The following is a 57671-nucleotide window of genomic DNA, read 5'->3' on the forward strand; positions in this document are numbered from 1 at the left end:
TACCATTCAGAGTGCGCAAAAAGCTGAATATGTATCAAATGTAATGACCTACATAGATGTAATGCATCAGCATAATCAAAACCAGCAAGATGGTGAGTTGTTTGTTAATGCTATCGGGGAGGGGGTAAGTGGCAATCGTGCGGCATTAAGCCCGTATAGGGAGCTTGCCAATGAGTACTTAATTGAGACGTTAACGACAGAAGAGACAAACTCTCTTTATCGAGGCGTATCAGAAAAGGTATTAATTGAAGTAAATGAACTGCTTAGAGTCGATTCAAATCGTGAATTACACAAAGAAATAGAGCCATATAGCAATGACTTACTTAATGAAGTACGAAATGCAATCGGGGTTATACGTTTGCAAGATGAGCAATATAGTGAAGACCTGAAAGTTAAGCTTGAAGAGGTGGAAGAGCTAGTTAATGATGATTCTCAAGATGCATTTTTGGTTGCCCTTGAAGTGATTGGCGACGTTGTAAAGCATGTTTCTCCTTTTGAAAATTCGGTGCCGGGAAATTATACCCTGCCTGGTTTGGATATTGATTATCAAACTGAGGGAGGCTTTAGGTGGATTGTGGCAGGTGTGAGGCAAGGCTTTGAAGTGAATGTTGATATCACGGTTCCAGAGTGGAGGATCAGCCCGGCACTGGGTGACAAAATTGTAGGGTTTGGTATTGGTGAAATATCAAAGCCAGGTACGAAGCTTGAGTATAGCTTTGATGAGTTTGAAATTGTTAGTAAGGGGAGCTTTGACCCCAACAGGGTAGATGAAGTCACTGGTGTTGCAAACGCATTGGGGGACATCAAGCTCTCACAGGGAAATTCGGTTTTAACTGGGCGCATTGATGTAGATTATTCACGGCAAAACTTAAGCATTCGTAGTACCAAATCTATTTTGCCTTACCTTTCTGTTGATGGTGTTCTAACAACTGACAATCAAGTCACACCATTGCGAATATATGCCAATGAACGTTCTCCGTTAGCATTACGAACAGATATGGATCTGGTTTTTGGTGCTCAGCTGGAGTTGTCACTCAATGGAGGTAAAGATCTTAGAATACAAGTGACTGGAGAGCCAGAGGATTTATCTAACTTCACGACTGCGGATATTGCAATCATTGTCGGTGGCCACGTGAGTGAAATTACAGTGACAAATCTTGTCGGTAATATCAATGTCATTGTTCGAGGACGAGATGGTTATTGGGTAGATATCAAGAAAAAGAAAGATTTGTATACGGGTGGTTTTTATTTTGGTGATAAACTGGTAGCTGATGTACGAACAATCAGAGGTATTCCCGGCATTCTGTTTCCTGACGGAAGCTTTGAATCTTTGTTCTAGTAGTTGGGATTAAGTAGTTAAGGGCCTAAAGAGGGCCCTTTTTTGTTTTGGATAGAAAATGAAAAAAATCGTTGTGGTTGAAGCGCTAAAAATGGCATTAGAAAAAAAGTTATATGAGGCGCAGGAAGCAGCAAATAGTGCAAGACAAGACGCGATTCATGAACAAAGCGCGGCTGAAACACAGTATGACTCTTTGAGTATTGAATCTGGCTATTTGGCTGAAGGCCAAAGTGAGCGAGTAGAGCAAGCGCATCGTGCTATCAATGCATTTGAATCGGTTTTTAAAGCTGAAGTTAATGACGCGGTGTCTGAGGGGGCATTAATTAAATTGAGTGATGAGGAAGGAGCTCATTTTTGGTATTTTATAGGCCCTGTAGAAGGTGGTCTGAAAATTATGATTTTAGAGGCGCAAGTATTGGTGCTTACATTGCAATCGCCTCTTGGTGTGGCTTTAAAAGAGAAGGTGTTGGGTGATGACGTTGAGTTTGAGTTTAATGGCTCAAAGCAGGTTTTTTATATAGACGAAGTTCTATAACCTGCTTCATGTATGTTCAATGGCATATGCACAAGTATTGATTTTTTAATAAAGGGTATTTAATGGGCTTTAAAGTTAATCATTATGCCGCTAAAACAATAAGTAGAACTCATACCGTCGATTGGGAATTGATTTCAATCGAGCTCATCATAGGTGTTATTTGTATCATACTAGCTATTGTTGGATTTAAAGCCAACATGTCACTTATTTTTATTCCTGCTGCATTGATATCATTTCTTTGTCTGGTGAGGATTGTGTATAGCTTATATTTTTATATACAAGAAAAGAGAACGAGAAAACCATGAAATCTGGTAGATAAAGTTTACTGCGAACATACTATACAGACACTCAACGACACATACATAATGAGCTATGAGTACACTATTTTATAAGCCTAATATTTGAATCATAGCTTGCCCATACTTCATGTGACTTAGGCTTCAGCTAAACCTTGTTAATTTATGACCTCTAAACTCTACTGACTTGATTTAGTTTTATTTATTAATAATTCCCGGTTGCAATGTTTTTGTTACCTACAAGAAAAAAGCCTTTTCTAGAGGCTATATACTGAGTAGGTATAGAGTGTAAATAGCGTTATTTTCTAAAAATTTTGCACGGTTTTATCGTCTTAACATTAATACTATTTAATAGCTTAGCAGGATATATGATTGCAGGTACACGTGGTTATGAGAGTGGCGTTCAATCTTTCGCGAAAGCGAGTTTTGGATTGAAGTTTGAAGATATTAACCAAGACTTTTTGTCACTTTTACCCGCCCTGGGTTCAAAAGTATTAGATGTGGGGTGTGGGGTAGGTCAAAACGCCGCAGCACTATGTGAGTTAGGTTATGAGGTGTGTGCGATAGAGCCGTTAACTGCTTTTTTAGATAAGGCGAAGGCTCGCTATACAGATCTGCCTATTGAGTGGCTAGCGGATAGTTTACCTGATTTAAAGCGACTTAATTCCGCTAAGCATGTCTTTGACTTTATATTACTAGATGGTGTTTGGCATCATTTGAGTTATCAAGAACGCAAGCAATGCCTTAACCGACTTTATGAATTATTGGCGCCAAGCGGTATTTGTGCGGTTTCCCTTAGGAATGGCCCCGCTGGATTGGGTACTCATGTTTTCCCTACTAGCAATGAAGAGCTTTTGAGCATGGCACTAGAGTGTGGCTTGGAAGTGGTTTTTCAAGTGGCAAATCAACCAAGCAAAATTCCCAATAAACATGATGTGACTTGGTCTCGCGTTGCACTAAGAAAATAGTTTTTTTCGAACAATTTTGCGATAAGAACTTGGTGTTTGGTTCATTTGCTCTTTGAATGCTCGGGATAGCTGACTCTGTGAATTAAACCCAACGGTGAGTGCGATCTCTTGAATACTCAAGTTACTCGATGCTAAGAGTTCACAAGCTTGCTGAAGCCTGACCTCTTGCAAGTAAGCAATGGCAGTTTTTCCTGTGGCCATTTTAAAACGCCTATTGAAGCTGCGGTAGCTCATATTAAACTGCTGGGCCACTGCGGCGAGTGATTCAACGGAGCTGGCGTTGTTTTTTAGCCAAAATTGAATAGCTGCAATTTGCTCATCGCTATACCTATCTACTGCCCCCTCCAAATAACGTTGTTCTTCATAGGGCTTTCTGATTTCATGAGAAAAGTTTTGCTGAACATGATTTGCAGCGTCCTTACCATAAAATTGACCTATTAAATGCACAATGACATCAGCAAGCGCATTGAGGCTTGCCACTGTGTAAAGCCTATCTGACTGTGTAATAAAGTAATCTGGTTTTAAGTCCACGTTTGGGTAGCTTTTCATAAACTGATTAGCATAGTGCCAGTGGGTCGTTGCAGAATGGCCATTTAAAACCCCGGACTCAGCTAAAAAGCACACACCCGTACCAACTCCGATAATGGTTGCACCTTGCTTTCTAGCACTGTCAATATTTTTAGCCAATAGCGGGTTGCGTTTTACAACTGGCCGAGGGTTGCGCCAAATACTTGGAACAATAATGTAATCATAGCCCTCTAGGGCACCAAAGTCAGATTGTACATCCATGGTCATGCCAATATTCGCTTTCACTGGACTACCACTCTCACTTAGACAATGGATCTCCAGCGCTTGAAAATGCGCTTTGTTATGTCGCTTTGCATAAGCCTCTCCCGCTCTGAGCATTTCGATGGGCAGTGTGACGCTGGTGATCAATAATTGTTCGTATAACGTAAGGGCAATTCGTATTTTTTCCATAAAACTCATCAGATTTGCAAAATGTGGCGAATATTGTCAATTCAGTGGCGAATTTTGTAAAGTTATATTATCTACTTCATTCTAGAATTATTGCAACAAATAAGTATTAAAGAGTTAAGTATGACAGCATTACCTATTATTGTCGGTATGGGTGGTATTAATGCCGCAGGTAGAACATCTTTTCACCAAGCATATCGCAGAATTGTGCTCGATAAATTAGATCAAAGCACCAGAGCTGATACCTTTTTAGGTCTCGCAACGTTAATGAATTTGGTCTCTGTGGAAGGTGATAACCTCGTTACTCAAGATGGAGACGTTATCACTAAAGCGGATGTTGAGAGTAAAGTAGGTGGACAGGTCATTGCTGGTACTTTAATTCGTAAAATCGAAAAAAATCACTTTGATGTTGATGCAACACATTGGCAGCAAAAGCTGACAATTACGGCTAATACCGAGCAAGGTATTCGTTTTACTTGTCGCAAAAGAGACTTACCAACGCCTGTACCAAGCAGTTGGTCAGTAGAAGAAGTGGATGCAAAAACTGTTAACGTTCATGTTCCAGAGCAGCTTGAAGTAAAACACGACAGCCATAGAGATAACCCGATAAAAGCAGCGGGTCAGCTACCAACTGGTTTTGAGCCAGCAAAAATGTATAACAGCCGCTATCAGCCTAGAGGTTTGCAGGCAACCATCTTCGCAGCGACAGATGCAATAAAGTCAACTGGCCTAGATTGGGACAATGTCATGTCTAGCGTTAAACCTGATGAAATTGGCACTTATTCGGCATCAGTTGCAGGCCAAATGGACAATGAAGGTTTGGGCGGTTTGGTGAGAAGTCGATTAAGAGGCGATCGCGTAAGCACCAAGCAGTTAGCACTTGGTTTAAATACCATGTCAACGGATTTCATTAATGCATACGTAACGGGCAGTGTTGGAACGACTTTTTCAACAGCTGGTGCATGTGCAACTTTCTTATACAACTTACGTGCAGCAGTCAATGACATCCAAGCTGGTCGTACACGAGTGGCTGTGGTTGCCAGTGTTGAATGTGCGTTAACGCCAGAAGTCATTGAAGGCTTTGGTAATATGGGCGCCCTTGCAAACGAAGAAGGGTTGAAAAAGCTAGACAATGCAGATGAGGCAGATCATCGCAGAACGAGCCGCCCATTTGGTGAAAACTGTGGTTTCACCATAGGAGAAGGTGCGCAGGTTGCTATTCTTATGGATGACAAACTTGCGTTAGAGCTAGGTGCAGAAGTGATGGGCTCTGTTGTTGATGTATTTGTAAATGCAGATGGCGTCAAAAAGTCAATTACAGCGCCTGGCCCAGGTAACTACATTACCATGGCAAAATCTGTTGCGTTGGCACAAGAAATTGTTGGGCAAGAGTCATTACAAAAACGCAGCTTCATCTTGGCGCATGGCTCTAGTACACCGCAAAACCGTGTAACTGAATCGGCTATCTATCACAAAGTCGCTGAAGCGTTTTCAATAAACGGTTGGAAGCTTGCAGCGCCAAAAGCCTATGTCGGTCATACAATTGCACCTGCATCGGGCGATCAGTTAGCAATAGCCCTAGGCGTATTTAGTCACAATATTATGCCGGGTATTACAACAATTGATAAAGTCGCTGATGATGTATTTGATGAACACTTGGATATCCGTAACTATCACTATGAGTGTGGAGATATGGATATTGCGTTTATCAACTCGAAAGGGTTTGGTGGTAATAATGCAACGGCTACTGTATTTTCACCAAAAGTGACTGCGCGCTTGTTGGCTAAACGTCACGGTGAGGCTATGGTAGCTGAATACCAGCAGAAGCTTGAAAAAACAACAGAGAATCAACTGGCGTATAAGCAAGCGGCTGATTTAGGTAATTATGAACTGATATATCGTTTTGGTAACGGTATGGTTGATGAGTCGCAGCTGACCATAGATCAAAATGAGTTACACATACCTGGCTTTGATGAAGCGATTAAGCTTACAGGAAATAATCAGTACTCTGATCTGAGCAAATAGAATTAATGTTAAGCAACAAAGGCGCTAAGGAGTAGCGCCTTTTTTTGTTTTTACGCATTTAAATATTGAGCGTGAAACTCAATGTGCTGCTCGATAAAAGAGCTAATAAAGAAGTAACTATGGTCGTATCCATCATGCAGCTGATAATCGACATCGTAGCCGATTGCCTTAGCTGCATTGAGTAAAGCGTCGGGCTTAAGCTGCTCTGTTAAAAATGTGTCATCACCACCTTGGTCTATTTTGATGGGGATCTTTCTCTCTATTTTGTGCTCTAACATCAGTTTGGTTGCATCGTATTGCGCCCAAAGAGACTTATCCTCACCCAAGTAACCTTTGAATGCTTTCACACCCCAGGGACAACCCATTGGGTTTGTGATTGGTGCAAACGCAGAAATACTTGCATATTGATGACTATTTTTAAGTCCGATAGTCAGTGCGCCGTGACCACCCATTGAATGTCCACTGATGGCTTTTTTATTCGAGACAGGAAAATTTGACTCGATCAGTTTAGGTAGTTCAATTGTGATGTAGTCATACATTTTATAGTGAGCGGCGTAGGGCGCTTGAGTGGCATTTAAATAAAAGCCTGCACCGAGACCGAAGTCGTAGCTGCCATTATCATCATCAGCAACATCTTCACCACGAGGACTGGTGTCTGGCGCGACAATGGCGACACCATGTTCACTTGCATACTTAAACACGCCTGCTTTTTGCATGAAATTTTCATCGGTACAGGTGAGCCCTGAAAGCCAATAGAGTACAGGCAACTTATTATTTTTTGAGTCTGTTTTTGGCAAAAAAATGGCGAATGTCATTTCGCAGTTATTTGCTGCACTTTGGTGTTTGAAACGCTGATGTAAGCCGCCAAACACTTTATTTTCGCTGATTAATTCCATATATTTCGCAACTTAAAATTAAATCCAAATTGTAAATGGTCAAAACGGTGAGACTGAGCTCACCGCTTAAGTAGTTACTTAGTAGTGGATAACTGAACGAATGCTCTTACCCTTGTGCATTAAATCAAATGCATCGTTAATGTCATCTAATGCCATTGTGTGGGTAATGAAGTCATTGAGTTTAAACTCTCCGGCCATGTATCTTTCAACGATTTCAGGTAGCTCAGAACGCCCCTTCACGCCACCAAAGGCTGAACCGCGCCATACGCGTCCAGTTACAAGCTGGAATGGGCGAGTTGATATCTCTTGGCCTGCACCTGCTACACCAATGATAACTGATTCGCCCCAACCTTTGTGACAACACTCTAATGCACTGCGCATCACATTAACGTTACCAATACACTCAAATGAGAAGTCCACGCCGCCATCGGTTATTTCAACAATCACTTCTTGAATCGGCTTATCATAATCGTTCGGGTTGATTAAATCCGTTGCGCCAAGTTTCGTTGCCAGTTCAAATTTGTCGGTGTTGATGTCCACACCAATAATGCGGCTTGCACCTGCCATCGTTGCACCAATGATCGCCGATAAACCAATGCCACCAAGGCCAAAAATCGCCACAGTGTCACCTTTTTGTACTTTCGCCGTATTCAATACAGCGCCCATACCGGTTGTAACACCACAGCCAAGTAAGCAGATCTCATCAAGAGGTGCTTCTTTGTTCACTTTTGCAAGAGAAATCTCAGGTAATACAGTGTACTCAGAGAAGGTTGAAGTCCCCATATAGTGGTATATTGGCTCACCATCTTTATAGAAACGTGTAGTGCCATCAGGCATAAGCCCTTTGCCTTGTGTTTCTCTTATTTTTTGGCATAGATTGGTCTTACCTGATGTACAGAACTTACACTCACCGCATTCAGGTGTGTAAAGAGGGATAACGTGATCGCCAATTTCTAAACCTGTTACACCTTCACCTATGGCTTCAACGACACCTGCGCCTTCGTGCCCTAAAATTGCAGGGAAAACACCTTCTGGATCTTCACCTGACAGGGTAAATGCATCTGTGTGACAAACGCCTGTGGCCGTGATTTTAACCAACACTTCGCCAGCTTGCGGCATCATGACATCGACTTCTTCGATGCTAAGTGGTTTACCTGGGCCCCATGCGATTGCGGCTTTGGACTTGATAAATTGTGCCATGTTGTTGTTTTCCTATTTTTATAGAGAGACATAAGTATAACCTTTATTATAAATTTGATAATCTCGAAAATAATAAAAGACTTTTACGGATTTGTAATAATGGATAGGTGGGTTGGCATAGATGAATTTGTCGCAGTGGCGGTGTATGGTTCTTTTACCGGTGCAGCGGAGCAGTTAGATACTTCAGTAGCACAAGTGAGTAGGCGGGTTAAAACGCTTGAAGGTACACTCGGCTATCAGCTATTAAACCGAACAACAAGAAAACTCTCTTTAACAACTGAAGGGAACGTTTTTCTATCTCATGCAAAGCACCTACAGCACGCCCTTGATGATGCCACATCGGCCCTTAGACAAAGAGATAGCCAGCCGGCTGGTAAAATAAAAATGACAGCGCCTGTGATGTACGGCGAGCAATACATTATGCCACTGGTGAATGAATTTATGACCTTGTATCCGAATATACAAATCGATATGGAGCTTAATAACAACAAACTTGATTTGATAGAGCAGGGGTTTGACTTTGCGATTCGCTTAGGCAACTTAAAAGACTCGTCGATGAGGGCAAGGTTGTTGTCTCATCGCCAAACATTCGTGTGTGGCTCGCCCGCATATTTAGCCAAGTCGACACCCATAAAGTGCATTGAAGACTTAGAGCAACATGTTTGCTTGGTGGGCCAATCGAGTGTGTGGCGCTTTTTAGATAATGGCAAAGAGCATCAAATGAATGTTAAAGGCCGTCTGCGTTGCAATAGTGGTTGGGCGCTGGTGGATGCCGCGAGACAAGGATTGGGGCTGGCGCAATTACCTCATTATTACTTAATGGAAGCGATAGAGAAGGGAGAGCTCGTTGAAGTGTTAAATACGTATAGACCAGAGTCTGAAGGTATCTGGGCGGTTTACCCGCCCAGACGATATTTTCCCACTTCGGTAAGAGAGTTACTAGAGTTTATTGCCAAAGGCTTAAAAACACCTTAGTCCTCAGTGCTTGTTGTAAGTGACATGGCCTCTAATGCTTTATTGAGGGCCGCTTCACGACTTTGACAAAATGCATCAGTCCCCAGTTTTTCACGAATGTTGATTTTGTTAAGCTTCTCACTGGTCTCTTGGTTCGGTGAGTAGATAAAAACTTGAACATTGGCATCGATTGCGTCTGTGATGGCGTTTTCGATGGCTAAACTCACTGTGACATCTAACATGGCCACATCACTTAAATCTAAGACCATGGTCTTGTATTCGCTGATATACCTGTGTTGGCGTGCAATGGCTTTAGAGACACTGAAAATCATTGGCCCAGACAAGTAAAAGAATAGCAATTTACCTTGTGCTTGCTCTAATAATGCCTTTTCATGACTGCTCAATGGCACATCTTCGTCAGTGTCATTGTCACTAATTGCTTTTACATGTTGCTCTTGTACTCGGCTTAAGCGCTCAATCACCATGATGTTTGAAATAAACACACCTAGGCCGACTGCAACGATTAAATCAACAAATACAGTGAGTAACATCACGCCATACATAATAGCCATTTGGCTGATACTCAATTTGTGCGCGCGTTGGATAAAGCTCCAATCAAGTATGTTGTAGCCCACATAAACGGCAATACCGGCAAGCACAGCCATAGGAATAGGTTCTGTTAATCCTCCTGCAACAAAGACAACAGCCATTAATATGAGTGCACGAATAATCCCCGCAAGCGGTGAACGTGCGCCGACTTGAATATTAACAACGGTCCCCATGGTCGCACCTGCACCTGGTAGGGCACCACACAAACCTGAAATCATATTTGCAATGCCTTGTCCGCGAAGCTCTTTGTCAGAGTCGTGTTCAGTACGAGTTAAACTGTCACCAATCACTGCGGTAAGTAATGTATCGATACATCCCAAGGTGCCTAATACAAGGGCATCAATCACCATGGAAGTAAACTGCTCGGCAGTAAATGTAGGCCAGACAATAGAAGGCAGCCCGCTGGGTATCTCACCAATTCGATTGATACTATCGTTATCAAACAAGACAATAGAGACCAAGGTAACCGCGACTAAGGCGACTAACTGAGCGGGTACATATTGGCGATACTTTTGCGGTAAATAAAATAAGATACCCAGTGTCAATATGCCTAAAAACAGCTCTGCAACATGTAGGTCTAGAAGTAAGCTGGGTAGCGCTCCAAGCGTTCCTAACACTCCTCCAGCTGGAGCTTGATGACCTAATAAAGGTGCCAACTGCAGGATTATGAGTATGACGCCAATACCTGACATAAAGCCTGATATCACGCTATATGGCATTAGCGTTACATATTTACCGAGCTTTAATGTACCAAGAAGTATTTGAAAAGCCCCGGCCATCATCACAACGGTGAAGCCCATTGCTAATCCATTTTCGGGGTACTGTGCCATCATAGTGGTCAGAACAGCGGTCATAATAACCGTCATCGGACCTGTTGGCTCAGAAATCAAAGAAGTAGAACCGCCAAATAAGGCAGCGAAAAGACCGACGAGAATAGCGCCCCACATTCCAGCTTCTGCACCGGCACCAGAAGCAACCCCGAAGGCGAGGGCTAGGGGAAGAGAAATAATGGCAGTGGTCACACCACCGAACAAATCCCCCTTAAAATTCATATGCTTAAATCTGTCTAGGGATAACATAGAACTTCCATACCGCAAGATTTCACGCATTTTACACCAAATTTAGACATTAAGTAGCGGATAATTAAAAAAATTTTACACAACAAGGTGTGACCAGTTGATCTCATCTGTGTTAGCATTATCTAACTACAAGAAAACAAATAAATAAATTTTTAATATGTTTCAATCGGTTAGCCTGTTTGTCGGGCTTAGGTACAGTCGCTCTTCCAAGGGAAGTGCGTTTGTCTCATTCATCTCATTTTTCTCGATTGCGGGGATTGCACTTGGCTTAATGTCTTTGATAACAGTTAATTCTGTGATGAATGGCTTTGAGCAAAGTTTAAAAAATGCCATGCTTGATTTAATCCCGCATGTACAACTTTCTGAAAAAGAAAATACTCAACCTGCTGAACATCTAGATATGCTAGCAGTGTTGCCTGGTGTAAAACGTGCCTCGCCGTATGTCACCTCTGATGTTATTTTGCAGACGAATAAAGAGCTAGTTGGTGTCAGATTACAGGGCTCTTTCTCTGGTTACCCAACGGCAATACACCCCCATGTTGAGTCGGGTAGTGTCAAAGCAATGCATGATAGCCGTTATCAGTTGGCTATCAGCCGTTTTCTTGCTAATAAGCTAGATGTCCGGCTTGGCGGCCAAGTGCGTGTTATTTTTCCTGATATTACAAGCTACACCCCCCTAGGCAGAGTCCCTAAGCAACGGCTGTTTACTGTCGCTGCCATCTATAATTCTCGAAGTGAAGCGGATACCAGTCTTGCATTTGCCGATGGCAAAAGTTTAATGAGACTGTTGAAAAGACAGCCCAATGAATTTGATGTGAGTCTCACTTTAGATGATGCGTTCTCTGTGGGGGCCTTTAAATCCGATAATCAAAAGCTATTATCTGACTTTTCCTATCAAGATTGGCAAGTGCAGCAAGGCGCGTTATTTGCCGCAGTGGCAATGGAAAAACGTGTCATGTCTTTATTACTGGCTTTAATTGTAGTCGTAGCAGTGTTTAATATTGTTTCTGCGCTTTCGATGATGGTGAGTGAGAAGCAAGGCGAAGTGGCGATATTACAAACGCTTGGGTTTACGCCGAACAAAATTGCGCAAGTTTTCATGATACAGGGTTTATATAACGGTGTTGTCGGCACGTTTATAGGCTCTATTTTAGGCTTGCTACTGGCTGCAAATGTCAATGAAGTATTGAGTTTCATTGGCTTGTCACTGTTAGGTGGCATGGCACTGCCAGTGAAGTTTGATACCGTAAGCCTGTCTTTTATTATTTTTACCAGTTTATTATTAAGTTTTTTAGCCACACTCTATCCTGCACAAAAAGCAGCAAAAGTGATGCCTGCCGAGGTTTTAAGATATGAATGATCCTGTGATCCAATGCCAAGCACTTAACAAATCGTACCAAGAAGCAGGTAATCAAGTGTCTGTGTTAAAAGGGGTAAACCTATCACTTGCCCAAGGAGAAACCCTATCAATCGTGGGAAGTTCTGGTTCAGGAAAAAGTACCTTATTACATATCTTAGGGACTTTAGATTCGGCAACCGATGGGACATTAAAAATTAAGGGTGTTGAAGTGCAATCGTTGTCACGTGCTAAACAAGCTGACTTTCGCAATCAACACATGGGCTTCATCTATCAGTTTCATCATCTATTGATGGACTTTAGTGCACTTGAAAATGTCGCGATGCCACTTTTGATAGCTGGTAAGTCTAAGCAAGAAGCTAAAAGCGAAGCGGCTAAAATGCTTGAAAAAGTAGGTCTTGGGCACAGGATAGATCATCGACCGTCTGAATTATCAGGTGGTGAAAGGCAGCGTGTTGCGATTGCAAGAGCACTTGTTACAAAGCCCTCGTTGGTATTGGCTGATGAACCAACAGGTAATCTTGATAAACATAACGCCTTGAAGATATACGAGTTGTTGAACGAATTAAATAAGGAATTTGAAACAAGCTTTGTGATTGTGACACATGACCTTGAACTTGCAGAGAAGTTAGGTCGAGTTGTTCAGTTAGATGATGGTGTGTTGGTTGACTATCAAAAAGAAGGTGGACGTTTAAATGCTTAGTCTGTTTTTAAGCAAACGACTGCGAGAAACCAAGTACCATAGCGGGTTTATTGGCTTTTTAAGTAAAGCGTCAACCATAGGTGTTTTTTTGGGCGTGACAGTATTAATTGTTGCTCTTTCCGTTATCAACGGGTTTGAACAACAATTAAAAGAAAGGCTATTGTCGGTTGTTCCTCATGTAAGCTATCAAGCCCCATATGATCCGATCAGCGATTGGCCTAAGAAGGTCGAATTACTTGAAAGTCAGCAGGGCGTCGTGGCCGCGGCACCTGAAATAAACTTAACTGGTATGGTTCAGTATAAAGGCAAGCTAAAGGCGACGCAGTTAAAAGCGATAGAACCTAGCAAGCACACTCAGGTTTCTAGTATTCATCGTTTCATCCAGCCTATTGATTTAGAAAACTTAGGTGAAAACGACATCATTCTAGGGAAAGGGATAGCGTCTCAACTTGGCGTAGACCTTGGTGATAAAGTGACGGTGTTAATTGCGAACCAGCATGCGAAAAATGCACTGGCAGCGCCAAAACGCGTGTCATTTAATGTCGCTGGGCTTATTTCCATGGGTGGTGAAGTCGACAAGAGCCTTGCTTTGGTGAGCTTATCAAGGATACAGCAAGCATTAATGTTAGAGAGCCAAACGGTTACTGGTCTTCGTCTTGCTGTTGACGATGTATTCAATGCGCATCAAATTGCGATGAGCGCTGGTCGTGCATTACCAGATCTCGTCTATGTACAGAGCTGGTTTAGAACGCAAGGTAGCCTGTATCAAGATATTCAAATGGTCAGAACCATTGTTTATTTAGTGGTGTTTTTAATTATTGCTGTGGCCAGTTTTAATATTATTTCGTCAATGGTTATGGAAGTGAAGGAAAAACAAGCTGATATTGCGATTCTGAAAACCATGGGTACGCGCGATCGCACTATCTTTATGACATTTGCTATTCAGGGCTTGAGCTACGCATTAGTTGGGGCGTTTTGTGGCCTAATGGTTGGTACACTGTTAGCGATCAATATTTCTGATTTATTTATGCTTTGGACGTCAATTGATGGAAGTAACCCATTGCAGGGGGTTTACTTTATAGAGTTTTTACCAAGCAAATTAGACTGGGTAGATATCGCGATTGTTTTGGTGGCAACCGCATTAATTTCAGTGCTTTCGAGTATATATCCTGCATGGCAGGCAACTAAAATCGAGCCTGCACGTGTACTTGGTGGCGGATAGAGCTAATTGACTTTGACTAGCTCTCAAAGTGTAAATAGCTTGATTTGTCTTCTAAAACATACTCGACAAAGGCGTCAATGGGGAGAGGCTTACTATAGTAATAGCCTTGTACATATTGTACGCCTTTTGCTTTGGCATAAATCATTTGCTCCATATCTTCAACGCCCTCCGCAACAAGCGGCTTATCTAGGTTTTTGGCTAAAGATACAATTGAATTAAACACAGATTGAAGTTTGCCGTCTTTCACCACGTTAGTGACAAAAGAGCGGTCGATTTTGATTTCATCAAAATGTAGTTTGCACAAATAGCTCAGGCTTGAAAACCCGGTACCAAAGTCATCAATAGATATTAAAAACCCTTTGCCCTGAAGAGAAACAAGTACTTCATTTACATAGGAAAAATTGTCTATTAAGGCTGACTCAGTTAGCTCAAGCTTGATACAGCGAGGGTCAATTTTGTAATCTGCTAATGCATGCAGTAATTTGCTTTCAAAGTTGACGTCTAAAATCTCTACCACACTGATATTGATAGCGAACATATAGTTTTTGGGCTCTATCCCTTCGCTTCGAAGCTTATCTTTGGTTTTTTTGATTTGCGACAGGGTAAACATAGTGAGTTTATTAATGTCACCGGTACTCTCAACAATTGGAATAAACTCGACAGGAGAGACTGGTTGCCCATCCAAAGTCCACCTCATTAGGCATTCGGCGCCAATTAAACACTCTGTTTTTGTGTCATGTAGCGGTTGCAGTACAACACTAAAGGTATTGTCTGAGTTTTCATTATGAAGTGCATCTCTAAGCGCGGTCTCAATTTTGTTTTGTCGCTCAATTTGTCGCGCAAGTCCTTCTTGAAATTCAACCAATCTTAATTTTTCAGATAATACATCAAAGGTGGCCATTTCAGCTTTGTTTAAGCTAAGTTCGTGGTCATCTTTACTTGTTTCTTTATAGTAGCCCAGTGCTACATTGCTATAAAAACTACTGTCGTTGAATTCGAATGGTTCGTTAAGGTGGTTGTAGAGGGCTTCAATATTTATCGGGGATGAGTTGGGGATGAATACGCAAAAACAGTCTGATGAGTGTTTCGAGAAAATACCTTGTTCATATTCGCCTTGAAAGCGAGAAAGTACCTCCATAAAGACTAAATTTGCTACACCGATATTCCAAACCTCGGATATTCGTTGGTAGTTACAGATCCTGATACAACACATTACACCCGTTGTATCAAGCTCCTGTACCTTAGCAACAAAGGCTTCTCTATATAATAAGCCCGTATGCGGGTCGCGAATGGCTAATTGTTTGTTAAGGCGTCTAATTGCAACGAGTTCTTCAATTAAGTCGACTTTAACGAAGGTGAGGTCATTTTTTCTTGTGTAACTAAATCTAACCCAGTGCACATTGCTGTTATCAACACTGACACCGAGCTCCAATTGGTCAAAATCAGTTTCAAAAAGTATTTGTTTACTGTCTAAGTCATTGAAGTCTTGGTCGAAGAACTTTAATGTTGCACAGTCGACAATATTATCACCCACATTTAAAGTCATTAAATTGCTGGCTTTATCTGAGATCCCTGTGATCACCCCGTCTTTCTCATATGCTACGTAGATGATATTGAGCAGTTCTAACAGGCTTTTTTGCATACCTAGCACCTTAACACTTTTAATATTTGATACGGGATATTGCTGAGCGAAAAGACTTTGTCTACTGCACCTCTGGCGATGGCTTCTTTGGGCATGCCAAATACCACGCAGCTGGATTCACTCTCGGCAAAATTGATTGCGCCAGCCTGCTTCATATCTAACATACCGGATGCACCATCATCACCCATACCTGTGAGTATTACGCCAATTGCATTGCGTCCCACAGATTGTGCGACTGATCTAAATAACACATCTACAGAGGGCCTGTGCCGACTCACTAAAGGACCATCTCGTACTTCTAAATAGTAGTCGCTACCTTGACGTTTTACCAACATGTGCTTACCACCGGGCGCTATGTATACATGTCCCGTTTTCAATCTCATCGCGTTTTCACCCTCAACAACAGTGTGGCGTGTAATTGTATTTAATCTCTGCGCAAACGCGTGGGTAAACTTACTGGGCATGTGTTGAACGATAACAATGGGTGGTGTATCTGGCGGTAATAAAGATAAAAATCCGGTAAGGGCTTCTGTCCCGCCAGTGGATGCACCCACTGCAATGACCTTGTCATGGGTAATGGGCGGTTTTAGTTCGCTTGGTGAAGCAGGGGGGAGGACTTCATCAACGGTATGGTTGTGCCTTACCGATTCTTCAGCCAGGTAGCGCAATTGCTTAACTTTGGCTTTGCCCGCCGCTTTTATGGCATCTATGATTTGTGTGATACCTTGATTATTAAGAAAGTCCGTTAATCCCTGCGTGGGCTTTGCAATGACATCGACGGCACCAGATGCGAGTGCTTCCATTGCGGTTTCGGTATGTTTTTGGGTGAGGGCAGAGCACATAATCACGGGAGTGGGCTTTTCTTGCATAATTTTTTTCAAGAAAGTAATGCCATCCATTTTGGGCATTTCAACATCGAGCAAGATAACATCAGGCCAATTCAACTTCATTTTTCGCTCTGCCAATAGAGGATCAGGCGCTGAGCCGATAAGCTTTAAATCTCTATCATGTTTGATGATTTCGCCTACGAGTTGCCGCATTACCGCAGAATCGTCAACGATAAATACGCTAATCATAACCGGACCTTTTTATAGATACAGGGTTGGATCAACTCCAGCCCTTGGCGTTTTTTTCTAAGTGACTCAGAGTGACCTAAAAACAACAATCCGCCATGGTTAAGTCTATGCACAATGTTATCGATAATGGCTTTTTGTTTGATTTCATCAAAGTAAATTAAAACATTGCGCAAAAAGATGATATCAAAAGAATAGTCTACCTTTTTTAAACGTAGCAAGTTATCAACATAGAAAGTACAGTGGCTTTTAATAGCTTTATTGACCGTAAATGTCCCTTCATTTTGGTCTATTCCTTTTAAGCAATACGCGCGTCGATATTTTTTAGGAATTTTTTGTGAGGTAGACATAGCAAAGCAGGCTTCTTTTGCCATTTCCACTGCCGTTGGTGATATATCTGTTCCAGTTACAGACCAATTTCTGCCGTAGAATAAGTCGTCTAACACCATGGCAATAGAGTAGGCTTCTTCTCCTGTGGAGGACGCTGCACTCCATGCTTTTATAGGCACTCGGCGGCTTTGCTTACCACGGAAGTAGTCATATAAAAATTCAAACTGGACTTGCTCACGGAAAAAATAAGTTTCATGCGTCGTCATCTTATCGATAAAAATATCCAGCTCCTTTTTACCGACTGGACTGATTATTAATTGATAGTATTGATTATGTGTCGCACATGCATTTGCCCGCAGTCTTGAGCTTAAACGGCTGGCCATGATATCCGCCTTAGAGGCATTCAACCGAATCCCAGTATGCTCATCGAGCACTCTGTTTAATTGATTGAATTCAAGCTGACTTATTGCCACAGGCTTAGTTTACCTTTGGCAATAGTTGATGAAAAACTGTTCTTGCTCGTGCTTTAATGAGGTGTTTATCTCGTTGACATTTAACACTTTTTCAATATCAAGTAGGGTTGTGAGCTTGTTGTTAATTTTGGCCATTTTCCACTCAAAATGTCTTGGAATATTAGACCCAAAAGAGGGGGAAGACTCAAGCTTATTCAGGTCGATAAACTCGATAGACACTACGCTATTAACAAGCATGCCAAGTGTCATGGACTCTTCTAATGACTGGTCAAAAAAGTCATACAACACAATGCAGCTGTATTTATCATAGGGCGTGGTCGACTTTAGACCTAATCGGCTTTGCAAATCGAGTACGGGTATGACGCTGCCTCGAACATTTATCACGCCGCGTATTACGTCTGAGCACATGGGCACCATGGTTGTTTCTACAAGCTCTATAACTTCTTTAACAGAATCAATGGGAATACCAAAGTGATCATGCCCGACTTTGACAAATAAGTAACGGAGTTCACCTTTTTGCTGAATATGGGCAATCTCCTGCGTATGTTCACTCATGGCTGACCTCACTTGCTGTATCTTCTTCGGAGTCTTGTGGAGGAGGGGGACTTTCGTCTTCGTTATCAAAGTTTTCAGTGAGCTCAGCGTTATTTAAGTCTTCGATGAGCTTGATGTCATCTAAAGTTAAAATCTTTGAGATGTCTAAAATGGTCATCAGTTTATCAGGTAACTTTGCAAGGCCAAGGACAAACCGGCTTTGAAATTGCCCGCCAATACTTGGCACGCCATCAATGTCAGTACTAGAGATATCCAATACTTTTGTCACCATATCTACCTTTAAGCCAATGGTAATTTCTTGGCAGTTAAATTGGCATTCGGCAATAATAATACAGGTTCTGTTTGTGATATCCTGAGGTTGCTTTCCAAGGCGTAAAGAGAGGTCAAAAACGGGAATGACCTCTCCACGTAAGTTGATTGCGCCTATGATAAACTCAGGCGCCATGGGAATGGGGTCGACTTCAACGTACTCCATAATTTCTTTTACCAAAGAAATATTGATGGAGTACGAAGCGTGGTTAAGTTCAAACGCCAGATACTTATCTTTGTCGACTAAACTATTTTGAGCTGTATGATCTGTCATAACTTTTACTCATCAAAAGGGGTATAGCCTTCTTCTGGCATTGAGCCTGATGATTTTGATTCCTGTACAGAGCGTCTCAATTTCACCATTTGTCTGTCGTTACTGAGTTTAAAGTAATTCACCGTGGAGCGAATATCACTGGTTTGGTCTTGAACCATTTTAGCGGTTGAAGCCAACTCTTCAGACGCTGACGCATTTTGCTGAGCAATTTCATCCAACTGCGAAACGGTTCGATTGATTTCAGCCACACTGGTGCTTTGCTCTGTGGAAGCTGCGGTAATTTCCTGAACTAAATCAGCTGTTTTACCAATGTTAGGCACCATTCTATCTAGCATACCACCAGCGTGCTGTGCAATTTTTACACTGTTATCTGCAAGTGTACTTATGTCTTGTGCAGCTACTTGAGAACGCTCTGCGAGCTTTCTTACTTCATCAGCAACCACGGCAAACCCTTTACCATGCTCGCCAGCTCTTGCTGCTTCGATGGCTGCGTTTAATGCAAGCAAGTTGGTTTTGTAGGCAATGTCTTCAATAATGCCGATTTTCTCAGCGATTTGGGTCATGGCTTTTACTGTATCTTTTACAGCACGGCCACCGTCATTGGCTTCGCTGCTAGATTGTTTGGCAATGTCGTTCGTGACTTTTGAGTTTTCAGTATTCATGGAGATTGAGGAACTCATTTGCTCCAATGATGCGGAGGTTTCTTCCACACTTGCGGCGAGTTGATTTGAAGTGGAGCTCAGCATCCGTGAAGTTGTGCCTACCTCATTGGTGCTGTGTGCAATAGACTCCACTGACTCTTGAATATCCAATAGGATATTTTGCAGTCGCTCGATAAATCCATTGAAACTTCGTGCTGTTTCTCCGATTTCATCATTGCCAAAATCAGGTATGCGTCTGGTTAGGTCACCTTCACCAGAGCGAAGGTCTTCAGCAGCTTCGGCAAGGGCATTAATGGGGATCACAATACCACGGATCAAAAAGGCTGCGGTCGCAGTGGCCAGCACAATGGCAACGACGAGCAATGCCCACACTAAAGAAATGCTTTCTCTGGCTGCGGTAACTAAGGCATTGAGAGACTCGTCACCTTCTTGAATTGCCTCGTTTGATATTTCCTCTAACAGGTCTTCAATTTTATTAAATACTTCGTGCTCTAATCTATCAACATCGCTCGACGCTTTAATTTTGTCACGAGGGTCATACATGGCGAAGATTTCTTTACCCCCATTATATAACTCCATGTACATGCGTTCTACTTCACTGAGTGCTTTGATTTCAGCTGGTTTTCTTTCAAGAGGCTTGAGGTCAGCTAAAAAACCAGTAAAGGTTCTGGCATCTTTCTCAAAGGCGGCATCTGCACCTAGTGCACCACGCATGTATGCGTTCATGGAACTCATCATATCGCCTTGCTCATCTATCAGCTCAAGGTAATAGCGTACACCGGGCAGATCATCATTCACTACTTCGTTAAAATCACCGCTGCTTCCCGCATCGGCAACTTCTTCCTCTTTTAATGTGTCAAGCAGTTGTTCAAGGGGGATTGCAAACTCTTTATTTAAGTAGTCATATTTATCGATGGCTTTAGCTTCTAAAAGCGGATCAAAGCGGTCAAATATAAGCTCCTGATTTTCATTGGCATAGCGGGATACTAACTCTTCCAATTGACGTATCAGAGAGTTATTTACTGTACCAAGCTGTTTTAGATCTTCTAAATAGCGGATAAATTCGTTGTAGTTAGTTCTAAAGTCTTCACTCTCATCAGATTCGCCAGCGATATATTCGAGCACATTACTATTCATATCACCTAACTCATCGAGCATGTTTAAGGCATAAATCGTTTCGGGTATATCTACCTTACCGACGTCCACCGCAAACTCTTCAATTTCTCCGTTTTTAAGCTGTACGGACATTGCTATGACTAACAGCAATACCCCCATGGTAAACATCGCAAGAATGATCTTGTTGCGAATTGTAAAGTTCTTAAACATGTTCGCTCTCCGAATTACTTAATGCTTTTTCTCTAACGCCTCATAGACAGAAATTGCTGATTTTATAAGTGCAGAAACATCCAAAATGATTGCCACGTTTCCGCTACCTAAAATTGTCGCACCGCTAATACATTTGAGTCCTTCGAACAACCTTCCAAGTGGTTTTACTACTGTTTGAAATTCACCTTTGAGTGAGTCCACCACAAGACCCGCTCGCAACGTGCCAAATTGCACGATAACTAAAGATTCTCTGGTATGGTCAATTTGTTCTTCAATACCAAATAAGGTTCTGAGGCGAATAAAGGGTAAAACCTCAGTTCTTAAATTGATGTAACTCTTGTCTTGAATATCTTGTTCAGACACCACTTCGTGGAGTTCTAAGCACTCGACTACGGTATCTAAAGGGATCACGTAGTTTTCTTTGTGCACTTCAAACATGAAGCCATCTATAATTGACAGGGTGAGTGGAAGCCTGATTAAAATTGTTGAACCTTGTCCTGGGTTGCTTTCAACTTCTACGCTGCCTCTTAAGCTGTCGATGTTTCTCTTAACGACATCCATACCGACACCACGACCTGAAATATTGGTGATGGACTCGGCAGTTGAAAAGCCTGGTTCAAAAATCAGTAAGTTAATGTCTTTTTCTTGTAGAGTTTGATTTGCACTGACTAAGCCTCTATCGACTGCACGTTTGAGAATTCTTTCTTGATCTAGCCCTTTGCCATCATCACTGACTTCAATCACGATTGAGCCAGAATCATGGTACGCCTTGAGAGTGAGTTGACCTAGCTCTGATTTACCGTTTGCTTTTCTTGTTTCAGGGTCTTCTATGCCATGATCTATGGCATTTCTGACGATATGCATGAGGGGATCGCTGACTTTTTCTACAAAGGTTTTATCAAGCTCGGTTTCAGCGCCGACAATGGTGAGATCGACTTGTTTGCCGAGCTCATCTGCAATATCTCGTACTACGCGCTTAAACTTGTTAAATGTTTCTCCAATTTGCACCATTCTGAGTTTTAAAGAGCTATCTCGAATGTTTTCAACAAGGCGCTCTAATAGTGCCATCGCTTCGATTAAGGTCTCATTACCTGTTTCATGGGCGAGTAAGTTTGTCCTTGCGCCAGTGATGACCATCTCACCGACTTGGTCGATTAATCTATCTAGTTTGAGCGCCTCAACACGCAATGTTTTACTTTTATGGATTTTTGATGTGTTTGCTGGCGTCGGTGCGCCTGCTGCGGTTTCGACGAGCTCTGTGTTCTCTGGCTGTTCTTTTTTACTCAAAAGTTGAATGATATCTGAAAAAGTAGGATCTGCGTCTTTTAGTGCATGGGTTACAAAATCAATATCTTGGTATTTTTGAATACTTGATTTGACGATTTCTGCATCGCCATGAGGGGGTAAAATTGCGATATAAGCTTCGCTTTGGATAAACTCAAACACATCTTTTATTTCATCTTCAGATTTGTCTGTTTCAAAGGACAAAATAAACGACAAATAATTAGACTCAGGATCAAATTGTTGCGGCCCAAACATTGCGTCAAACCAGGTGTTCACCTTGAGCTCACTCGTTTCTGAATCAAGGTAATGAATAAAGGAGTAGGGGTCTAGGCCATTTCTCAGTACATTTTCATTCGGTACAAAAAACAGCACCCAGCGCTCGTTATCTAATTTGTTCCCTGAAGTAACCTGAGTTGAACTGATGTTTTCTGGTTCATCATTTTGCTCTTTTATATATTTGGCAAAGCACGCAGCCAAGTGATTCACTTTGTTTAACAAGTCAGCGTCAGGCTCGGTTTCCGAAGCGGCCAGTGTGATGAGGGTTTCAGTTGCATCTCGGGCTTCTAAATATAAAGAAATAAGCTCTTTATCAAGCTGTAACTCTCCATTTCTCGCATTCTCAAGCAGCGTTTCTGCAATGTGTGTTAAGGCGACAACATGCTCAAAATCGAATATGCCAGCACTGCCTTTGATTGTGTGAATTGCCCTAAATAGAGCATTGATAATCTCGCTAGCATGCTCTTGTGAGTTTTCAGACTCTAAATCTAGCAGCCCGTTTTCCATTTCTTGTAACAGCTCTTTAGACTCTGTAACAAAAGTGGCAATAGCAGACGACAAATCAATAGACATGACTACCCCTTAGTCATTTTGGGACGCGGACATACCTACACCCAATTTTTCACAACGCTTTTCGATGAGTTCGTTTGTAGAGATAGTATCGATTTTCAGCCCAATTTTTTGGCTATGGTAGACAACCCAAATGATGAGCTGTAAACCTGCTGAATCGACTTCTGTGGTCTCACTAAAGTCAAAAGACACACATTCTTTATCTGTAATATAAGACTTTACTTCATTAAAGGTTTCCTGAACTTCGTAAATGGTTAGTTCAGCAGGAAATTTAAAACATTCAGTCATATTAAATCTCTACATCATTAATAATTTAGATACTGCTTGCAGCATTTGTGCTGGTTTAAATGGCTTGACCATCCAGGCTTTGGCGCCTGCTTTTTTACCTTCTTCCATCATGCTTTGTTGATTTTCTGTAGTGAGCATAATGACGGGTGTGAACTTGTATTGTGGTAATTGCTTGGCCTGCTTTACAAACTCGATGCCATTCATATTTGGCATGTTGACATCGCTAATTATCAAATGGATTTTATTGCCATTGAGTTTAGTTAAAGCATCTTTACCATCTCTGGCTTCTACTACATTAAATCCGGCACCTGTTAAGGCAATATTGACGACTTGTCTGAGTGAGTCTGAATCGTCTACAACTAAAATGGTTTTACTCATAATGGCCTCATAAAAAAGTTAAATCATCAACAGTATCGTCATCACCATCTTTGGACAAAATACTGCGTTGTTCATTGGTAGCAGCGGTTTTCTTCAATTCATTGCTGATCCTTTGGTGATTAAATTTTGCGGTTTGGCATTCTCGTCGACTAAGAATAAATTGATCAATTTCTTCGGTCATAATGTTTAAAGCGATAGTCACGCTGTCTTGTATCTGGTCGACTCTGTCTTGGAATTGTAAATCGACGAGTATGTGTGAAATTTTTTCTCTGATCTCGATATTAGAAGCATGCAGCTCAGACGCTTGAGACTCAACGTGTTGAGAAAGTGCCAGCCATTCGTCAACAACTTCATTAATTTCATTTCGATATTTTTCAGTCAAAGCTTGTTTGTTTTCTAATTCACTGTTCATCATATCCATCGAAGCGCGCATTGCATTGGCTATACTTTCAATTAATTGACCAATTCTCACACCGGTTTCACCGCTGGAGCTTGCTAATGATCTGACTTCATCAGCAACCACAGCAAAGCCTCGACCATTGTCACCCGCGCGCGCCGCTTCTATTGACGCATTGAGCGCGAGTAAATTGGTTTGCTCCGCAATTTTTGAGACATCTACTGACATGGTCTGCAATTCATTACTTTTATCGACAAGATCTTTAATTGTGGTTGTCATTTGCGCTTGTGAGTCATTTGTCTGTTCTATGTAAGCTAAAACATCGTTCAGCTTTTCTCGGCTGGATTCTGAGACGTCTTGAAGACTAGTGGTACTGTCATTTGAGGTGCTTTCTAGAGTTTGGGATATATTGCCAACCAACTTTGAAAATTCTCCCGACATATGCACAACAGATTGTTTTGTCTGCTCTCTAGCACTTGAAACCTGAGCAATTAATTGAGGGATGATGACGCTACTGAGTTGTTCTAAACAGGCAAGGTCTTCTTTGTGTTCTTGTATTAACTCGTCTTTAGGATGTTCAGTTAATGATTGCTTTTTTTCTTGTTGTGCATCTTTGATAATTTTCTGCATAACCAAAGCTAGTGCAGAAAGCCCGCATAAAATGAGCGATATCACTAGTGAGTCTATAAAAAAAACGCCAATGGCCAAGATAACCATCGGTGTACAGTACACAACAAACAATAGCATGCTAGTTAATCTTCGGTTGATTTATTTTTAGCCTAGTAAAGTATGATTATTGTGCAAATATTAATTTAATTGAGACCTTTACCGCTTCTTAGTTGCAACAGGTTACTGAAATTAATACAGTGGTGAAAATTAAAGAAAGAATAAAACAATGAAGTAAGTAGGTTTAACTATGTCAAATTCAAAACCGCAGCAGTCAATCCAAGAGTGGCAACGACAACAATTGCGAGCAGCTCAACGTCACCTTGCAGAAAAAGGCATAATAACAAACAAAGTAATCGAAAAAGAATGTCGTATATTGCCACCTGCACTTGCAGTTTGGCGGTTAGAAGACCAAAAAGGAAAAGGTTATTGGGCTATTTCGGGGCAAGTACCAACCGATGCAATAGAAGTGAAAGCTGCAAAGAGTGCCAGAGATGCACTCAGACACTTATCTTTCCAATGGCAGATCAAGGCTGATGGTATCCTTTCTTCAGGTATAAAAGATAAAACACAGATTGACTTTACGAACTTGCTAATCAACAAGGCGCATGATATCTATGCAATTTACGATAACGATAAATTATGGGCTAATGTAGCATCGTAAATGGCTCTGAGTTTATCATCGAAGCAGGGCATTTAAGACGTTGTCTTGGAATACCTGCTTCCATAAACACGCCACCTTGCTTACTAAACCCAGACTTTATAAAAGTAGGTACTTCGTCCAATATACACTGAACAAAGACTTCTTCGAGACCTTTTTGTTGAGCAAGATCTGCTAGATAACCGATTAATGATTGATAGGCTTGTCTGTTTCTATGGTCTTTGAAAATTGCAATACGACTAATTAAGCCATCACTACACAATCTACCAGTACCAACAGCTTGGTCGTTTTCATCACGTATTAATACATGATCAGCTGTTTTGTCATGTTGATCGAACTCTACTTGTTTTGGTAAGTGCAATTCACAAACGAACACTCTTTCACGAATTTGGCGCAGCTGTCCCTGAGTTTGTTTCCAACTCACTTTGTCGACGTGATAAATCATGATTACCTCTTTGCGAAAAATCATAGAACACGTCCTGACGAATAAGGGAAAAATCAACTCCTATTATTATTGTCGGTGCCATGAAAATGACACCGTGTATTTGTTCGGTTGGCCCTGTCAGTCAGGCATTTAAGACCAAGCTTCTATGTAAAAAAGCCCGTCGTTTATAAGCGTAGTTAACGTTTCTTTAAATTCCAAGCTGATCAATGCTGGTTTTACCTGTTCAAAGGAAAAACTTGTATTATCTGTTAACAACTTTACCTGTTCTAGGGTATTGCTAGGAAGAGAGTAATTTTCCCCATTAACACTGAGCAAAACATCTGTATCTGTAATTTGATAAATGGCCCTTACGCCACCTGATCGAATAACGACATCATGAGGCTCAACTTCATCCTCTAAAAACTCTGCTACTAGCGCATCGTCTAGTGGGGCTAAGTCCATATCATGCTTTGGTTGACTTAAATAAGTGCCTAACCAATGATTATATAGCGAGTCGTTTTCAATTAATCCAGTTAACATAGCTTGGATTTTGAGTTTGTCATCGGAACTAATTTCACCAATGGACGCTCTCATGTTGAGATCGGCATCACTATAGCGATGTTTTCCAGCTTCTTCATCAATGACATGGTCAGCAAAACTACTGATCAGGTCTTTTTGGTCTGGCGCTCTAAACCCGACGGAGTAGTTGAGTGCATTTTCAACGGCGTAACCCTCATGTGGGCAACCTGGTGGAATGTAGAGAATATCGCCCGGCTCAAGAATTTCATCAATTATGGCGTCAAATTGTTCAACTTGCAAAAGCGCTTTGTCTTTGGTGAACTGCTTTAAACTTGCATCAGGCATACCAACACGCCAGTGCCTTTTACCTTCACCTTGAATAATGAACACGTCATATTGATCTAAATGTGGACCAACTCCCCCTTTGGGTGTTGAATAACTAATCATTAAATCATCAATGCGCCAGTTTGGAATGAAACGAAATGGTTCAAGCAATTGGGCTGCTAGTGGATGCCAATGATCAACAGCTTGAACGAGTAGGGTACTATTGGTTTCGGTTAATTTATCAAAATTCTCAAATGGCCCATGGTGTGCCAACCAATTTTCGTCATGATTTGTGACTAATCTAGACTCTATGCTGTCTTCCATTGCTAAGCCTGCAAGCTCCTCCGCTGACAAAGGATCTTGAAAATCTTTAAAACCGCCTTTGATGAGTAGAGGCTTTTTTTGCCAATATTCTTTTAAAAAGGTTTCAGGACTCATATCGTTAATAGACAGCTGGTACATATTTTCTCCATAAAAAAAGCGAAAGTAACAAGCTATTTGCTTATCCTTTCGCTTAATAAAATCTAATAATTTAGATTAGTTTAATTCGTCGATAAATGCTTCTGCACGACCAATGTAGTTAGCCGGAGTCATTAGCTTCATCTCAGCTTTAACTGCGTCAGGTAGATCTAGACCGTCGATGAACTCTGCCATGATCTCTTGATTAACACGCTTACCACGCGTTAATTCTTTCAGCTTTTCATACGGCTTTTCGATACCATATTTACGCATAACCGTTTGAATTGGCTCTGCAAGCAGCTCCCAATTGTCGTCAAGCTCTGCAAGTAGGCGATCTGCATTTACTTCTAGCTTGCTGATACCTTTAAGTGTTGCTTGATATGCGATTAGCGTATAACCCATGCCAACACCTAGGTTACGCAATACAGTTGAATCTGTAAGGTCACGCTGCCAGCGAGATACTGGTAGCTTTTGCGCAAGGTGAGCAAAAATGGCATTTGCTAGGCCTAAGTTACCTTCAGAGTTTTCAAAGTCAATTGGATTTACTTTGTGCGGCATTGTTGATGAGCCGATTTCGCCAGCAATTGTTTTTTGCTTGAAGTGGTTTAGTGCAATGTAGCCCCAAACGTCACGGTCAAAGTCTAATAGAATTGTATTGAAACGTGCAATCGCATCAAACAGTTCAGCAATATAGTCATGCGGCTCAATTTGAGTTGTGAAAGCATTCCAAGTTAGGCCAAGGCTTGTTACAAATGATTCAGCGTGTGCATGCCAGTCGTATTCAGGATAAGCACTTAGGTGTGCATTGTAGTTACCTACAGCACCATTGATTTTGCCCAATAGTGATACATTTGCAATTTGCTCGCGTTGACGCTGAAGGCGAACATAGACGTTAGCAAACTCTTTACCCATAGTAGAAGGTGACGCAGGCTGACCGTGAGTACGTGTCATCATTGGTACTGATTTATACTCAATTGCCTTATCTTTGATGGCATTAAGCAGGTTATCACAGTATGGAAGTAATACTTGATCACGTGCTTCGCTAAGCATTAAACCATGAGATAGGTTATTGATGTCTTCAGATGTACAAGCGAAGTGAATGAATTCATTTACAGCTTGTAGCTCTGCATTATCCGCAACTTTCTCTTTTAGCAAATATTCAACTGCTTTAACATCATGGTTAGTAGTACGCTCGATGTCCTTAACACGCTGTGCATCTTCTTCGCTGAAGTTTGCCACGATGTCGTCAAGTAGCGCATTCGCTTCGTCACTGAAAGCAGGGACTTCTTTGATTGCGTCAGCTTTTGCTAAAGCTTGTAACCAACGAACTTCTACAGTAACACGGTATTTGATCAGACCGAACTCACTGAAGATGCTTCTAAGTTCTTTGGTTTTGCTACCATAGCGACCATCTACTGGAGAGATAGCGGTTAACGCTGAAAGCTCCATAATTTCTCCTAACTAATTGGTTTTTTGAACGATATTTTTAAATAAATTGTTGTGCTGTGTGGACAATCTTTTTCTTAGAGAAAAAGAAGTGACGGCGTTTTCCGCCTAGTTGTCGCCACAACACGGCACTTCTAATACCTGCTAACAGCAAAGCACGGATTTTATGTTGAATATGCGTTTGCTGTAATAAATCTGGCTTACCAAAAACTTGTATTTTTGGTCCAGCAGGGCTGATAACTTGGGTATAGATATCAGCAAGTGCACCTAGAACTTGTTCGTCATAGACATTGAAATGCAATGTTTGTCTTTCGACTTGCTCTATACGTTTTGCGAGTTCGGAAAAAACAGCATCATTCGATGATAAGGCTCTTTCTAATTGCAATAGACTGCCAACGTATTTCACTATCTCAACGTCTTTTTCACCGTCACTTGAGAGTTGAGCGACGAGCGCTTGATAACCACCTTTGAGTGCAAAGTGATCATCATAAACATCTTCCGGATTTTGAGGTGCTGTATTTAATATACTCTGTAAAAACGTATGCACTTCGTTTTCATTGAAGGTACCATAACGAGCACATTTTTGGACAAGCTTGGCTATTTGGCAAATAGCAGCAAGAGGAATAACAGCTTTTGGTTGCATTATTTAATCACCGACTCAATGATACCGCCACCTAAGCAAGCATCATCCAAATAGAAAACAGCAGATTGACCAGGCGTTACGGCTTTTTGTGGCTCATCAAACAAAACACGTGCCATGCCGTCTTGACCAACCAATAAAGTACAAGGTATATCTTCTTGTCTGTAACGAGTTTTCACTGTGCAGCGAGTTGTGCCTTGCGGGCCTTCACGGTCAACCCAATGAAGTTGGTTTGCATTCAGACCATTGCTGTAAAGGCGAGGGTGATCTTTACCCTGTCCAACAACAAGTACATTGCGCTCTACATCTTTATCTACTACGTACCAAGGTTCACCAGAACCTTCTTTCATTCCGCCAATCAATAGGCCTTTTCTTTGGCCAAGGGTGTGGTACATCAAGCCTTCATGTTCACCGACTTGGTTTCCTTCAGCATCTTCAATAGTACCTGGTTGGGCAGGTAAGAACTTTTGTAAGAAATCTTTGAACTTACGTTCACCAATAAAGCAAATACCTGTACTGTCTTTCTTGTTATGGGTAATTAGACCTTGTTCTTCTGCAATTCTGCGTACTTCAGGCTTTTCGATTTCACCTACTGGGAATAGGGTTTGTGCAACGTGCTCATGGCTCAATGTATACAAGAAATAACTTTGATCTTTGTTATTATCTAAACCTCTTAACATCGCAAACTTACCGCCTCGCTCTTCTCTGCGAACATAATGGCCGGTAGCGATGTAATCTGCCCCTAATGCTTCGGCGGCAAACTCTAAAAACGCTTTGAACTTAATTTCTTTGTTGCACATGATATCTGGGTTCGGCGTACGCCCAGCACGGTATTCTTCTAGGAAATATTCAAATACGTTATCCCAGTATTCCGCTGCAAAGTTAACTGTGTGTAACTCAATGCCAAGCTTTTCACAAACAGCTTGTGCGTCTTTTAGATCTTCAGCTGCGGCACAGTATTCATCGTTATCGTCTTCTTCCCAGTTTTTCATAAACAAGCCTTCGACTTGGTAGCCATGCTCTTTTAGAAGGTAAGCTGAAACTGAAGAATCTACGCCGCCAGACATGCCGACAATGACTTTAATGTTACTGTTATCGCTCATAATATCGCTGTACATCTATATGTAATATTTGAAAGGTCGTGAGTATAGCATGCATTTGGCTACCCTCAAAAGACACACACTAGACTTTATTTGGCTGCAAAACCTTATACTGACCGTTATTTAGGCCATTGAGAGTATATTTGCCAATACTATAGCGGATCAACCTAAGTGTAGGGTGACCGATGTGTGCAGTCATACGACGTACTTGCCGGTTGCGTCCTTCAGAAATAGTAATACTCAACCAAGTTGTAGGAATATTTTTACGCTCTCTAATAGGCGGAGTACGCGGCCACACATTAGGCTCTTCTATTACCTCAATTTGTGCAGGCTTAGTTAAGCCGTCTTTGAGTTCTACGCCTTTTCTAAGCTGGTTTAATGACTGATCATCCGGTGCACCTTCTACCTGAACCCAGTATGTTTTATTGGTGTTCTTTTTTGGTTCAGTGAGTTTGTGTTGCAGCTTTCCACAGTTTGTGAGTAGCAATAAGCCTTCACTGTCTCGATCTAACCGGCCTGCTGCATATACAGATTTAACGTCGACATAATCAGCAAGTGTTTTACGGTGCTGATCATCCGTGAATTGGCACAGCACATCGAATGGTTTATTGAACAATACTATTTTGACATCCTCAGGTTTGACTGGCGGCTTTTTAGCGCCTCGTGATGGTCGTCGTGAGATGTTGTTTGGCTTGTTCCGAGCAGCGTTAGGACGCTGACTGTTTTTGTATGACATAGCTAACAAAGAGGTAATATGAATGGGCGCATACTAACAAAAGTCTCGCCATACTTCAGCATGAAAACGAAAAAAGGCAGCCTGAGCTGCCTTTTAAAGCTTGAATTTAACTTATGCGATTAGGTTTAATGCATCGTTAAATAGTTTACTTGGCCGCATTGCAGCAAACGCTTTGTCGTCATTTGGCTGGAAGTAACCTTCTACATCCATTGCTTGACCTTGTACATCGTTTAGCTCTGCAACGATAGCTGCTTCGTTTTCAGTTAGTTGCTTAGCAACAGCTTCAAATTTAGCTTTAAGCTCTGTATCTGTGTCTTGTGCAGCAAGCGCTTGAGCCCAGTATAGAGACAGGTAGAAATGGCTACCACGGTTATCTAGTTCATTCACTTTACGAGATGGTGATTTGTTCTCGTCTAGGAATTTACCCGTTGCCGCGTCTAGCGTATCTGCCAGTACTTGTGCTTTTGGATTGTTTGTTACTTGGCTCAGGTGCTCAAGAGACGCAGCAAGCGCTAAAAATTCGCCTAAAGAATCCCAACGTAAGTGGTTTTCTTTTTCGAACTGTTGAACGTGCTTAGGCGCTGAACCACCAGCACCCGTTTCGAATAGGCCACCACCGTTCATTAGTGGAACGATAGATAGCATTTTCGCACTTGTACCAAGCTCTAAAATTGGGAATAAGTCAGTTAGGTAGTCACGTAATACGTTACCTGTTACTGAAATAGTGTCTTGGCTGTCTTTCATGCGAGCTAGTGAGAACTTAGTCGCTTCAATAGGTGCAAGAATACGGATATCAAGACCGTCTGTGTCGTGCTCTGGTAAATATGCATTTACTTTTTTGATAAGCTCAGCGTCGTGTGCACGCTCTTCGTTTAACCAGAATACCGCAGGTGTATTAGATGCACGTGAACGGTTAACTGCTAGCTTAACCCAATCTTTGATTGGTGCGTCTTTAACCTGACACATACGCCAGATATCGCCTTGCTCAACATCGTGTTGAAGTAGTACGTTACCTGCTTGGTCGACTACGCGGATAACACCATTTGAAGGAGCTTCAAACGTTTTGTCGTGTGAACCGTATTCTTCTGCTTTTTGTGCCATAAGACCAACGTTAGGGATTGTACCCATAGTACGAGGATCAAAAGCACCATTTTCTTTACAGAAGTCGATAGTTGCTTGGTAAACACCTGAGTAACAACGATCTGGAATAACAAAACTTGTGTCTTGTTGCTTGCCTTCAGCATTCCACATTTGACCGCTCGTACGGATAGCCGCTGGCATAGATGCGTCGATAATAACGTCACTTGGCACGTGTAGGTTTGTGATACCACGATCTGAATCAACCATTGCAATGCTTGGACGAACATCATAAACCGCTGCAAGATCTGCTTCGATTTCAGCACGTTTTGCGTCATCTAGTTTAGCAAGCTTGTTGTATACGTCACCAATACCGTTGTTAACGTCAACACCTAGTTGCTCAAAAGTCTCACCGTGCTTTTCGAATACTTCTTTATAGAAAACTTTAACTGCGTGACCAAAGATGATTGGATCTGAGACCTTCATCATGGTTGCTTTCATGTGTAGTGAGAATAGAACGCCTTTTTCTTTTGCAGCTTCTACTTCAGCAGCTAAAAAAGTGCGAAGTGCGCTAACACTCATGCGAGACGCATCAATGATTTCGCCAGCAAGTAGAGGTGTGCTTTGCTTAAGTACATTTACAGTACCATCTGCTGCAACATGCTCGATACGAACGTCTGTTGCTTCAGTAACAGTTGTAGATTGCTCTGAACCGAAGAAATCGCCTTCGCTCATGCTCGCAACGTATGACTGAGAGTCTGCAGACCATGCACCCATTGAATGTGGGTTTTTCTGAGCATATGCTTTTACAGAGCCCGGTGCACGACGGTCAGAGTTACCTTCACGTAATACTGGGTTTACTGCGCTGCCTTTGATTTTGTCGTAAGTTGCTTTGATAGCAGCTTCTTTTTCATCTTTAGGCTCTTCAGGGTAATCAGGAAGTGCGTAGCCTTTTTCTTGTAGCTCTTTGATAGTTGCTTTAAGTTGAGGGATAGAAGCACTGATATTAGGTAATTTGATGATATTCGCTTCAGGTGTCTTAGCAAGCTCACCTAGCTCAGATAGTGCATCTGCAATTCTTTGCTCTTCAGTAAGAAACTCAGGGAAGTTAGCGATCACACGACCAGCTAAAGAAATATCTCTTGTTTCTACTTCAACACCAGCTGCTTTTGTATAAGCTTGAATTACTGGCAACAAAGAGTATGTTGCTAAAGCTGGTGCTTCGTCGGTTTTTGTATAAATAATTTTTGATGTCATCATCATTCCTAGATAGTTTTGGGCCAATTTCGACCGTTCAACAATAAGCAAAATCTTGCTAACTTATGTTACCCATCGTTATGTGGACGATCGAGTAACAAAAAAATTAGTTTATAAAAAGCTTAAACTCTTTGTAATTAGCAAGTTTGTTAGTTATTCCTACTGAAGTTAGGGGAATAGAAATAACTAACAGACCTGGACATCGGCAGGGATTGTACCAATCTAATCGTAATGCTGCTAATGCAATTTACTTAAGTTATAGAAAAATATGTTACAAGAAACGTTTTGGAGAGAAAAAGAGATGAAGCGAGCAACTTACGTAGCCCGCTTATAGAGCCTTAGAATTTGCTATGCCATTTCACCAACTTTCGGTGCAATATTAGTAGCATGTAAGCCCTTAGGCCCTTCCTGTAGCTCGAATGTTACATCTTGACCAGCTTTAAGCGTCTTGTATCCATCCATTACAATCGTCGAGTAATGTGCAAAGATATCTTCGTCACTGCCGTCTTCTACGATGAAACCAAACCCTTTGGCGTTGTTAAACCATTTGACTTTTCCGCAAGCCATACTTCTACATCCTTCTATAAGTTGACTAATTAAGTTAATCTAACCTTTGAAATTTGCTAAGCTGTCCATAACATGAACAACTAGGACTAGAATGTAGTTTAAATAACCATACAGTCAAGTTTTTTAGTGCAGTTTTTTAACATTTTATTTATTTTTTAATTCAAGTTTGCTTGAGTATATAAGACAAGACTATATTTAATTATGAGTGGGATAAAAGATTCAGGTGTGTTGGAAGAGGTCAAAGACCAAGAGAAGCAAAAACTTCAACCACCGAAGAAATACAAAGTGATTTTAAACAATGATGATTACACACCGATGGATTTCGTCATCGAAGTGTTAATGACTTTTTTCAACATGGATAGCGAAAGAGCAACTGATGTGATGCTTAAAGTGCATCACGAGGGAAAAGCGGTATGTGGAATGTATCCTGCAGACATAGCCCATACAAAGGCTGAGCAGGTGAACAGATACGCTCGCGATCATGAGCATCCGCTCCTGTGTAGCTGTGAGCAAGAATGACCTTATTTATTCTCGTTGGGGGTTGCCAATGCTAAATAAAGATTTAGAAATTACACTTAACACCGCGTTTCGTGAAGCTCGTACTCGTCGTCATGAATTTATGACGGTGGAGCATTTATTACTTGCACTGATTGATAATCCATCTGCAAGTGAAGCGCTCAACGCCTGTAGCGTAGATACTGACAGTTTAAAAAGAGAGTTGTCAGAATTTATTGATGAAACAACGCCTATTATTCCGGAGCTTGAGGAAGATCGGGAAACTCAACCAACGTTAGGATTTCAACGTGTTTTACAAAGAGCTGTGTTTCATGTTCAGTCTTCAGGCAGAAATGAAGTAACTGGCGTCAATGTTTTAGTCGCAATTTTTTCAGAGCAAGAAAGCCAAGCAGTTTATTTGCTGAAAAAAGCTGATGTGAGCCGATTGGATATTGTGAACTTTATCAGTCACGGTATCTCAAAATCTGATGATGATCCTGAGCCGGAAGAGCATGAGGACATCAATGAAGAGGGCGCGGAAGTTCAAGGCGAAGAAAAAACTAAGCTAGAGAACTTTACTGCAAATTTAAATGTTTTAGCGAAAGCAGGGCAGATAGACCCGCTTGTTGGTCGTGATCAAGAAGTAGAAAGAACCATTCAAGTGCTCTGCCGCCGTAAAAAGAATAATCCATTGCTTGTTGGTGAAGCGGGGGTCGGTAAAACGGCAATCGCCGAAGGTTTAGCATATCGTATCGTAAACGAACAAGTACCTGAAGTGATCGAAGATGCTGTTGTCTACTCCCTTGATATGGGGGCTTTGCTTGCGGGAACAAAGTATCGCGGTGACTTTGAAAAGCGCTTCAAAGCGCTGTTGAAAGAGTTACAAGCAAAGCCAAATGCAATTTTGTTTATTGACGAGATTCATACCATTATCGGTGCGGGTGCTGCATCCGGCGGTGTTATGGATGCCTCAAACCTGATCAAGCCTTTACTTTCTAGCGGAAAACTTCGCTGTTTAGGTTCTACGACGTACTCCGAATTTAAGAATATTTTTGAAAAAGACAGAGCTTTGGTTCGTCGCTTCCAAAAAATTGACGTCGTTGAACCAAGTGTGGCTGATACTGCAAAAATTTTATATGGTTTGAAAGAGCGCTACGAAGAGCATCATGGTATTCGTTACACGCAAAAAGCGCTTAAAGCAGCGGCTGAGTTGAGTGCGAAATATATAAATGAACGTCACTTACCAGACAAAGCAATTGATGTAATTGATGAAGCGGGTGCAAATCAGCGTTTGTTACCTATGTCTAGACGCAAGAAGACCATTGGTGTGTCAGATATAGAGCAAATTGTTTCGAAGATCGCTCGTATTCCTCAGCAAAATGTGTCCTCAAGTGATAAAGAAGTGCTTAAAAACTTAGATAGAAATCTGAAGATGCTAGTTTTTGGTCAAGATGAGTCAATTGATGCGCTTACATCAGCTATTCGCTTATCGCGCTCTGGACTTGCCAATGAAGAAAAGCCAATTGGTTCATTCTTATTTGCAGGGCCTACAGGTGTTGGTAAAACTGAAGTCACAAAACAGCTTGCTAAGTGCATGGGTATTGAGTTCATTCGCTTTGATATGTCAGAGTATTCAGAACGCCATGCTGTAAGCCGCTTAATCGGTGCTCCTCCAGGTTATGTTGGTTTTGAGCAGGGTGGTTTATTAACTGACTCGGTGATTAAACATCCTCATGCTGTTGTCTTATTGGATGAGATTGAAAAAGCGCACCCTGACATTTACAACATTCTATTGCAGGTTATGGACCATGGTACGTTAACAGATAACAACGGCCGTAAAGCTGACTTCCGTAATGTTATCTTTGTTATGACGACCAATGCCGGCGTACAAGAGACTGTGAGAAAGTCTATTGGGTTCCAGCAACAAGATCATTCTCATGATGCAATGATTGAGATAAATAAAGTATTTACACCTGAATTTAGAAATAGGCTTGATAACATTATTTGGTTTAACCACCTAGAGAAAGAAGTTATCTTGCAAGTTGTAGATAAGTTTATTGTTGAGTTGCAAGCACAACTAGATAAGAAGTCGGTGAACCTTGAGTTTACTAATGAGGCGAGAGATTGGATTGCCGATATTGGTTATGACAAAGCGATGGGTGCTAGACCTATGGCGCGTGTCATTCAAGATAATCTTAAAAAGCCACTGGCGAATGAAATTTTGTTTGGTTCACTCATTGATGGTGGTAACGTTAAAGTGACTGTTAAAGGTAATGCTTTAGAGTTCGATTTTGAACAAGAGCTCGTATCTGCATAATTTAAAGCGGCTGAGCTGATAGCATTAGCCGTTTTAATAATATTGACGTTACAAAAGCAAAAAACCTAGCCAAGGCTAGGTTTTTTGCTACATACGTCTTATAGCATCAAATTGACGCTGGCGAGACGGTAGAATTAACGTGCACGGAAAACGATGCGTCCCTTGCTTAAATCGTAAGGAGTTAATTCTACAGTGACTTTGTCACCTGTTAAAATACGGATGTAGTTTTTGCGCATTTTACCAGAAATATGAGCCACAACTACGTGACCATTTTCTAATTCAACACGGAACATTGTATTTGGTAAAGTATCAAGGACCGTGCCTTGCATTTCAATAACGTCTTCTTTCGCCATTTGGAGCGTATCACCTCTGTATAAGTTTATCGTTGGAGATTTTGCCCAAAAGCACACAATAAGTAAAGGTAAGAGATTAAATTAGTAACTTAAATATTTGTCCAAGTATCTTCTTTAAGCTGTTGAGCTGGTGAAAACTGCTTTTTGTAGCGCATTTTTTTACATTCGTCTATTTGATAACCTAAATAAACAAACTCTTTATCTTCTGCCGCTGCAAGGTTAATTTGTGCCATAATCATAATAGTACCCAAGCTCAGGTGCTCAAAGTCTGGGTCGAAAAAGGTATAGATTGCTGATAGAGCGTTGGGCATTGTGTCTGTGACAGCAACGGCGACGAGTTGGTCTTCGTGCCACAATTCTATAAACGAAATTGGCATCCATCTACAAAATAAAAAACTCTCATATTGTAGTCTGTTTGGCGGGAACATTGTGCCATCACTGTGTCTTAGAGTTATGTACTTTTCATAAAGTGGAAAATAGCTTTCTTTTTCTTCGAAACTCACCTTAACGCTAAAACTGTTTTGTATTTTTTTATACTTCCTTCGTTGTGACTTTGAGGGTATATAATCCTTTGCTAGAACCCGCATTGATTGGCATGCACTGCAAAGAGGACAGTGTGGCCGATATATTTGATCTCCACTACGTCTAAACCCCAACGAAAGGAGGGCTTCAAAACGCGCTGCTGTATAGCATTCACTGTCTAAAATAACGAGTAGCTGTTCTTTTCTATCTGGTAGATAGCTGCAATCAAATTGCTGACTGAGGCCAATTTTAGATGGAAAGTGTTCAGTCATATATTACCCCTATGTCTTGTGGGTGCCACATGGTTTGTACAGGGTGATAGTCACTTGCTTCTTTAAGTTTAGTCAAAAATTCTTCTCTGGGAATGACTTTTGCGCCCATAGAACTTAAGTAAGGGTTATCTAATTGGCAATCTATAAAATGAGCATTGTGTTTTTTGAGCCAATTAACCAAAGCCCACATTGCTAATTTAGAAGCATTTGGCTGGTTATGAAACATAGATTCGCCACAAAATACACCCGATATCATAATGCCATATAGACCGCCAGCAAGCTTTCCGTCAATCCATACCTCTATGCTATGAGCAAATCCTTCCTCATGTGCTTGGCAATATGCTTTGAGCATATTTTTATTGATCCAAGTACCTTCTTCGTGGAGGCGCTGCTCTCTGCATTGAGAGATAACTTGCTCGAAGGCTTGGTTTATGGTGATTTTTGGTTTGAGTCTATTTCGAGCTTTCTTGAGTGTGCGACCAATATGAAAGTCTGACAGCTCTATAATGCCACGTTCACTGGGTGACCACCACATGATCGGCTCTCGTTCATTGAACCACGGGAAAATTCCAAGTCGATATGCTTTTTTTAGTCTTTTTGTATTAAGGCATCCGCCAATGGCTAACAGGCCATCAGGTTCTTTTAATGCAAAGTGGCACGGCGGAAATATATAATCTGTCGATGATAAGTGGAACAACTGTTGTGTCATATTTGACTTAAGTTTCGAGTGAGCTAGTTGCTAATTTGAGTTTAGCAAAAATCGGTTGGAAGCACGCCATGAAATATGGCGTGCTAAGAGATTATTTAAGGTTATCTAAATAACGCTCAGCATCAAGGGCTGCCATACAGCCAGTGCCAGCTGAAGTGATTGCTTGACGATAAATGTGGTCAGATACGTCACCTGCAGCGAATACACCTTCTACGCTTGTCTGTGTTGCGTTGCCATTTAGGCCTGACTCAACAACAAGATAGCCATCTTTCATCTCAAGCTGACCTTCAAACATGTCTGTATTCGGCTTATGACCAATAGCGATGAATACACCAGCTAGGTCTAAATCTTCAGTTGCATCAGAGTTTGTATCTTTGATACGAATACCTGTTACACCCATATCATCGCCAAGTACTTCGTCTAAAGTGCGGTCAAAATGAAGAACAACATTGCCATTTTTCGCTTTCTCTAGTAGACGGTCAGATAGAATTTTTTCACTACGGAAGCTATCTCTGCGGTGAACAACATGTACTTCGTCTGCAATGTTAGAAAGGTATAGCGCTTCCTCAACAGCTGTGTTACCACCACCAACTACAGCAACTTTTTGTCCTCTGTAGAAGAATCCATCACAAGTTGCACAAGCAGAAACACCGCGACCTTGGAAGTTTGTTTCAGACTCTAGACCTAGGTATTTTGCAGATGCACCTGTTGCAATAATTAATGCATCACAAGTATAAGTGCCTTGGTCGCCTGTAAGGGTGAATGGACGCTTAGTTACATCGACTTTATTGATATGGTCAAAAATAATCTCTGTTTCAAAACGCTCTGCATGCTCTTTCATACGCTCCATAAGAGCAGGGCCAGTTAAACCATGTGCATCACCAGGCCAGTTTTCTACTTCAGTTGTTGTTGTCAGCTGACCACCTTGTTGCATACCTGTGATTAAAACAGGGTTTAAATTTGCACGTGCTGCATAAACAGCGGCAGTATAACCCGCTGGACCTGAGCCAAGGATCAATAGTTTACAGTGCTTATCACTCATGAATTTCTATCCTAAAATTTAGTATTAGCATTACAATGATGCCGATTCTAAGTAAATCAACCCAGAAGTAAAATAAAAATCAAATAAAGCAATTTTAGAAATCGTGAACTTGTCAAATTTAGTGTACTTGATGGAAAAGTAAGCCAATGGAGCTGAAATTGTCGGATCTTCATGACCTTTCTATTTTTTTTTGTTATGTTTGAAGGAATTTTTTTTGCTACTAAATTATCAGTAGCCCAAGATTTAAAGGTAAATATGGCATTTTGGCAGGACAACTCTGGCTTTGCTTTAGAAGCGAGCAGCTGTAAAGTCTTAACAGACGCTAAACATTATCACAGTGAACTTTTGTCTTTGATTGGCAAAGCAAAGAAGCGCATTTACATCGCTGCACTGTATTTACAAGATGACACGGCAGGCCAAGGTGTGTTGTCTGCGTTGCACAATGCGTCGCTGAGCAACCCAGATTTAGAGATCAAAATACTAGTTGACTTTCACAGAGCCCAGCGAGGGTTAATCGGCGAGGCAAAGTCTGAGGGTAATGCACGCTTATATTGTGATTATTTGGAGCAATTCAACTCAAATGTTGAAGTATACGGTGTGCCAGTAAAAGCGAAAGAATTATTTGGCGTATTGCATCTTAAAGGGTTTGTGATTGATGACACGGTTCTTTACAGCGGAGCAAGTATCAATGATGTCTACCTACATCAAGAAGAGCGATATCGACTTGATCGTTATTTTCTCTTAGACAATGCAAAATTAGCTGATAGCTTTACCGCTTTTATTGAGAAGCATCTGTTAAATTCTGAAGCCGTCCCCAGAATTGATAAAAGGCCTTTAAAGCCATTTAGTGAAATAAAGTTGGCGCAAAAGAAATTAATGCGCGCTCTGAAAAAAGCTAATTATGATATGTCTGGCGCAAATGAGTCTAATGCACTTAATGTACGCGCATTTTTAGGGTTTGGTCGTAGAACTAATAAGCTCAATAGATTGATTAAGACGTTATTTGATACCACTGAGCAGGAGTTGATTTTATATACGCCTTACTTCAACTTCCCGGCACCTTTATTACGCTCATTACGTCGTCTGTTAAAGCAAGGCAAGTCAGTAACTATTGTTGTTGGCGATAAGACAGCTAATGACTTTTACATCTCTCCTGATAAACCATTTAGTCGAATAGGCGCACTGCCTTATTTGTATGAGCGGATTTTACATAAATTTTTAAAGTCGCAGAAAAGGTATATCGAGCAGGGACTACTCAATGTATATCTTTGGAAGGATGGGGACAACTCATTCCATCTAAAAGGTATAAACCAAGACAATCAAGTCCATCTGATGACGGGGCATAATTTAAACCCTAGAGCTTGGGGTTTAGACATCGAAAATGGCATTTTGATAGAAGATAGAGCTCAGGAATTGAAAACATTTATCGATGCTGAGAAGCAATCAATCTTGTCTCAATGTCGAAAGTTGTCTGGACCAGATGATATTGAAACTCTGCAAGACTACCCTGCACCGGTGCAAAAGATATTAGGGCAGGCTAAACGTGTCAAAGTCGATTTTATCATTAAAAAGTTTATTTAAGCTTGCTGTCACAGTATCAACAAGGCGACTAACTTCTGTTAGTCGTTTTTTAATATTTAATACTACGTTTATGGGCTTGTTTTAGTTCTTTATTTGAGTATTTTTCTCACCTGATTTTGACTGTTGCGATTTTTTCGAATTTGTATTGCATATCACTTCTTAGGCCCAATGATAAAACCCCATATTTAAAAGTTGTTTACTTGCCTACATGTTTAAAAAACTAATTTAAGTGCTACTTTTGGCGCCTTAATTGACCCGGGCTTATGCCAATTATTTTTTTGAAGGCTTTGCTAAAAGAAGCCTCAGAGCGGTAACCAACTTGCTCTGCAACGCTTATCATCGACTCTTTTCCTTCCTTCAATAGATCTTGGGCGATATGCATTCGCCATTGACTGAGATACGACAGTGGCGTCATACCAATGATGTCGTGGAATAGGTTTGTAAACGCGGAACGAGACATACCTGCTGACTGTGCCATGCGCTCGACTGTCCACGCTTGAGCGGGTTGTTTGTGGATGAGGCTCAAAGCAAGACTGAGCCGCGTATCTGCAAGTGCCCGAAAGTACCCCGTACCGGCATGCTGAGAATTGACATGCCAACGCAGCAATTGAATGACCAATACCTCGGTAAGGCGATCAACAATGACGGTACCGCCAGGTAGTGTCGAGCGGGATTCGTGAGCTAGCATATTGGCTAGGTTGTTTAACCACAATAGTGATGGTTCTTCATTTGTTTTTATATGCAAAAAGTTGGGCATATCCCTCAAGATTGGTAGCTGGACGTGTTGCTGATATTTGAAATAACCACACAATAATGTGGTAATGCTTTCTTCTCCTGCAAACGGGTTCTCGTCATTCTGTATCTGCGTCAGTAATTCGTCTCCTGATATGCAGACACCATTTGGTTGATCGCCAATTTGGTGCGCCGCACCCGTTGGAAAGGCAACAATATCTCCGGTCGAAAGGTAGGTAGCGTGCTTTGAATCAGGCATGTTTAACCAAGCACCGCCTCGCACCACGAAGTGAAAAGTACCATAGTCTGTTTCTTGCTCTTTTATGCCCCAAGGCGCTGAAAAATCGGTACAAAAATAACTGCTAGCTTGAAGACGAAGCGCATTTAGTATATCAGATAATGCATCTCCCCCAATTAAGCTGTTTCCAGCATTAGGAATTTGAGTGTTTGATGGCGATGGAATGTGATTAATCACGAGTTTACTCCTCTTGGTAAATGTAACCAAAAAAGTACGATTAGACATATATGCTGCACTAAACATCATAGTTTGTACAAGATGAAACTGTAAAATTGTTGACTCAATCGTTTATTAAAATGAAGAGTATCACCATGAATAAAACAGAGAATGAAGTAATAGGTTGGAAGTGGACATTGTACGCAGGATTAATACCTTTGATGGCGGGACTATTCATGTTATTGACTTCAAGTCTCTCTATTTCTAACGGTATGTCGCTATGGACATTTGCTATTCATAAGTTGGACTTTAGTTTTTCTCAGCTCACCGCTGTTGATCCGCAAGCGGGTCCGTTTGTCACATTTTTAGCGATGCTGGCAGGTGTCAATATTGTATCGGCGGCAGTGCCAATCATTCTTATTTCTATATTTGCACTCAAAAAGGGGCAAAAGTGGGCCTGGTACTATCTTTTATTCATGCTCGTTTGGGAGGGGGTTAACGACGTCTATAGTGTGACTCAGTTTTACTTTGAAACTGGTGCGCCAATGTTTGTTATGCCATGGCTGTTTTGTATCTTGATGGCGACAGGCTTATATAAAACACGCGAACAGATTTTTAATCATTAGTACGGGAACTGAATCGGTTCTTTTATATTTTGCGGGCTATACTAGCTCGCACCTCATTTTTTATAGTCACAATTCAAAGTTGAATTCGAGTTTAATCAAACAATAAATATATTGCGCTGGACAGCACTTCCATTTGAACAATTCAAAACGCTTTGTTACCTAATGCAAAAGTACATTTAGATAGGCGTACCTCTAAGGTCGCAGAAACCTAAAACCACCTACCTTTTATAGCTTGTAGGCGATTGGGAATACTCCAAAAAGCTATTATCCCCCGATTTTTGTACGAATTGACATAAAGTTGGTTTTTTTGGTCATGGTTCATCCGAGTAAGGTGATTAATAATTTATCCCAAGCCGTTGATAGATTGACTGCCTTCAGCACATAAATTGCCGTGAATATGAACGTAGTTAAAGCACTAAACACGATAACAGTCGCTATTTTTGCTTGATATCTGGATACGGTATCGAGATCACAGAGCTAAGAAATTCATTAAGGAGGCTGCTTTTGTTTACTAATTCGATTAATTCTATGCATAAGGTTGGGCAAGGTACTGCGCTATTAGGGGTTGTGTTGCCATTACTATTAATTGGCGTACTTAAATTTACCCCTACGGAAGTTGAAGCATTAAAACCCGTCATTAATGGTACACCTTGGTTAACTTGGTTGTATGCGGTATTTGGCTTTGAAGGGGCTTCCTACTTCCTCGGTGTAGTTGAAATTATTACTGCCACCTTATTAATTATGTCTGTGTGGTCTGCGCGTGCTGGAATTATGGGTGGTGCAATGGGCGCCGTAACTTTTTTGGTGACTGTGAGCACTCTACTTGTGCTGCCAATCGGGGAAGACAAAGAGGGAGGTTTACCATTTCTAAATTTTCTAGGACAGTTTTTAATCAAGGATGTTGCTTTGTTAGGTATTTCAATATTGGTGTTGGCTAACTGTTTAGCGCGTTTACGTGCTCGCAGCTGAGTGAATTAAATAGCTCAAAAATAAATGTAAGGAGGGTAGATCAGTAAGTTAAACCGTAAAACCCACTTTTTAATAGCAACCCAGTTTATAGGAGACCGCTATGATTAAATTGCTAAAAGTATTAGCCAATAAATCTACAGTGGCAGCGCTCGCTTTTGCTATTGGTGCGGGCTTAAGCGCAGTGCCAGCAGTTGCAAGCCATCACTTTGAAAGTAAATTGGCTCAGGAGCATCCTCAGTTTGATTTGACTGATATGTTTGTATTTGACTCAGAGCGTCGTGGTTACACTGCATTCATGATGGATGTGAACCCCACCACAAAAGGCCGCGCTGCTTTTGGTGAAAAAGGCGTTTACAGCTTTCATATTGCCAATGATAAATCGTTTGGTAGTGGCGGGGTAACTATCACAGCTCATTTAGAAGGGGAACAGTTGGTTTTTGGGCTCGTAGATGGAGCGAATCAAGCTGTTGGTACAAAAGGTAAGGCATTTGGTAAGGCTAAAGTTGGTAAAACCGTCAAGTTTAAAAATGGCGTTAAGGTATGGAGCGGCGCGGCACGAGATCCATTTGTTGGAAATTCCGAGGGCATTGTCGGGTTCTTAACAACACTGATTGGCAAAGGTAAGCTTGAGCTGTCTCAATTCAATAGTGGGGTGGATTTATTTAAAGATTTTAATAGCAGTATCATTTTAGTTGAACTGCCTAACAGCATGCTGGCGAAAAATATTCACGTGTATGCAAGTAGTGCGATGTACAATGTTGACAAGTGGGTACAAGTGAATCGAGTGGCAAACCCGCTTGTAACGCATATGTTTTTGGCAAATAACAAAATGGAAGTGAGTGAACATATTCAACACCGCCCAGATAGTGACATGTCACGAAGGTATGCGATATCCGGCATGGTATTAAGGGCAGTTGCGCTAGATGGGAAACTATCCAACCCTGTTGAATATGCGGACTCAGTTGCTGAGCAATTGTTACCTGATATGATTTCTTACAAGGTGGGCAGCAGCGCGGAATATGGCTACCCCAAAGTTAATGGACGCAAACCCAGTGATGACGGTATGGATGCAGTGCTAAGCTTACTGGTTGGTCGTAAGGTAACAGATCATGCAAATACTTTTAATCGACATCCCACTAAGTTTCCATATGTCGTACCAGTACGTTAATACCTGCTATATCATTTTGCTCGACCATGGTGTTTCTTATCGTTGAGAAACACCACACTCCATCTATCTCTTTTTGGACAATATATTCAAGGCGCTGATAGTTATAGCTCACACGCAGGACTTAACTTTGATAAAAGCCAATGGCGGTTTGGTGCTGTTCCTATCAGTTATTACGTTGATGGCTAGACGATACAAGCCAATATTATAAATATCACAGGTGATCACGACAATGCATATTATTCTAAATCACAATTGGCGCATGAAACCATCTAGGTCTAGGATATTCACTGTCATTAATTTGAGCCCTGATTAATACATGCCTTTGAACACTAACAGTTTTTATTGTTTAGGATTAGTTTTTTAAGTCAAAAACCTGCATAAAAGACAGTTAGACATAATTAGAAGCGTTTAGAGCATACATGCCTTAAGTGCGCCAAGAGATAATACCTTATAAGTCAGCCGATGCTGGTGGGATTTGATTTCAATAAATACTTCAAGTCAGGTCTTGAAGGCTTTGTTATATGAAATTGAAACAGCTTAATTTCCATACAATATTAAAGTAATGGTGTGCTACACTTTATTAACATTGTGGTTTATTTGTTAGATAGGGTAATTAAGTAGGTTTCTGACACAGAATAGACTTTTCAATCAGGTAACTTATGAACCGACAGCAACCAATCGAGAAAACAAAGATTACACATTTAATTGATGAGTATCTGAGGATCAGAGCGCACTCAACTGCTTTATGCGCAAGCTTACAAGTTGAAGATTATGCAGTTCAACCTATTGCTGAAGTCAGTCCGCCGAAGTGGCACTTAGGCCACACAACGTGGTTTTTTGAAGAAGTTATTTTGGTTAAATACATGACAGATTACTCAAGGTATCACCAGGGGTATCGCATGCTGTTTAATTCATACTATAAATCAGCTGGCGAACATTGGTTGCAAAGCCAGCGTGGGAGCCTATCAAGACCAACGGTTGATGAGATTATTCATTATCGAAACTATGTAGATCAACAAGTTGTAAGCTTTTTGTGCTTAGCTGATTTGGACGAAGCAGTACTTTCCTTACTAGAAATCGGGTTACATCACGAGCAGCAACATCAGGAGCTGTTGCTTATGGATATTAAGTATATTTTGGGCTGTAACCCACTTTCTCCTGTTTATTGCGAACAATTGTTAGACATCACCAAGCCAAAAAAAGCACATTGGCGTGCTTTTGACGAAGGCATTTATGAAGTGGGTGCCATAAATAGGGGGTTTGCTTATGACAATGAAAAACCTAGGCACAAACGCTACAACTATGGATTTGCGATTAGTGAAAACACAATCACAAATGGCGAGTATTTGGCGTTTATTCAAGATAATGGGTATGACAGAGCAGAGTTTTGGCTGAGCTTGGGGTGGGAGTGGGTAAGCGACAAGAAAATTGCTCACCCTTTATATTGGCAAAAGATAAAAAATGAATGGTTTGAGTTTACACTGCATGGTTTGATGCCATTAGACCTCAATCTTCCTGTCACACATATAAGCTACTTTGAAGCAGACGCGTTTGCTAACTGGAAAGGTTTAAGGTTACCGACAGAGCATGAGCTGGAGGTTTATTTGCAAGCTAGCTCAGCTGTTGCGGAGACAGCAGGCATCAATAAGCGAAACGACAATCGAGCAAGTATTTATCACCCTATAGCGAGTGGTGTGCCTTTTGGGCAAGTTTGGTGTTGGACTAAAAGTCATTATTCTGGCTATCCCGGTTACAAGCCATATCAGGGCATGCTTAACGAATACAATGGCAAGTTTATGTGCAACCAATTTGTTTTGAGGGGCGGGTGTGTGGCCACACCCAGCGATCATTATCGTCACAGTTATCGCAATTTTTATCAACCACATCAGCGCTGGATGTTTTCTGGCATCAGGCTAGCAAAGGATATTGAATGACACACTTTAGATTACTCACGCAAGACACACACGGTGAAAGTACACAAGATGACCAGCTAGCCATTGACGTATTGACTGGGTTAAGTGCACCTTCAAAGCACTTGTCTGCAAAGTACTTTTACGATGATTTGGGGAGTGAAATTTTTCAAAAAATCACTCAGCATCAAGATTATTATTTGACCGCGAAAGAAGTAGAAATCATCACCAATATAAACAAACAATTAGCTGGTGTGATTGATGAGCAAGAAATTGACATTATTGAATTAGGCGTTGGGGATGGACATAAAAGTCAGTTAATTATTGATGGCTTTTTGAAAAGTGGCTGCAAAGTAAACTTTTACCCAATCGATATTTCAGAAAAAGCCATGTTCATGCTACAAGAAAATATTGTGCCCAATGATAACCTGGTAATTCATGGTGTTGTAGCCGAGTACTTTGATGGGTTAAAGCTCGTCAGGGGTCAGTCTACAAATAGACAGTTGGTTTTATTTTTAGGCTCTAACATTGGCAATTTTAATCGCGAGCAAAGCCTTGGATTTCTCAGAAAGGTGTGGGCGAGTCTTAAAGCGGATGACTTTATATTCATTGGTTTTGATTTAAAGAAGGACGTCAAGAAACTCACTGCAGCGTATAACGACGAAGATGGCTTAACTGCAAAGTTTAATCTCAATTTGTTGAGTCGAATAAACAAAGAGTTAGGCGCTAATTTTGAGCTAGATAAATTCCAGCATTTTGGCGTTTACAATCCAGTATTAGGCGCCATGGAAAGCTATGTACTTTCGACTGAAAAGCAAGAAGTTTACATCTCAGCGTTGCAAAGAGCGTTTCAATTCGATGCATATGAAGCAGTTCATTTCGAGTATTCTTATAAGTTTTCAACAAATGATATTGAGAGGTTGTCTCAACAAAGTGGTTTTCATGTGGTTAAGCATTTCACTGATAGTAAACAGTATTTTGTAGACTCCTTATGGCAAGTCGTAAAAGAAGAGCGTTAATGACTCTTCAATGTAGAGGCATTTGAGTACAAGGCATTGTTTGTGGCAATGGGCTTATACACTTTTGATGCATCGATAGCTAAGCATTAACAAATACAACCATTATTAAGATTTTTTGATATGAAGATGTGCGGTGTTCGGCGAGTACTTTGCTCGGAGCATTACCTTGGCAACCTTGCTGACGTGAATTTATGTGATGAACTCAATGAGTTTCAAGATACGCACGGTCTGCAAAAAATCGCCAGTCATAATAAAGTCGCTGCGACTGCGTTTTTGGTTAAATATGCCGACTGCAAGTATGGTATTCGATGGTTTTCACCATACGGTGAAATTCAATTTTGTGGTCATGCAACGCTTGCTGCGGCTGACGTACTAACATCCATCTTCACCCTTGTTGGAAAAGAAATCACTTTTGAATCGTCGAATCAGACAATACGTGTGTCTCATCAAGGGGGCGAGCTTTTTGTTATGTGCTTGCCGCAAGCGAGTCTTGAAATAACAACGGACTTTGATCATATATTTCCGGTGTTTAACCAAGCGCTGAGTAATATTAAGCACACAGAGCCTAATGACGGGTATTTCGTTGCACAAGCCGCAAATAAGCAAGATCTGATTGAGTTAGATTTTAATGCCAAGGAATACATCAAATGCACTCGTCGGGCGTTGCTAGTGACCACAAATGATAGCTTAGGTAGTGATGGTTTTTATTTCAGATACTTTGCACCTCAATATGGCAGCAAAGAAGATCAAGCGACAGGCTCGGCGGCTCCGTTGTTGGCTTCTTATTGGCAGATACCGGCCAACAAAATATTTAATTGCTATCAGTTATCTGTAGGTGGTGGGTATTATCAAATTTATAAAAACGGACAGCAAGTTTGTGTAATGGCAAAAGTACTCAAGTTAAAATACTAAATTTGACAGTGCATGATTGAATAACCGAAATGTGAGTACGAAAAAGCCCAGCATATGCTGGGCTTTTTGATTCTTGACTGGCTTGTTAAATCTTACAAGCGCCGCCTTCACAGCCGTCATCTTCAGGCTCTGGTTTTAATTCGTCCTGCGCATCAGCAGCACCATCACGTGTGTTATGGTAGTAAAGTGTCTTAACACCCAGCTTGTATGCTGTTAGTAAGTCTTTTAACAACAACTTCATTGGTACTTTACCGCCTTCAAACTTAGTTGGGTCATAGTTTGTATTTGCAGAGATTGTTTGGTCGACAAACTTCTGCATGATACCAACTAGGCCTAAATAACCATCGTTAGAAGGGATGTCCCATAGTAGTTCGTACTGTTCTTTAAGCTTCTCATACTCAGGCACAACTTGCTTTAGGATACCGTCTTTACTTGCTTTAACACTGATATGCCCACGAGGCGGTTCAATACCATTTGTCGCGTTTGAGATCTGCGATGAAGTTTCAGACGGCATTAACGCTGATAACGTTGAGTTTCTCATGCCATGCTCTTGAACACTTGCTCTTAGTGCGTCCCAGTCAAGGTGAAGTGGCTCGTCACAGATAGTATCGATGTCTTTCTTATAAGTATCGATAGGCATAATACCTTGTGAGTATGTTGTCTCATTAAACTTAGGACATGCACCGCGCTCTTTTGCAAGTTCGTTAGATGCTTTCATCAAGTAGTACTGAATTGCTTCAAACGTTTTATGCGTTAGGCCATTAGCGCTGCCGTCTGAGTACTTCTTACCATTCTTAGCTAGGTAGTAAGCAAAGTTAATGACACCTATACCCAGAGTACGACGTCCCATTGTTGCTGTGTGTGCTGCTGGTACTGGGTAATCTTGGAAATCTAATAGATTATCAAGTGCACGAACTGCTAGCTCTGCTAGCTCTTCAAGCTCAGATAAATCTTCAATAGCACCTAAGTTAAATGCAGACAGTGTACATAGTGCAATTTCACCTTCAGCGTCATTGACGTTGTTCAACGGTTTAGTTGGCAATGCAATTTCTAAACATAAGTTAGATTGACGGATAGGGGCTACTTTTGAGTCAAATGGACTGTGAGTATTACAGTGGTCAACATTCTGTAAGTAGATACGACCCGTGCTAGCACGCTCTTGAGCAAACATTGAGAACAGTTCAATCGCTTTGATACGTTTCTTACGAATAGACTCGTCTTGTTCGTACTTTATGTACAACTCTTCGAAAAGTTCCTGATCTTCAAAGAATGCATCGTATAGCCCCGGTGTGTCTGATGGGCTAAATAGGGTAATGTAGTCATCTTTTAATAAACGCGCATACATTGTTTTATTGAACTGTACGCCGTAGTCAAGGTGACGAACACGGTTTTCTTCTACACCACGGTTATTTTTTAGAACCAGTAAGTTTTCAACTTCTAGGTGCCAAAGCGGGTAGAATAAAGTTGCAGCACCACCACGCACACCGCCTTGTGAACAGCTTTTCACTGCTGTTTGGAAGTGTTTGTAGAATGGAATACAACCAGTATGGAATGCTTCACCATTGCGGATTGGGCTACCAAGTGCACGAATGCGGCCTGCGTTTACACCGATACCGGCACGTTGACTCACATATTTAACAATCGCTGAAGAAGAAGCATTGATTGAATCTAGGCTATCATCACACTCAATAAGGACACATGAGCTGAACTGACGTGTCGGTGTACGAACACCCGCCATGATAGGTGTTGGTAGTGAGATTTTGAATTGTGACACAGCGTCATAGAAACGCTTGATGTAATCTAAACGTGTTTCTTTGTCATAATCAGCAAATAGGCTTGCCGCAACTAATATATATAAAAACTGTGCGCTCTCATAAATTTCACCAGTTACACGGTTTTGAACTAAGTATTTGCCTTCTAACTGCTTGACCGCCGCGTAGCTGAAAGTCATATCGCGACTGTGGTCAAGGTAATCATTTAATTCGTTCAACTCTTCACGAGTGTAGTCTTTCAATAGGTGCTCGTCGTAACGCTTGTCGTCTACGAGCTTTGCAATATGATCATATAAGTGCGGAGGCTCAAACTGGCCATATGCTTTTTTTCTTAAATGGAATACTGCAAGACGAGCTGCAAGATATTGATAATCAGGCGTGTCTTTAGAGATTAAATCAGCAGCTGCTTTGATGATTGTTTCATGGATATCTTCAGTACGGATCCCATCGTAAAACTGGATATGAGACTTTAATTCCACTTGAGAGACCGACACATTGTCTAAGCCTTCGGCTGCCCAAGTAATAACACGATGGATTTTATCTAAATCAAGCGGTTCTTTACGACCGTTTCTTTTACTGACAGATAATTGTTGGTTCATAAGCTATGCCCGTATTCCCAAATTCTTATATTGGCTAGGAAATCACCACTAGATATGGTGCCTATTTGAAAGTGCGTCACAAGATAGTGTGGTTGATACTATTTTGCAAGAGAACAACTTCACTCAAATTGTGGATAACATTGGGATAAATTAATCGAGTTAGTGATTACTAACCTTCTGCTATCCGCTGAACCTGAGTGCGTAAAAAAATCAACTTCAGTTCATGAATTTTTGCCTTTTTTTAGCAAAAAAACTGAATGATTTTTTTCTGCTCAATTATTTACTCAATTAAGTGTAAGACACTATATGTAGTGTCTCAAATTATAATTTTTCACTATATGTGCGAAATCAGCTCAATTGGATGGTTTGCGTTTACCTCAGCTTGCCATGATAGCGCTTCATCTAATGAGGGAATAAAGCCCCACAGTGCAGCAACCGAGCGCATTTGTGCAGCTTTGGCTGCCTGTATATCTCGCTCTGCATCACCTACATATAAAGTTTCCAAGGCCGAAACCCCCAACTTTTTAGCTGCAAGCAATAGTGGTGCAGGGTGGGGCTTTGCTACATCAAGGGTATCACCGCACACGACGACTTCAATATTTTTTAATGTATTGATTTGTTGTAAAAGCGGGAAAGTTAAAAACTCAGGTTTGTTGGTAACTATACCGACAGCGACCCCCTTATCATGTAAAGAGTGCAACATGTCATCGATCCCATCAAAACAATGGCTGTGGATAGCAATATTACTTTCATAATAGTCTAAGACCTGCTGCCTCAAGGTCGCTAAGTCATAGTTGATTAATTTATCTTTAAAGCCAACTTCAAGCAGGGCTTTGACGCCATTGGAAATGGCGGGACTGTACTCAATTTTTGAAAGTGTGGGTAATCCATGCTCTGTTAGAACATGGTTTAATGCGGCACCTAAATCATCACTGGTGTCCAGTAAAGTGCCGTCTAAATCAAATAAAACGGCTTGTGTCATGCTAGCTTCTCGAAGTGAAGTAGGTAATTTACGCTAACATCGTCTGTTAGGGTAAATGTTTTAGTGAACGGGTTGTAACTAATTCCTGCTGATGCACGTACTTTTAAACCATGTTGCTCAGCCCACCCAATTAAAGTTGAAGGGCGGATGAACTTGTTATGATCGTGTGTGCCTTCAGGCACCATTTTTAAAAGTTTCTCTGCGGCAACAACAGCTAATAAATATGCTTTATGTGTTTTGTTTAGAGTAGAAAAAAATACGCTGGCTCCCGGCTTAGCAGCTTTTGCGACTGCGGCAATGATTGCAGCAGGGTCGGGTACATGTTCTAACATTTCCATGCAAGTCACCACATCAAACTGCTCAGGATGCTCGTCAGCGAAAACTTCAGCGGGGATTTTTTGATAATCTACGCTGACACCGCTTTCAAGGCTGTGTAGTTTAGCGACATTTAAAGGTTCTTGGCCCATATCAATGCCTGTTGCATCTGCGCCAAGTTTAGCCATACTTTCAGTTAAGATCCCGCCACCACATCCAACATCAAGTACTTTCTTCGAGAATAAGCCTGCACTTTTATCGTTGATGAAGTCCAACCTTAATGGATTGATATCATGTAGCGGTTTAAATTCTCCTTCTGTATCCCACCATCTCTCAGCGATTTCTTCGAATTTTGCGATTTCTTGGTGGTCTACATTTTGATGTTCGGTCATAAAAAGCTTCCTCGTTTATCTGGGCGCATTGTATTGGCTATTTATAAAAATACCAGACATTTTACGACTGCAAATTGAATTTACCTGTGTTACTATCGGCAGCCGAATAAATAATAACTTAACCCTTTGTTGCTATTAGTGTGACACAAAAGGGCAAGACTCTGAAGGAAAGTGGTATCAAATGACTGATCTCGCCAATGAAATCCTCCCGGTCAATATTGAAGATGAATTGAAAAATTCATATCTTGATTACGCCATGAGCGTAATCGTAGGGCGTGCATTGCCAGACGTACGTGACGGACTGAAGCCAGTTCACCGTCGTGTACTTTTCGCAATGAACGAGCTACGAAATGACTGGAACAAACCTTATAAAAAATCAGCTCGTGTAGTCGGTGACGTCATCGGTAAATACCACCCTCATGGTGATAGTGCAGTATACGATACAATCGTACGTATGGCTCAGCCATTCTCTTTACGTTACATGCTGGTTGATGGTCAAGGTAACTTCGGTTCTGTCGATGGTGACTCGGCAGCTGCAATGCGTTACACCGAAGTACGTATGGCAAAGATGTCTCATGAACTTCTTGCTGACCTCGACAAAGAAACGGTCGACTACGTACCTAACTATGACGGCACAGAGCAGATCCCTGACGTGCTACCAACTAAAGTGCCAAACTTATTAGTAAATGGTTCTTCAGGTATCGCAGTTGGTATGGCGACAAACATCCCGCCACATAACCTAACTGAAGTGATCAATGGTTGCTTAGCAATTATTCAAAACCCTGACCTCACTATTGAAGAGCTAATGGAATATATTCCAGGCCCTGATTTCCCAACTGCGGCAATCATCAGTGGTAAAAAAGGCATCGAACAAGCCTATAAAACTGGTCGTGGCAAAGTTTATATCCGTGCTCGTGCAGAGATTGAGACTGACGAGAAAACGAGCAAAGAAACGATTATTGTCCATGAGATCCCTTACCAGGTTAACAAAGCGCGTCTTATCGAAAAAATTGCTGAACTAGTAAAAGATAAGAAAGTAGAAGGTATCAGCGCATTACGCGATGAGTCTGACAAAGACGGTATGCGTATTGTTATTGAAATTAAGCGTGGTGAAGTAGGCGAGGTTGTGCTTAATAACCTGTATGCTCAGACACAGCTACAAACCGTGTTTGGTATGAACATGGTTGCGCTTGATAACAATCAACCTAAGTGTTTCAACTTAAAAGAAATGCTTGAAGCGTTTGTTATTCACCGTCGCGAAGTTGTCACGCGCCGTACAGTTTATGACTTACGCAAGGCAAGAGACAGGGCACATACGCTTGAAGGTCTTGCTATTGCACTAGCAAACATCGACCCAATTATTGAGTTGATCCGCAAGTCACCAACACCATCTGAAGCGAAAGCGGCATTAACCGCGCGTGCATGGGAGCTTGGTTCTGTTGCTCCTATGCTTGAACGTGCAGGCGAGCAAAATGTTGCGAGACCTGACTGGTTAGCAGATGAGCTTGGTATTAGAGATGGTCAATATTACCTTTCTGAACAACAAGCACAGGCAATTCTTGATTTACGACTTCACAAGCTAACAGGTCTAGAGCATGAGAAGATCTTAGGCGAATACCAAGAACTACTAGATATAATTGCTGAGTTACTACACATTCTTTCATCACCTGAGCGTTTAATGGAAGTTATCCGTGATGAGTTGGTTGAAATCAAAGAAGTATATGGTGATGAGCGTCGCACTGAAATCACTGCTGCAGCACATGACATCAGCCTTGAAGACTTAATTAACGAAGAAGATGTTGTTGTAACACTCTCTCATGAAGGTTACGTGAAGTATCAGCCTCTATCTGACTACGAAGCACAGCGTCGTGGTGGTAAAGGTAAAGCAGCAACGAGAATGAAAGATGAAGATTTCATCGAGCGCCTACTTGTGGCTAATACACACGACACAATACTTTGCTTCTCGACAGCGGGTAGATTGTACTGGTTGAAAGTATATCAATTACCACTGGCATCAAGACAAGCGCGTGGTAAGCCAATTGTAAACTTATTGCCTCTTGAAGAAGATGAGCGTATCACAACGATTTTACCAGTTCGCGAATATGAAGAAGACAAGTATGTCTTAATGGCAACAGCCAATGGTACAGTGAAGAAAACACCACTGACTGCATATAGCCGTCAGCGTGCAAGCGGTATTATCGCAATCAACTTGAATGAAGGTGATAACTTGATTGGTGCTGACATCACTGATGGCAGTAACGACATCATGTTATTTACTGACCACGGTAAAGTTGTTCGCTTTAATGAGAAACTACGTGACTCAGAAACAGGCGAAGTGAAACTTGACCCTGAAACAGGCGAGGAGATGTTAGCATTACGTCCGATGGGCCGTACTGCAACGGGTGTTCGTGGTATTAAGATGCCAGATGGCGTGAAAGTTGTTTCATTGATTGTGCCTAAAAACGACGGTGCTATCTTAACGGTTACAGAAAATGGCTACGGTAAACGTACGCCGTTGGATGAATACCCTGCGAAGAGCCGAGCCACACAAGGGGTTGTATCAATTAAGGTAACTGAGCGTAACGGTAACGTAGTTGGTGCAGTTCAGGTTGAGGACAACAATGAAATTATGCTTATCTCTAACCGAGGTACTTTGGTTAGAACACGCGTAAATGAAGTCTCTACAGTAGGACGTAACACGCAAGGTGTGATATTGATCCGCACAATAGAAGATGAGCAAGTTGTCGGGCTTCAGCGCATCGAAGAAATTGAAGTAGATGAGATTGAAGATGCTGTTGTGGATGACGCTCAAGGTGAAGAAACACCGCCGAGTGCACCAGAACAAGATTCTGAATAATTAAAAAAGCGGCTTAGGCCGCTTTTTTATTAAAAAAAATCAACCAAATTAAATAATTTGACCCAGAATTTTGTTTCATCTGACCCTGTATTTGATGTAAATTCATAGACTGAAAGTTTATTTCCGTGTCGCGTTGTATAAACAGCATTTTGCTGTTTGGCGGCACGTTTTATTTGGAATGAGGAAAATATGACTGTTTATAACTTTTGTGCAGGCCCAGCGATGTTGCCCCCTGCTGTAATGGAGAAAGCGCAAGCAGAGTTTATTAACTGGCAAGGTTTAGGCGTATCTGTAATGGAAATAAGCCACCGCTCCAAGCCGTTTCTTAAGTTGGCTGAAGAATGTGAAGCAAGCTTAAGAAGGTTGATGAACATTTCTGATGAATTTGAAGTGCTATTTATGCACGGTGGCGGGAGAGGTCATTTCTCAGCGGTGCCTTTGAACTTACATTTGGACAATGCACCAGGTGTGTATGTTGAGAATGGTATTTGGTCAGTTGGCGCGACAAAAGAAGGCGCAAAGTTTACGCAGGTTGAATCTGTTGATATTCGTACGGACAAAGAGGGTCAATTTGATATTTTACCGGTTTCAGATTGGTCACTACCTGAAAATGCTTCTTTTATCCATTACTGCCCGAATGAAACTATAGATGGCATTGAAATTTTTGACGTGCCAAAGCATCCAACAGCACCAATCGTTGCGGATATGTCTTCAATGATTTTATCTCGTGAAATTAATGTCGATGATTTTGATCTGATTTATGCAGGCGCACAAAAGAATATCGGTCCGTCAGGTTTGAGCATTGCTATTGTTCGTAAGTCTTTATTAGAAAGAGAAGGGTTACCACGTCCTGCAATTTTGGATTACGCAATCGAAGCAAAGCAAAACAGCATGTACAACACACCACCAACATACGCTTGGTACTTAGCGGCGGAGGTATTTAAATACCTAGAGTCAATCGGTGGCGTGCCAGCAATGGAAAAGCACAACAAAGAAAAGGCGGCGTTGTTATACGATTATATTGATAGCTCTGACTTTTATTACAACAAAGTAGCGAGCACTTGTCGCTCATTAATGAATGTGCCGTTTTGGCTTAAAGATGATGCGCTTAATGACACCTTCCTTGAACAAGCAGAACAATATGGCTTAATGGCGCTTGAAGGACATCGTTTTGTCGGTGGTATGCGCGCGAGTATTTATAACGCAATGCCAATTGAAGGCATTGAAGCATTAATTGCGTTCATGAAAAAGTTTGCAGCGGAGCACAGCTGATGGAACAGTTACCTTTAAGGCCAATAAAAAAAGTATCTGGCTCTGTGACCTTGCCAGGTTCAAAGAGCTTATCAAATCGTATTCTTTTGCTCGCCGCTTTATGTGACGGAGTAACAGAAGTTCGCAATTTGTTAGACAGTGATGATATTCGCCATATGCTCGCCGCTTTAGATGTGATGGGTGTTAAGGTTGAATTGAATGATGACAAAACCATAGCGAAAGTGCACGGAAACGGTGGTCACTTTAATACGCCTGAACAACCATTGTTTTTAGGTAACGCAGGTACAGCCTTTCGCCCACTGACTGCGGTTTTAGCGGCAACAGAGGGAAAGTTCACATTGACAGGTGAACCTAGAATGGAAGAGCGCCCAATTGGTCACCTTGTTGATGCACTTGATGTATTAGGTGCTGATGTTACCTATCTGAAAAATGAACATTATCCACCACTTGATATTGTAGGGAAAAAGCTAAAGGGCGGCACGGTAGAGATTGATGGCAGTATTTCAAGCCAGTTTTTAACTGCGCTGCTG

General features: G+C 41.4%; 51 protein-coding genes (2 of these 51 cut by a window edge). 21 read left to right on the forward strand and 30 right to left on the reverse strand.

Annotation, left to right across the window (positions count from 1 at the left end; genetic code table 11):
- The 3 genes from L1077_RS08105 to L1077_RS08115 all read left to right on the forward strand — a co-directional run.
- Nucleotides 1–1339: the 3' portion of a hypothetical protein gene (locus tag L1077_RS08105; protein ID WP_237136377.1), read on the forward strand. 551 nt of this gene lie to the left of the window's left edge; only the last 1339 of its 1890 coding nucleotides appear in the window; the start codon falls outside the window, past its left edge; its stop codon occupies nucleotides 1337–1339.
- Nucleotides 1340–1397: 58 nt separating this feature from the next.
- Nucleotides 1398–1874, forward strand: a complete 477-nt coding sequence (locus L1077_RS08110) for a transcription elongation factor GreAB (protein ID WP_237136378.1) — start codon at nucleotides 1398–1400, stop codon at nucleotides 1872–1874.
- Nucleotides 1875–2538: 664 nt separating this feature from the next.
- On the forward strand, nucleotides 2539–3138 hold the full coding sequence (locus L1077_RS08115; RefSeq protein ID WP_237136379.1) for a class I SAM-dependent methyltransferase: 600 nt from the start codon (nucleotides 2539–2541) through the stop codon (nucleotides 3136–3138).
- Here L1077_RS08115 and L1077_RS08120 read toward each other — a convergent pair.
- On the reverse strand, nucleotides 3127–4116 hold the full coding sequence (locus L1077_RS08120; RefSeq protein ID WP_237136380.1) for a GlxA family transcriptional regulator: 990 nt from the start codon (nucleotides 4114–4116) through the stop codon (nucleotides 3127–3129). The two genes, L1077_RS08115 and L1077_RS08120, sit on opposite strands and share 12 nt — an antisense overlap.
- A 120-nt stretch (nucleotides 4117–4236) precedes the next feature.
- Between L1077_RS08120 and L1077_RS08125 the strand changes: the two genes are divergently transcribed.
- Entirely contained in the window at nucleotides 4237–6138 is a 1902-nt protein-coding gene (locus L1077_RS08125; protein ID WP_237136381.1) for a beta-ketoacyl synthase, read from the forward strand.
- Between the two features lie 50 nt (nucleotides 6139–6188).
- On the opposite strand, the gene fghA is transcribed toward L1077_RS08125, so the two are convergent.
- Together fghA and L1077_RS08135 are read right to left on the reverse strand one after the other, a co-directional pair.
- Nucleotides 6189–7034 (reverse strand): S-formylglutathione hydrolase, encoded by an 846-nt coding sequence (fghA, locus tag L1077_RS08130; protein ID WP_237136382.1) that lies wholly within the window; start codon nucleotides 7032–7034, stop codon nucleotides 6189–6191.
- 78 nt (nucleotides 7035–7112) lie between these two features.
- Nucleotides 7113–8234, reverse strand: coding sequence for an S-(hydroxymethyl)glutathione dehydrogenase/class III alcohol dehydrogenase (locus L1077_RS08135; protein ID WP_237136383.1), 1122 nt, complete (start codon nucleotides 8232–8234; stop codon nucleotides 7113–7115).
- Between the two features lie 99 nt (nucleotides 8235–8333).
- Between L1077_RS08135 and L1077_RS08140 the strand changes: the two genes are divergently transcribed.
- Nucleotides 8334–9209: a LysR family transcriptional regulator gene (locus L1077_RS08140; protein ID WP_237136384.1), complete on the forward strand. Its 876-nt coding sequence runs from the start codon at nucleotides 8334–8336 to the stop codon at nucleotides 9207–9209.
- Here L1077_RS08140 and L1077_RS08145 read toward each other — a convergent pair.
- Nucleotides 9206–10876 (reverse strand): SulP family inorganic anion transporter, encoded by a 1671-nt coding sequence (locus tag L1077_RS08145; protein WP_237136385.1) that lies wholly within the window; start codon nucleotides 10874–10876, stop codon nucleotides 9206–9208. The two genes, L1077_RS08140 and L1077_RS08145, sit on opposite strands and share 4 nt — an antisense overlap.
- Before the next feature lie 157 nt (nucleotides 10877–11033).
- On the opposite strand from L1077_RS08145, the gene L1077_RS08150 reads away from it, so the two are divergent.
- Genes L1077_RS08150 through L1077_RS08160 form a run of 3 tightly spaced genes read left to right on the forward strand, consistent with a single transcriptional unit; the run spans nucleotide 11034 to nucleotide 14158 of the window.
- Complete coding sequence (locus L1077_RS08150; RefSeq protein ID WP_237136386.1) at nucleotides 11034–12236, forward strand: lipoprotein-releasing ABC transporter permease subunit; 1203 nt, start codon at nucleotides 11034–11036, stop codon at nucleotides 12234–12236.
- Nucleotides 12229–12936 carry a lipoprotein-releasing ABC transporter ATP-binding protein LolD gene (lolD, locus tag L1077_RS08155; RefSeq protein ID WP_237136387.1) on the forward strand — a complete coding sequence of 236 codons (708 nt, stop codon included), beginning with the start codon at nucleotides 12229–12231 and terminating at the stop codon, nucleotides 12934–12936. The genes L1077_RS08150 and lolD overlap by 8 nt, the downstream gene beginning before the upstream one ends.
- Nucleotides 12929–14158: a lipoprotein-releasing ABC transporter permease subunit gene (locus L1077_RS08160; RefSeq protein ID WP_237136388.1), complete on the forward strand. Its 1230-nt coding sequence runs from the start codon at nucleotides 12929–12931 to the stop codon at nucleotides 14156–14158. The genes lolD and L1077_RS08160 overlap by 8 nt, the downstream gene beginning before the upstream one ends.
- A 16-nt stretch (nucleotides 14159–14174) precedes the next feature.
- Here the strand turns inward: L1077_RS08160 and L1077_RS08165 are convergent, their stop codons facing one another.
- From L1077_RS08165 to L1077_RS08210, 10 genes are read right to left on the reverse strand one after another with little or no spacing between them, the layout of a single operon-like run.
- Nucleotides 14175–15800 (reverse strand): bifunctional diguanylate cyclase/phosphodiesterase, encoded by a 1626-nt coding sequence (locus L1077_RS08165; RefSeq protein WP_237136389.1) that lies wholly within the window; start codon nucleotides 15798–15800, stop codon nucleotides 14175–14177.
- A 2-nt stretch (nucleotides 15801–15802) separates the two neighbouring features.
- A complete protein-coding gene (locus L1077_RS08170; protein ID WP_237136390.1) occupies nucleotides 15803–16876 on the reverse strand; it encodes a protein-glutamate methylesterase/protein-glutamine glutaminase in 1074 nt (357 codons plus the stop codon).
- Nucleotides 16873–17676 (reverse strand): CheR family methyltransferase, encoded by an 804-nt coding sequence (locus tag L1077_RS08175; RefSeq protein WP_237136391.1) that lies wholly within the window; start codon nucleotides 17674–17676, stop codon nucleotides 16873–16875. Before L1077_RS08175 ends, L1077_RS08170 begins: the two co-directional genes overlap by 4 nt.
- 9 nt (nucleotides 17677–17685) lie before the next feature.
- Nucleotides 17686–18231 (reverse strand): chemotaxis protein CheW, encoded by a 546-nt coding sequence (locus L1077_RS08180; protein WP_237136392.1) that lies wholly within the window; start codon nucleotides 18229–18231, stop codon nucleotides 17686–17688.
- The gene (locus L1077_RS08185) at nucleotides 18224–18814 is read right to left on the reverse strand and encodes a chemotaxis protein CheW (protein WP_237136393.1); all 591 of its coding nucleotides are present in this window, start codon (nucleotides 18812–18814) and stop codon (nucleotides 18224–18226) included. Before L1077_RS08185 ends, L1077_RS08180 begins: the two co-directional genes overlap by 8 nt.
- Nucleotides 18815–18819: 5 nt before the next feature.
- Nucleotides 18820–20802 (reverse strand): methyl-accepting chemotaxis protein, encoded by a 1983-nt coding sequence (locus tag L1077_RS08190; RefSeq protein ID WP_237136394.1) that lies wholly within the window; start codon nucleotides 20800–20802, stop codon nucleotides 18820–18822.
- An 18-nt stretch (nucleotides 20803–20820) separates the two neighbouring features.
- Nucleotides 20821–22935, reverse strand: a complete 2115-nt coding sequence (locus L1077_RS08195) for a chemotaxis protein CheA (protein WP_237136395.1) — start codon at nucleotides 22933–22935, stop codon at nucleotides 20821–20823.
- Between the two features lie 9 nt (nucleotides 22936–22944).
- Nucleotides 22945–23220, reverse strand: coding sequence for an STAS domain-containing protein (locus L1077_RS08200; RefSeq protein ID WP_063359889.1), 276 nt, complete (start codon nucleotides 23218–23220; stop codon nucleotides 22945–22947).
- A 9-nt stretch (nucleotides 23221–23229) separates the two neighbouring features.
- Nucleotides 23230–23598, reverse strand: a complete 369-nt coding sequence (locus tag L1077_RS08205; protein WP_039608997.1) for a response regulator — start codon at nucleotides 23596–23598, stop codon at nucleotides 23230–23232.
- A gap of 7 nt (nucleotides 23599–23605) precedes the next feature.
- A complete protein-coding gene (locus tag L1077_RS08210; RefSeq protein WP_237136396.1) occupies nucleotides 23606–24625 on the reverse strand; it encodes a methyl-accepting chemotaxis protein in 1020 nt (339 codons plus the stop codon).
- A 286-nt stretch (nucleotides 24626–24911) separates the two neighbouring features.
- Here L1077_RS08210 and L1077_RS08215 point away from each other — a divergent pair, with 286 nt between their 5' ends.
- Nucleotides 24912–25325, forward strand: a complete 414-nt coding sequence (locus L1077_RS08215) for a DUF4826 family protein (protein WP_237136397.1) — start codon at nucleotides 24912–24914, stop codon at nucleotides 25323–25325.
- Here L1077_RS08215 and L1077_RS08220 read toward each other — a convergent pair.
- The 8 genes from L1077_RS08220 to cspD all read right to left on the reverse strand — a co-directional run bounded on the left by L1077_RS08220 (nucleotide 25309) and on the right by cspD (nucleotide 33871).
- Nucleotides 25309–25767 carry a GNAT family N-acetyltransferase gene (locus L1077_RS08220; RefSeq protein WP_237136398.1) on the reverse strand — a complete coding sequence of 153 codons (459 nt, stop codon included), beginning with the start codon at nucleotides 25765–25767 and terminating at the stop codon, nucleotides 25309–25311. The genes L1077_RS08215 and L1077_RS08220 overlap by 17 nt on opposite strands.
- A gap of 129 nt (nucleotides 25768–25896) precedes the next feature.
- Nucleotides 25897–27051, reverse strand: a complete 1155-nt coding sequence (locus L1077_RS08225) for a ribosomal protein uL16 3-hydroxylase (protein ID WP_237136399.1) — start codon at nucleotides 27049–27051, stop codon at nucleotides 25897–25899.
- Nucleotides 27052–27126: 75 nt separating this feature from the next.
- Entirely contained in the window at nucleotides 27127–28497 is a 1371-nt protein-coding gene (purB, locus tag L1077_RS08230; RefSeq protein WP_039608992.1) for an adenylosuccinate lyase, read from the reverse strand.
- A 37-nt stretch (nucleotides 28498–28534) separates the two neighbouring features.
- Nucleotides 28535–29137, reverse strand: coding sequence for a high frequency lysogenization protein HflD (gene hflD, locus L1077_RS08235; protein ID WP_063359884.1), 603 nt, complete (start codon nucleotides 29135–29137; stop codon nucleotides 28535–28537).
- Nucleotides 29137–30237 carry a tRNA 2-thiouridine(34) synthase MnmA gene (gene mnmA, locus L1077_RS08240; RefSeq protein WP_237136400.1) on the reverse strand — a complete coding sequence of 367 codons (1101 nt, stop codon included), beginning with the start codon at nucleotides 30235–30237 and terminating at the stop codon, nucleotides 29137–29139. The genes hflD and mnmA overlap by 1 nt, the downstream gene beginning before the upstream one ends.
- Before the next feature lie 79 nt (nucleotides 30238–30316).
- On the reverse strand, nucleotides 30317–30970 hold the full coding sequence (locus tag L1077_RS08245) for a pseudouridine synthase (protein WP_237136401.1): 654 nt from the start codon (nucleotides 30968–30970) through the stop codon (nucleotides 30317–30319).
- Nucleotides 30971–31081: 111 nt separating this feature from the next.
- Nucleotides 31082–33304, reverse strand: a complete 2223-nt coding sequence (locus L1077_RS08250) for an NADP-dependent isocitrate dehydrogenase (RefSeq protein ID WP_237136402.1) — start codon at nucleotides 33302–33304, stop codon at nucleotides 31082–31084.
- 348 nt (nucleotides 33305–33652) lie between these two features.
- The gene (gene cspD / locus L1077_RS08255) at nucleotides 33653–33871 is read right to left on the reverse strand and encodes a cold shock domain-containing protein CspD (protein WP_023401678.1); all 219 of its coding nucleotides are present in this window, start codon (nucleotides 33869–33871) and stop codon (nucleotides 33653–33655) included.
- 201 nt (nucleotides 33872–34072) lie between these two features.
- Between cspD and clpS the strand changes: the two genes are divergently transcribed.
- Both clpS and clpA read left to right on the forward strand, forming a co-directional pair.
- On the forward strand, nucleotides 34073–34390 hold the full coding sequence (clpS, locus tag L1077_RS08260) for an ATP-dependent Clp protease adapter ClpS (protein ID WP_063359880.1): 318 nt from the start codon (nucleotides 34073–34075) through the stop codon (nucleotides 34388–34390).
- Nucleotides 34391–34418: 28 nt separating this feature from the next.
- Nucleotides 34419–36683: an ATP-dependent Clp protease ATP-binding subunit ClpA gene (gene clpA, locus L1077_RS08265; protein WP_237136403.1), complete on the forward strand. Its 2265-nt coding sequence runs from the start codon at nucleotides 34419–34421 to the stop codon at nucleotides 36681–36683.
- Between the two features lie 134 nt (nucleotides 36684–36817).
- On the opposite strand, the gene infA is transcribed toward clpA, so the two are convergent.
- The 4 genes from infA to trxB form a co-directional block, all read right to left on the reverse strand.
- Nucleotides 36818–37036 carry a translation initiation factor IF-1 gene (gene infA, locus L1077_RS08270; protein ID WP_010560183.1) on the reverse strand — a complete coding sequence of 73 codons (219 nt, stop codon included), beginning with the start codon at nucleotides 37034–37036 and terminating at the stop codon, nucleotides 36818–36820.
- An 89-nt stretch (nucleotides 37037–37125) separates the two neighbouring features.
- Nucleotides 37126–37830, reverse strand: coding sequence for an arginyltransferase (locus L1077_RS08275; RefSeq protein WP_237136404.1), 705 nt, complete (start codon nucleotides 37828–37830; stop codon nucleotides 37126–37128).
- Nucleotides 37823–38539 (reverse strand): leucyl/phenylalanyl-tRNA--protein transferase, encoded by a 717-nt coding sequence (gene aat, locus L1077_RS08280; protein ID WP_237136405.1) that lies wholly within the window; start codon nucleotides 38537–38539, stop codon nucleotides 37823–37825. Before aat ends, L1077_RS08275 begins: the two co-directional genes overlap by 8 nt.
- 91 nt (nucleotides 38540–38630) lie before the next feature.
- The gene (gene trxB / locus L1077_RS08285; protein ID WP_039608983.1) at nucleotides 38631–39581 is read right to left on the reverse strand and encodes a thioredoxin-disulfide reductase; all 951 of its coding nucleotides are present in this window, start codon (nucleotides 39579–39581) and stop codon (nucleotides 38631–38633) included.
- 255 nt (nucleotides 39582–39836) lie between these two features.
- Here trxB and pssA point away from each other — a divergent pair, with 255 nt between their 5' ends.
- Nucleotides 39837–41162, forward strand: coding sequence for a CDP-diacylglycerol--serine O-phosphatidyltransferase (gene pssA, locus L1077_RS08290; RefSeq protein WP_237136406.1), 1326 nt, complete (start codon nucleotides 39837–39839; stop codon nucleotides 41160–41162).
- A gap of 232 nt (nucleotides 41163–41394) precedes the next feature.
- Here the strand turns inward: pssA and L1077_RS08295 are convergent, their stop codons facing one another.
- Complete coding sequence (locus L1077_RS08295; RefSeq protein ID WP_237136407.1) at nucleotides 41395–42369, reverse strand: AraC family transcriptional regulator; 975 nt, start codon at nucleotides 42367–42369, stop codon at nucleotides 41395–41397.
- A gap of 134 nt (nucleotides 42370–42503) precedes the next feature.
- Here L1077_RS08295 and L1077_RS08300 point away from each other — a divergent pair, with 134 nt between their 5' ends.
- From L1077_RS08300 to L1077_RS08325, 6 genes are all read left to right on the forward strand, one after another.
- A complete protein-coding gene (locus L1077_RS08300; protein WP_237136408.1) occupies nucleotides 42504–42974 on the forward strand; it encodes a hypothetical protein in 471 nt (156 codons plus the stop codon).
- 504 nt (nucleotides 42975–43478) lie between these two features.
- Entirely contained in the window at nucleotides 43479–43943 is a 465-nt protein-coding gene (locus L1077_RS08305; protein ID WP_237136409.1) for a DUF417 family protein, read from the forward strand.
- Nucleotides 43944–44043: 100 nt separating this feature from the next.
- Nucleotides 44044–45111: a DUF4331 family protein gene (locus L1077_RS08310; RefSeq protein WP_237136410.1), complete on the forward strand. Its 1068-nt coding sequence runs from the start codon at nucleotides 44044–44046 to the stop codon at nucleotides 45109–45111.
- A gap of 659 nt (nucleotides 45112–45770) precedes the next feature.
- Nucleotides 45771–47045, forward strand: coding sequence for an ergothioneine biosynthesis protein EgtB (gene egtB / locus L1077_RS08315; protein ID WP_237136411.1), 1275 nt, complete (start codon nucleotides 45771–45773; stop codon nucleotides 47043–47045).
- Nucleotides 47042–48040: an L-histidine N(alpha)-methyltransferase gene (locus tag L1077_RS08320; protein WP_237136412.1), complete on the forward strand. Its 999-nt coding sequence runs from the start codon at nucleotides 47042–47044 to the stop codon at nucleotides 48038–48040. Before egtB ends, L1077_RS08320 begins: the two co-directional genes overlap by 4 nt.
- 120 nt (nucleotides 48041–48160) lie before the next feature.
- Entirely contained in the window at nucleotides 48161–48952 is a 792-nt protein-coding gene (locus L1077_RS08325) for a PhzF family phenazine biosynthesis protein (RefSeq protein WP_237136413.1), read from the forward strand.
- Between the two features lie 85 nt (nucleotides 48953–49037).
- On the opposite strand, the gene nrdA is transcribed toward L1077_RS08325, so the two are convergent.
- From nrdA to ubiG, 3 genes are all read right to left on the reverse strand, one after another.
- Nucleotides 49038–51323 carry a class 1a ribonucleoside-diphosphate reductase subunit alpha gene (gene nrdA, locus L1077_RS08330; protein WP_237136414.1) on the reverse strand — a complete coding sequence of 762 codons (2286 nt, stop codon included), beginning with the start codon at nucleotides 51321–51323 and terminating at the stop codon, nucleotides 49038–49040.
- 334 nt (nucleotides 51324–51657) lie between these two features.
- Nucleotides 51658–52305: an HAD family hydrolase gene (locus L1077_RS08335; protein ID WP_237136415.1), complete on the reverse strand. Its 648-nt coding sequence runs from the start codon at nucleotides 52303–52305 to the stop codon at nucleotides 51658–51660.
- Complete coding sequence (ubiG, locus tag L1077_RS08340) at nucleotides 52302–53012, reverse strand: bifunctional 2-polyprenyl-6-hydroxyphenol methylase/3-demethylubiquinol 3-O-methyltransferase UbiG (protein WP_237136416.1); 711 nt, start codon at nucleotides 53010–53012, stop codon at nucleotides 52302–52304. The genes L1077_RS08335 and ubiG overlap by 4 nt, the downstream gene beginning before the upstream one ends.
- A gap of 181 nt (nucleotides 53013–53193) precedes the next feature.
- On the opposite strand from ubiG, the gene gyrA reads away from it, so the two are divergent.
- The 3 genes from gyrA to aroA all read left to right on the forward strand — a co-directional run.
- Nucleotides 53194–55869, forward strand: a complete 2676-nt coding sequence (gene gyrA, locus L1077_RS08345; RefSeq protein ID WP_237136417.1) for a DNA topoisomerase (ATP-hydrolyzing) subunit A — start codon at nucleotides 53194–53196, stop codon at nucleotides 55867–55869.
- A 189-nt stretch (nucleotides 55870–56058) separates the two neighbouring features.
- Nucleotides 56059–57141 (forward strand): 3-phosphoserine/phosphohydroxythreonine transaminase, encoded by a 1083-nt coding sequence (serC, locus tag L1077_RS08350; RefSeq protein ID WP_237136418.1) that lies wholly within the window; start codon nucleotides 56059–56061, stop codon nucleotides 57139–57141.
- A protein-coding gene (aroA, locus tag L1077_RS08355) for a 3-phosphoshikimate 1-carboxyvinyltransferase (RefSeq protein WP_237136419.1) crosses the window boundary here: on the forward strand, nucleotides 57141–57671 show its 5' portion. 750 nt of this gene lie beyond the right edge of the window; only the first 531 of its 1281 coding nucleotides appear in the window; it begins with the start codon at nucleotides 57141–57143; its stop codon lies off the right edge, out of view. The genes serC and aroA overlap by 1 nt, the downstream gene beginning before the upstream one ends.

It is taken from the genome of Pseudoalteromonas luteoviolacea (genome assembly GCF_021654285.1).
Classification (GTDB): Bacteria; Pseudomonadota; Gammaproteobacteria; order Enterobacterales; family Alteromonadaceae; genus Pseudoalteromonas; species Pseudoalteromonas luteoviolacea_J.

Excerpts from the sequence above, each read along its gene's own strand:
- L1077_RS08110 (WP_237136378.1), top strand. The coding sequence starts at position 1,398 with ATGAAAAAAATCGTTGTGGTTGAAGCGCTAAAAATGGCATTAGAAAAA.
- L1077_RS08115 (WP_237136379.1), top strand. The coding sequence starts at position 2,539 with ATGATTGCAGGTACACGTGGTTATGAGAGTGGCGTTCAATCTTTCGCG.
- L1077_RS08120 (WP_237136380.1), bottom strand. The coding sequence starts at position 4,116 with ATGGAAAAAATACGAATTGCCCTTACGTTATACGAACAATTATTGATC.
- L1077_RS08125 (WP_237136381.1), top strand. The coding sequence starts at position 4,237 with ATGACAGCATTACCTATTATTGTCGGTATGGGTGGTATTAATGCCGCA.
- fghA (WP_237136382.1), bottom strand. The coding sequence starts at position 7,034 with ATGGAATTAATCAGCGAAAATAAAGTGTTTGGCGGCTTACATCAGCGT.
- L1077_RS08135 (WP_237136383.1), bottom strand. The coding sequence starts at position 8,234 with ATGGCACAATTTATCAAGTCCAAAGCCGCAATCGCATGGGGCCCAGGT.
- L1077_RS08140 (WP_237136384.1), top strand. The coding sequence starts at position 8,334 with ATGGATAGGTGGGTTGGCATAGATGAATTTGTCGCAGTGGCGGTGTAT.
- L1077_RS08145 (WP_237136385.1), bottom strand. The coding sequence starts at position 10,876 with ATGTTATCCCTAGACAGATTTAAGCATATGAATTTTAAGGGGGATTTG.
- L1077_RS08150 (WP_237136386.1), top strand. The coding sequence starts at position 11,034 with ATGTTTCAATCGGTTAGCCTGTTTGTCGGGCTTAGGTACAGTCGCTCT.
- lolD (WP_237136387.1), top strand. The coding sequence starts at position 12,229 with ATGAATGATCCTGTGATCCAATGCCAAGCACTTAACAAATCGTACCAA.
- L1077_RS08160 (WP_237136388.1), top strand. The coding sequence starts at position 12,929 with ATGCTTAGTCTGTTTTTAAGCAAACGACTGCGAGAAACCAAGTACCAT.
- L1077_RS08165 (WP_237136389.1), bottom strand. The coding sequence starts at position 15,800 with ATGCAAAAAAGCCTGTTAGAACTGCTCAATATCATCTACGTAGCATAT.
- L1077_RS08170 (WP_237136390.1), bottom strand. The coding sequence starts at position 16,876 with ATGATTAGCGTATTTATCGTTGACGATTCTGCGGTAATGCGGCAACTC.
- L1077_RS08180 (WP_237136392.1), bottom strand. The coding sequence starts at position 18,231 with ATGAGTGAACATACGCAGGAGATTGCCCATATTCAGCAAAAAGGTGAA.
- L1077_RS08185 (WP_237136393.1), bottom strand. The coding sequence starts at position 18,814 with ATGACAGATCATACAGCTCAAAATAGTTTAGTCGACAAAGATAAGTAT.
- L1077_RS08190 (WP_237136394.1), bottom strand. The coding sequence starts at position 20,802 with ATGTTTAAGAACTTTACAATTCGCAACAAGATCATTCTTGCGATGTTT.
- L1077_RS08195 (WP_237136395.1), bottom strand. The coding sequence starts at position 22,935 with ATGTCTATTGATTTGTCGTCTGCTATTGCCACTTTTGTTACAGAGTCT.
- L1077_RS08200 (WP_063359889.1), bottom strand. The coding sequence starts at position 23,220 with ATGACTGAATGTTTTAAATTTCCTGCTGAACTAACCATTTACGAAGTT.
- L1077_RS08205 (WP_039608997.1), bottom strand. The coding sequence starts at position 23,598 with ATGAGTAAAACCATTTTAGTTGTAGACGATTCAGACTCACTCAGACAA.
- L1077_RS08210 (WP_237136396.1), bottom strand. The coding sequence starts at position 24,625 with ATGCAGAAAATTATCAAAGATGCACAACAAGAAAAAAAGCAATCATTA.
- L1077_RS08215 (WP_237136397.1), top strand. The coding sequence starts at position 24,912 with ATGTCAAATTCAAAACCGCAGCAGTCAATCCAAGAGTGGCAACGACAA.
- L1077_RS08220 (WP_237136398.1), bottom strand. The coding sequence starts at position 25,767 with ATGATTTATCACGTCGACAAAGTGAGTTGGAAACAAACTCAGGGACAG.
- L1077_RS08225 (WP_237136399.1), bottom strand. The coding sequence starts at position 27,051 with ATGTACCAGCTGTCTATTAACGATATGAGTCCTGAAACCTTTTTAAAA.
- purB (WP_039608992.1), bottom strand. The coding sequence starts at position 28,497 with ATGGAGCTTTCAGCGTTAACCGCTATCTCTCCAGTAGATGGTCGCTAT.
- hflD (WP_063359884.1), bottom strand. The coding sequence starts at position 29,137 with ATGCAACCAAAAGCTGTTATTCCTCTTGCTGCTATTTGCCAAATAGCC.
- mnmA (WP_237136400.1), bottom strand. The coding sequence starts at position 30,237 with ATGAGCGATAACAGTAACATTAAAGTCATTGTCGGCATGTCTGGCGGC.
- L1077_RS08245 (WP_237136401.1), bottom strand. The coding sequence starts at position 30,970 with ATGTCATACAAAAACAGTCAGCGTCCTAACGCTGCTCGGAACAAGCCA.
- L1077_RS08250 (WP_237136402.1), bottom strand. The coding sequence starts at position 33,304 with ATGACATCAAAAATTATTTATACAAAAACCGACGAAGCACCAGCTTTA.
- cspD (WP_023401678.1), bottom strand. The coding sequence starts at position 33,871 with ATGGCTTGCGGAAAAGTCAAATGGTTTAACAACGCCAAAGGGTTTGGT.
- clpS (WP_063359880.1), top strand. The coding sequence starts at position 34,073 with ATGAGTGGGATAAAAGATTCAGGTGTGTTGGAAGAGGTCAAAGACCAA.
- clpA (WP_237136403.1), top strand. The coding sequence starts at position 34,419 with ATGCTAAATAAAGATTTAGAAATTACACTTAACACCGCGTTTCGTGAA.
- infA (WP_010560183.1), bottom strand. The coding sequence starts at position 37,036 with ATGGCGAAAGAAGACGTTATTGAAATGCAAGGCACGGTCCTTGATACT.
- L1077_RS08275 (WP_237136404.1), bottom strand. The coding sequence starts at position 37,830 with ATGACTGAACACTTTCCATCTAAAATTGGCCTCAGTCAGCAATTTGAT.
- aat (WP_237136405.1), bottom strand. The coding sequence starts at position 38,539 with ATGACACAACAGTTGTTCCACTTATCATCGACAGATTATATATTTCCG.
- trxB (WP_039608983.1), bottom strand. The coding sequence starts at position 39,581 with ATGAGTGATAAGCACTGTAAACTATTGATCCTTGGCTCAGGTCCAGCG.
- pssA (WP_237136406.1), top strand. The coding sequence starts at position 39,837 with ATGGCATTTTGGCAGGACAACTCTGGCTTTGCTTTAGAAGCGAGCAGC.
- L1077_RS08300 (WP_237136408.1), top strand. The coding sequence starts at position 42,504 with ATGAATAAAACAGAGAATGAAGTAATAGGTTGGAAGTGGACATTGTAC.
- L1077_RS08310 (WP_237136410.1), top strand. The coding sequence starts at position 44,044 with ATGATTAAATTGCTAAAAGTATTAGCCAATAAATCTACAGTGGCAGCG.
- egtB (WP_237136411.1), top strand. The coding sequence starts at position 45,771 with ATGAACCGACAGCAACCAATCGAGAAAACAAAGATTACACATTTAATT.
- L1077_RS08320 (WP_237136412.1), top strand. The coding sequence starts at position 47,042 with ATGACACACTTTAGATTACTCACGCAAGACACACACGGTGAAAGTACA.
- L1077_RS08325 (WP_237136413.1), top strand. The coding sequence starts at position 48,161 with ATGAAGATGTGCGGTGTTCGGCGAGTACTTTGCTCGGAGCATTACCTT.
- nrdA (WP_237136414.1), bottom strand. The coding sequence starts at position 51,323 with ATGAACCAACAATTATCTGTCAGTAAAAGAAACGGTCGTAAAGAACCG.
- L1077_RS08335 (WP_237136415.1), bottom strand. The coding sequence starts at position 52,305 with ATGACACAAGCCGTTTTATTTGATTTAGACGGCACTTTACTGGACACC.
- ubiG (WP_237136416.1), bottom strand. The coding sequence starts at position 53,012 with ATGACCGAACATCAAAATGTAGACCACCAAGAAATCGCAAAATTCGAA.
- gyrA (WP_237136417.1), top strand. The coding sequence starts at position 53,194 with ATGACTGATCTCGCCAATGAAATCCTCCCGGTCAATATTGAAGATGAA.
- serC (WP_237136418.1), top strand. The coding sequence starts at position 56,059 with ATGACTGTTTATAACTTTTGTGCAGGCCCAGCGATGTTGCCCCCTGCT.